The sequence below is a fragment of the Streptomyces sp. NPDC050704 genome (assembly GCF_040654355.1).
GTDB lineage: Bacteria > Actinomycetota > Actinomycetes > Streptomycetales > Streptomycetaceae > Streptomyces.
The window spans coordinates 1-57,671 of the sequence record NZ_JBFAHW010000034.1; the positions used below are offsets into that span (position 1 = coordinate 1).

The 57,671-nt window shown below is 67.7% G+C and carries 49 protein-coding genes and 3 tRNA genes (1 of these 52 running past the window's edge); 29 read left to right on the plus strand and 23 right to left on the minus strand.

What is annotated here, in order from left to right; genetic code table 11:
* Positions 1-95: 95 nt before the first annotated feature.
* On the minus strand, positions 96-1,562 hold the full coding sequence (locus AB0I18_RS20980) for a CCA tRNA nucleotidyltransferase (RefSeq protein WP_363107044.1): 1,467 nt from the start codon (positions 1,560-1,562) through the stop codon (positions 96-98).
* Positions 1,563-1,795: 233 nt separating this feature from the next.
* On the opposite strand from AB0I18_RS20980, the gene AB0I18_RS20985 reads away from it, so the two are divergent.
* The 7 genes from AB0I18_RS20985 to trxA all read left to right on the plus strand — a co-directional run bounded on the left by AB0I18_RS20985 (position 1,796) and on the right by trxA (position 11,514).
* Positions 1,796-4,159, plus strand: coding sequence for a DUF6049 family protein (locus AB0I18_RS20985; RefSeq protein ID WP_363107045.1), 2,364 nt, complete (start codon positions 1,796-1,798; stop codon positions 4,157-4,159).
* Between the two features lie 46 nt (positions 4,160-4,205).
* Positions 4,206-6,461: a murein biosynthesis integral membrane protein MurJ gene (murJ, locus tag AB0I18_RS20990; protein ID WP_363107046.1), complete on the plus strand. Its 2,256-nt coding sequence runs from the start codon at positions 4,206-4,208 to the stop codon at positions 6,459-6,461.
* Between the two features lie 118 nt (positions 6,462-6,579).
* Positions 6,580-8,310 (plus strand): protein kinase family protein, encoded by a 1,731-nt coding sequence (locus AB0I18_RS20995; protein ID WP_363107047.1) that lies wholly within the window; start codon positions 6,580-6,582, stop codon positions 8,308-8,310.
* Between the two features lie 25 nt (positions 8,311-8,335).
* Positions 8,336-9,049, plus strand: coding sequence for an RNA polymerase sigma factor SigM (sigM, locus tag AB0I18_RS21000; protein WP_363107048.1), 714 nt, complete (start codon positions 8,336-8,338; stop codon positions 9,047-9,049).
* Entirely contained in the window at positions 9,046-9,972 is a 927-nt protein-coding gene (locus tag AB0I18_RS21005) for a hypothetical protein (RefSeq protein ID WP_363107049.1), read from the plus strand. Before sigM ends, AB0I18_RS21005 begins: the two co-directional genes overlap by 4 nt.
* Before the next feature lie 195 nt (positions 9,973-10,167).
* Entirely contained in the window at positions 10,168-11,139 is a 972-nt protein-coding gene (gene trxB / locus AB0I18_RS21010) for a thioredoxin-disulfide reductase (RefSeq protein ID WP_363107050.1), read from the plus strand.
* A 42-nt stretch (positions 11,140-11,181) separates the two neighbouring features.
* Positions 11,182-11,514, plus strand: a complete 333-nt coding sequence (gene trxA / locus AB0I18_RS21015; protein WP_033321301.1) for a thioredoxin — start codon at positions 11,182-11,184, stop codon at positions 11,512-11,514.
* A 128-nt stretch (positions 11,515-11,642) separates the two neighbouring features.
* On the opposite strand, the gene AB0I18_RS21020 is transcribed toward trxA, so the two are convergent.
* From AB0I18_RS21020 to rpmH, 10 genes are all read right to left on the minus strand, one after another.
* Positions 11,643-12,260, minus strand: a complete 618-nt coding sequence (locus AB0I18_RS21020; protein ID WP_363107051.1) for a GNAT family N-acetyltransferase — start codon at positions 12,258-12,260, stop codon at positions 11,643-11,645.
* 326 nt (positions 12,261-12,586) lie between these two features.
* Positions 12,587-13,687, minus strand: a complete 1,101-nt coding sequence (locus AB0I18_RS21025; protein WP_363107052.1) for a ParB/RepB/Spo0J family partition protein — start codon at positions 13,685-13,687, stop codon at positions 12,587-12,589.
* A complete protein-coding gene (locus AB0I18_RS21030; RefSeq protein ID WP_363107119.1) occupies positions 13,684-14,757 on the minus strand; it encodes a ParA family protein in 1,074 nt (357 codons plus the stop codon). Before AB0I18_RS21030 ends, AB0I18_RS21025 begins: the two co-directional genes overlap by 4 nt.
* Before the next feature lie 206 nt (positions 14,758-14,963).
* On the minus strand, positions 14,964-15,101 hold the full coding sequence (locus AB0I18_RS21035) for a 2Fe-2S iron-sulfur cluster-binding protein (RefSeq protein WP_363107053.1): 138 nt from the start codon (positions 15,099-15,101) through the stop codon (positions 14,964-14,966).
* Between the two features lie 30 nt (positions 15,102-15,131).
* Positions 15,132-15,848, minus strand: a complete 717-nt coding sequence (gene rsmG, locus AB0I18_RS21040) for a 16S rRNA (guanine(527)-N(7))-methyltransferase RsmG (protein WP_363107054.1) — start codon at positions 15,846-15,848, stop codon at positions 15,132-15,134.
* A 139-nt stretch (positions 15,849-15,987) separates the two neighbouring features.
* Positions 15,988-16,500: a R3H domain-containing nucleic acid-binding protein gene (locus AB0I18_RS21045; RefSeq protein WP_363107055.1), complete on the minus strand. Its 513-nt coding sequence runs from the start codon at positions 16,498-16,500 to the stop codon at positions 15,988-15,990.
* Positions 16,501-16,515: 15 nt separating this feature from the next.
* The gene (gene yidC / locus AB0I18_RS21050; RefSeq protein WP_363107056.1) at positions 16,516-17,802 is read right to left on the minus strand and encodes a membrane protein insertase YidC; all 1,287 of its coding nucleotides are present in this window, start codon (positions 17,800-17,802) and stop codon (positions 16,516-16,518) included.
* Positions 17,803-17,805: 3 nt separating this feature from the next.
* Positions 17,806-18,171 carry a membrane protein insertion efficiency factor YidD gene (gene yidD, locus AB0I18_RS21055; protein ID WP_363107057.1) on the minus strand — a complete coding sequence of 122 codons (366 nt, stop codon included), beginning with the start codon at positions 18,169-18,171 and terminating at the stop codon, positions 17,806-17,808.
* The gene (rnpA, locus tag AB0I18_RS21060) at positions 18,168-18,539 is read right to left on the minus strand and encodes a ribonuclease P protein component (RefSeq protein WP_363107058.1); all 372 of its coding nucleotides are present in this window, start codon (positions 18,537-18,539) and stop codon (positions 18,168-18,170) included. Before rnpA ends, yidD begins: the two co-directional genes overlap by 4 nt.
* A 19-nt stretch (positions 18,540-18,558) precedes the next feature.
* Positions 18,559-18,696 (minus strand): 50S ribosomal protein L34, encoded by a 138-nt coding sequence (gene rpmH, locus AB0I18_RS21065; RefSeq protein ID WP_006381191.1) that lies wholly within the window; start codon positions 18,694-18,696, stop codon positions 18,559-18,561.
* Positions 18,697-19,094: 398 nt separating this feature from the next.
* On the opposite strand from rpmH, the gene dnaA reads away from it, so the two are divergent.
* From dnaA to AB0I18_RS21110, 9 genes are all read left to right on the plus strand, one after another.
* The gene (gene dnaA / locus AB0I18_RS21070; protein ID WP_363107059.1) at positions 19,095-20,930 is read left to right on the plus strand and encodes a chromosomal replication initiator protein DnaA; all 1,836 of its coding nucleotides are present in this window, start codon (positions 19,095-19,097) and stop codon (positions 20,928-20,930) included.
* Between the two features lie 1,012 nt (positions 20,931-21,942).
* Positions 21,943-23,073 (plus strand): DNA polymerase III subunit beta, encoded by a 1,131-nt coding sequence (gene dnaN / locus AB0I18_RS21075; protein WP_363107060.1) that lies wholly within the window; start codon positions 21,943-21,945, stop codon positions 23,071-23,073.
* A gap of 128 nt (positions 23,074-23,201) precedes the next feature.
* Positions 23,202-24,077, plus strand: coding sequence for a phosphogluconate dehydrogenase (NAD(+)-dependent, decarboxylating) (gene gnd / locus AB0I18_RS21080; RefSeq protein WP_363107061.1), 876 nt, complete (start codon positions 23,202-23,204; stop codon positions 24,075-24,077).
* Positions 24,078-24,168: 91 nt separating this feature from the next.
* Positions 24,169-25,293 carry a DNA replication/repair protein RecF gene (gene recF, locus AB0I18_RS21085; protein WP_363107062.1) on the plus strand — a complete coding sequence of 375 codons (1,125 nt, stop codon included), beginning with the start codon at positions 24,169-24,171 and terminating at the stop codon, positions 25,291-25,293.
* Positions 25,290-25,853, plus strand: a complete 564-nt coding sequence (locus AB0I18_RS21090) for a DciA family protein (RefSeq protein ID WP_363107063.1) — start codon at positions 25,290-25,292, stop codon at positions 25,851-25,853. The genes recF and AB0I18_RS21090 overlap by 4 nt, the downstream gene beginning before the upstream one ends.
* 286 nt (positions 25,854-26,139) lie before the next feature.
* Positions 26,140-28,224: a DNA topoisomerase (ATP-hydrolyzing) subunit B gene (gyrB, locus tag AB0I18_RS21095; RefSeq protein ID WP_363107064.1), complete on the plus strand. Its 2,085-nt coding sequence runs from the start codon at positions 26,140-26,142 to the stop codon at positions 28,222-28,224.
* A gap of 42 nt (positions 28,225-28,266) precedes the next feature.
* Positions 28,267-30,858, plus strand: a complete 2,592-nt coding sequence (gyrA, locus tag AB0I18_RS21100) for a DNA gyrase subunit A (protein WP_363107065.1) — start codon at positions 28,267-28,269, stop codon at positions 30,856-30,858.
* A gap of 18 nt (positions 30,859-30,876) precedes the next feature.
* The gene (locus AB0I18_RS21105) at positions 30,877-31,587 is read left to right on the plus strand and encodes a DUF3566 domain-containing protein (RefSeq protein ID WP_363107066.1); all 711 of its coding nucleotides are present in this window, start codon (positions 30,877-30,879) and stop codon (positions 31,585-31,587) included.
* A 167-nt stretch (positions 31,588-31,754) separates the two neighbouring features.
* Positions 31,755-31,831, plus strand: a tRNA-Ile gene (locus AB0I18_RS21110).
* A gap of 158 nt (positions 31,832-31,989) precedes the next feature.
* Here the strand turns inward: AB0I18_RS21110 and AB0I18_RS21115 are convergent.
* Positions 31,990-32,328, minus strand: coding sequence for a DUF6344 domain-containing protein (locus tag AB0I18_RS21115; protein WP_363107067.1), 339 nt, complete (start codon positions 32,326-32,328; stop codon positions 31,990-31,992).
* Between the two features lie 327 nt (positions 32,329-32,655).
* On the opposite strand from AB0I18_RS21115, the gene AB0I18_RS21120 reads away from it, so the two are divergent.
* Positions 32,656-32,784: a DLW-39 family protein gene (locus AB0I18_RS21120; protein WP_003999697.1), complete on the plus strand. Its 129-nt coding sequence runs from the start codon at positions 32,656-32,658 to the stop codon at positions 32,782-32,784.
* A gap of 234 nt (positions 32,785-33,018) precedes the next feature.
* The gene (locus AB0I18_RS21125; RefSeq protein ID WP_363107068.1) at positions 33,019-34,467 is read left to right on the plus strand and encodes a hypothetical protein; all 1,449 of its coding nucleotides are present in this window, start codon (positions 33,019-33,021) and stop codon (positions 34,465-34,467) included.
* A 37-nt stretch (positions 34,468-34,504) separates the two neighbouring features.
* On the opposite strand, the gene AB0I18_RS21130 is transcribed toward AB0I18_RS21125, so the two are convergent.
* Positions 34,505-36,247 carry a protein kinase gene (locus tag AB0I18_RS21130; protein WP_363107069.1) on the minus strand — a complete coding sequence of 581 codons (1,743 nt, stop codon included), beginning with the start codon at positions 36,245-36,247 and terminating at the stop codon, positions 34,505-34,507.
* Positions 36,248-36,376: 129 nt separating this feature from the next.
* Positions 36,377-36,925: a DNA-binding protein gene (locus AB0I18_RS21135; RefSeq protein WP_363107070.1), complete on the minus strand. Its 549-nt coding sequence runs from the start codon at positions 36,923-36,925 to the stop codon at positions 36,377-36,379.
* A gap of 182 nt (positions 36,926-37,107) precedes the next feature.
* Here AB0I18_RS21135 and AB0I18_RS21140 point away from each other — a divergent pair.
* Positions 37,108-37,180 (plus strand) — tRNA-Ala (locus tag AB0I18_RS21140).
* An 898-nt stretch (positions 37,181-38,078) separates the two neighbouring features.
* Here AB0I18_RS21140 and AB0I18_RS21145 read toward each other — a convergent pair.
* On the minus strand, positions 38,079-38,792 hold the full coding sequence (locus AB0I18_RS21145; RefSeq protein ID WP_363107071.1) for a DUF5324 family protein: 714 nt from the start codon (positions 38,790-38,792) through the stop codon (positions 38,079-38,081).
* Between the two features lie 341 nt (positions 38,793-39,133).
* Here AB0I18_RS21145 and AB0I18_RS21150 point away from each other — a divergent pair, with 341 nt between their 5' ends.
* Together AB0I18_RS21150 and AB0I18_RS21155 are read left to right on the plus strand one after the other, a co-directional pair.
* Entirely contained in the window at positions 39,134-39,661 is a 528-nt protein-coding gene (locus AB0I18_RS21150) for a peptidylprolyl isomerase (RefSeq protein WP_363107072.1), read from the plus strand.
* Positions 39,662-39,834: 173 nt separating this feature from the next.
* Positions 39,835-40,731, plus strand: coding sequence for a rhomboid family intramembrane serine protease (locus tag AB0I18_RS21155; protein ID WP_363107073.1), 897 nt, complete (start codon positions 39,835-39,837; stop codon positions 40,729-40,731).
* Positions 40,732-40,999: 268 nt separating this feature from the next.
* On the opposite strand, the gene crgA is transcribed toward AB0I18_RS21155, so the two are convergent.
* A complete protein-coding gene (gene crgA / locus AB0I18_RS21160) occupies positions 41,000-41,254 on the minus strand; it encodes a cell division protein CrgA (RefSeq protein WP_363107074.1) in 255 nt (84 codons plus the stop codon).
* 141 nt (positions 41,255-41,395) lie between these two features.
* Between crgA and AB0I18_RS21165 the strand changes: the two genes are divergently transcribed.
* The 6 genes from AB0I18_RS21165 to AB0I18_RS21190 all read left to right on the plus strand — a co-directional run bounded on the left by AB0I18_RS21165 (position 41,396) and on the right by AB0I18_RS21190 (position 46,171).
* On the plus strand, positions 41,396-42,175 hold the full coding sequence (locus tag AB0I18_RS21165) for a DUF881 domain-containing protein (protein WP_363107075.1): 780 nt from the start codon (positions 41,396-41,398) through the stop codon (positions 42,173-42,175).
* A 44-nt stretch (positions 42,176-42,219) separates the two neighbouring features.
* Complete coding sequence (locus AB0I18_RS21170) at positions 42,220-42,945, plus strand: class E sortase (protein WP_363107076.1); 726 nt, start codon at positions 42,220-42,222, stop codon at positions 42,943-42,945.
* A 52-nt stretch (positions 42,946-42,997) separates the two neighbouring features.
* The gene (locus AB0I18_RS21175; protein WP_363107077.1) at positions 42,998-43,159 is read left to right on the plus strand and encodes a hypothetical protein; all 162 of its coding nucleotides are present in this window, start codon (positions 42,998-43,000) and stop codon (positions 43,157-43,159) included.
* Positions 43,156-43,794: an aminodeoxychorismate/anthranilate synthase component II gene (locus AB0I18_RS21180; protein ID WP_363107078.1), complete on the plus strand. Its 639-nt coding sequence runs from the start codon at positions 43,156-43,158 to the stop codon at positions 43,792-43,794. The genes AB0I18_RS21175 and AB0I18_RS21180 overlap by 4 nt, the downstream gene beginning before the upstream one ends.
* A gap of 383 nt (positions 43,795-44,177) precedes the next feature.
* Positions 44,178-45,293 (plus strand): class E sortase, encoded by a 1,116-nt coding sequence (locus tag AB0I18_RS21185; protein ID WP_363107120.1) that lies wholly within the window; start codon positions 44,178-44,180, stop codon positions 45,291-45,293.
* A gap of 137 nt (positions 45,294-45,430) precedes the next feature.
* Positions 45,431-46,171, plus strand: a complete 741-nt coding sequence (locus AB0I18_RS21190; RefSeq protein WP_363107079.1) for a class E sortase — start codon at positions 45,431-45,433, stop codon at positions 46,169-46,171.
* Between the two features lie 105 nt (positions 46,172-46,276).
* On the opposite strand, the gene AB0I18_RS21195 is transcribed toward AB0I18_RS21190, so the two are convergent.
* From AB0I18_RS21195 to AB0I18_RS21225, 7 genes are all read right to left on the minus strand, one after another.
* A complete protein-coding gene (locus AB0I18_RS21195; RefSeq protein ID WP_363107080.1) occupies positions 46,277-47,326 on the minus strand; it encodes a restriction endonuclease in 1,050 nt (349 codons plus the stop codon).
* A gap of 255 nt (positions 47,327-47,581) precedes the next feature.
* Entirely contained in the window at positions 47,582-49,606 is a 2,025-nt protein-coding gene (pknB, locus tag AB0I18_RS21200) for a Stk1 family PASTA domain-containing Ser/Thr kinase (RefSeq protein WP_363107081.1), read from the minus strand.
* Between the two features lie 226 nt (positions 49,607-49,832).
* The gene (locus AB0I18_RS21205) at positions 49,833-51,329 is read right to left on the minus strand and encodes a penicillin-binding transpeptidase domain-containing protein (RefSeq protein ID WP_363107082.1); all 1,497 of its coding nucleotides are present in this window, start codon (positions 51,327-51,329) and stop codon (positions 49,833-49,835) included.
* Complete coding sequence (locus AB0I18_RS21210) at positions 51,326-52,762, minus strand: FtsW/RodA/SpoVE family cell cycle protein (protein WP_363107083.1); 1,437 nt, start codon at positions 52,760-52,762, stop codon at positions 51,326-51,328. Before AB0I18_RS21210 ends, AB0I18_RS21205 begins: the two co-directional genes overlap by 4 nt.
* 26 nt (positions 52,763-52,788) lie before the next feature.
* Positions 52,789-54,366 carry a Stp1/IreP family PP2C-type Ser/Thr phosphatase gene (locus AB0I18_RS21215; RefSeq protein WP_363107121.1) on the minus strand — a complete coding sequence of 526 codons (1,578 nt, stop codon included), beginning with the start codon at positions 54,364-54,366 and terminating at the stop codon, positions 52,789-52,791.
* Between the two features lie 98 nt (positions 54,367-54,464).
* Positions 54,465-54,989 (minus strand): FHA domain-containing protein, encoded by a 525-nt coding sequence (locus AB0I18_RS21220; RefSeq protein WP_363107084.1) that lies wholly within the window; start codon positions 54,987-54,989, stop codon positions 54,465-54,467.
* A 10-nt stretch (positions 54,990-54,999) separates the two neighbouring features.
* Positions 55,000-55,869 (minus strand): DUF3662 and FHA domain-containing protein, encoded by an 870-nt coding sequence (locus tag AB0I18_RS21225; protein ID WP_363107085.1) that lies wholly within the window; start codon positions 55,867-55,869, stop codon positions 55,000-55,002.
* 498 nt (positions 55,870-56,367) lie between these two features.
* On the opposite strand from AB0I18_RS21225, the gene AB0I18_RS21230 reads away from it, so the two are divergent.
* Both AB0I18_RS21230 and AB0I18_RS21235 read left to right on the plus strand, forming a co-directional pair.
* Positions 56,368-56,454: transfer RNA gene (locus AB0I18_RS21230), tRNA-Leu, on the plus strand.
* A gap of 1,097 nt (positions 56,455-57,551) precedes the next feature.
* A protein-coding gene (locus tag AB0I18_RS21235) for a hypothetical protein (protein ID WP_363107086.1) crosses the window boundary here: on the plus strand, positions 57,552-57,671 show its 5' portion. It continues 207 nt past the right edge of the window; the window shows 120 of its 327 coding nt (coding positions 1-120); it begins with the start codon at positions 57,552-57,554; its stop codon lies beyond the right edge, outside the window.

Below are 57,671 nucleotides of genomic sequence, written 5' to 3' on the forward strand. Positions count from 1 at the left end.
CGGGGAGTTTTTTACACCAAATCCTACGCCCCCGGCGTTTTCCGCTCGCGGAGGCGTGGGTTATTTTTGCCGGTCAACCTCCCCCCCACGCGTCTTCAGTTCTGCTCGGCCCACCACTCCTTGAGCGCCGCCACCGCCGCGTCGTACTCCATCGGGCCGTTCTCCAAGCGCAGCTCAAGCAGGAACTTATAGGCCTGTCCGATGGCCGGGCCTGGACCGACGCCCAGGACCTCCTGGATCTGGTTGCCGTCGAGGTCGGGCCGGATGGCGTCCAGCTCCTCCTGCTCCTGGAGCTGGGCGATCCGCTCCTCCAGACCGTCGTACGCACGCGAGAGCGCGGCGGCCCTGCGCTTGTTACGGGTCGTGCAGTCGGAGCGGGTCAGCTTGTGGAGGCGATCGAGGAGCGGGCCCGAGTCGCGCACATAGCGGCGGACCGCGGAGTCCGTCCACTCCCCGGTGCCGTAGCCGTGGAAGCGCAGGTGCAGCTCGACCAGCCGCGAGACGTCCTTCACGAGCTCGTTGGAGTACTTGAGCGCGGCCATCCGCTTCTTGGTCATCTTCGCGCCCACCACCTCGTGGTGGTGGAAGGAGACCCGTCCGTCACTCTCGAAGCGCCGCGTCCGCGGCTTGCCGATGTCGTGCAGCAGCGCGGCGAGGCGGAGGGTTAGGTCGGGGCCGTTCTCCTCCAGCTCCATGGCCTGCTCCAGGACGATCAGGCTGTGGTCGTAGACGTCCTTGTGCCGGTGATGCTCGTCCCGCTCCAGACGCAGCGCGGGCAGCTCGGGCAGCACACGGTCGGCGAGCCCCGTGTCGACGAGCAGCGTCAGCCCCTTGCGGGGGTTCGCGGAGAGGATCAGCTTGTTCAGCTCGTCGCGCACCCGCTCGGCGGAGACGATCTCGATCCGTTCGGCCATGGCCGTCATCGCCGCGACGACGTCCGGCGCCACCTCGAAGTCGAGCTGCGCGGCGAACCGGGCGGCCCGCATCATCCGCAGCGGGTCGTCGGAGAAGGACTCCTCGGGAGTGCCCGGCGTACGCAGGAATTGTGCGGCGAGATCGTCGAGCCCACCATGCGGGTCGATGAACTCCTTCTCGGGGAGCGCCACGGCCATCGCGTTCACCGTGAAGTCGCGACGAACCAGGTCTTCCTCGATCGAGTCGCCGTACGACACCTCAGGCTTGCGCGAGGTCCGGTCGTACGCCTCTGAACGGTACGTCGTCACCTCGATGTCGAAACGCTGATCGACGTCCCCGACGCGGGCGTCCTTCTGCGCCCCGACCGTGCCGAAGGCGATACCGACCTCCCACACGGCGTCCGCCCAGGGCCGCACGATCTTCAGTACGTCCTCGGGGCGGGCGTCGGTCGTGAAGTCCAGGTCGTTGCCGAGCCGACCGAGAAGCGCGTCCCGGACGGAGCCGCCGACCAGGGCGAGAGAGAACCCGGCCTCCTGAAAACGGCGGGCGAGATCATCGGCGACGGGGGACACCCGCAGCAGTTCGCTCACCGCGCGGCTCTGCACCTGACTCAGTGCACTGGGACTGTCTTCGTTGGCGTTCGACACAACAGAAAAGGTTACGTGGCCCAGACGCCCGCGAGCGCCTCCATTAAACGTCCACAGATACCCCCGCCGATCCGTGTGGGGATGCCGCCTTCGATACGTACACATAGTGGGACAGCACGCCCTCCCGCCGATCTTGTGGAGGAGACCGCGGCACTTACCCTCAGCGCGCATCGTTACCATGCGTGGACGCACATTCCGACGACCACTGACGACGACGAGGGACGGGCGAGCGCGTGGCCGAGGCGGCAGACTTCCAGGGGACGAGTCCCTCACCTGCCCGCCGCTGGCTGCGGCGCACCGGAGCACTGCTCGCCGGGGCGCCTCTGCTGGCCGGCGCCCTCCAGCTGCCCACGTCGCCGTCCGTGAACGCGGCGGTCCCCACGACCGTCGCCGAGGCCACCGGGCCCAGCACGGTAGACGTCTCCCTTGACTCGCTCAGTCCTCGTGTTCCCTCCGACGGGGACACGCTCACCGTCTCCGGCAGGGTCGTCAACAAAGGCAAGCAGACGGTCACTGACGCGTCTGTCGGCCTGCGGGTGGGCCCGACCATGAACGGCCGCTCGGCGATCGACAACGCCGACGACAACAACGAGTACGCGGGCACGCAAGCCGGTGACAAATACGAGGAGAAGTTCTCCAAGCTCACGCCGGGCGTCGCACAGACCTTCAGCATCTCCGTCCCTGTCGACAAGCTAGCCTTGAGCTCCGACGGCGTCTACCAGCTCGGTGTCACACTCGCCGGCCAGACCGCCGCCACACCGTACGAGCGAATCCTCGGCATCGAGCGGACCTTCCTGCCGTGGCAGCCCGACGCCCCGGATACGAAGTCCAGGACGACGTTCTTGTGGCCGCTCATCTCCACGTCCCACATGACGGCCGAGACGGGCTCGAACGAACAGCAGACCCCCGTCTTCAAGGACGACGGCCTGGCCGCCGAGCTCTCCCCCGGCGGTCGCCTGCAGCAGCTCCTCTCGCTCGGCAAGAACCTCGATGTCACCTGGGTCATCGACCCGGACCTGCTCGCTTCCGTCGACGCGATGACGCGCGGCTACCGGGTCCAGGTGAACGGCTCCAGTACGACCACCACGGCCGGCACGCACCAGGCGGTGGCCAAGCAGTGGCTGGCCGAGCTGGAGAAGACGGTCGCCGACAAGGAAGTCGTCGCCCTCCCCTTCGCCGACCCGGACCTGGCGTCGCTGGCCCACAAGGGCAAGCCCGTCACCGGGTCGCTGAGTCACCTCAAGGACGCCACCACCGTGGCCGCGACCACGGTCCAGTCGATCCTCCACGTCACGCCCAGCACGGACTACGCCTGGCCCGCGAACGGCGCGATCGACCCGTCGATCGTCAAGGTCGCCACGTCCGCCGGCGCCGACACGGTGATCTCCCGCAGCGACAGCCTGAAGGAGACCGGCACTCTCCCGTACACGCCGTCCGCGGCCCGCCCCATCGGCGGCGGCACCACCGCGGTGGTCGCGGACGCCCGCCTCTCGACGGTTTTCCAGGGCGACATGACGGTGGCCGGCAACTCCACCCTCGCCGTGCAGCGGTTCCTCGCACAGAGCCTGATGCTCACGCTCCAGGCCCCGGACAGGCAGCGCAGCGTCGTGGTCGCCCCGCAGCGTATGCCGACGGGCAGCCAGGCCCAGACGATGGCACAGGCACTCACAGCGCTTCAGAGCGGGAACTGGTCGCAGTCGGCGGGCCTGGCCGCCGCCGCCAAGGCCAAGCCGGACCCTGGCGCCACCACACGGGTCCCGTCGGCGTCCTCGTACCCCCCCTCGCTGCGCAAGCAGGAACTGCCGCAGCCGGCCTTCGTGCAGATCGAGAGGACACAGGGGGAGCTCGACAGCTTCCAGGTGATCCTCGCGGACAAGTCCCGGGTGGCCACCCCCTTCGGGCGGGCCATGGACCGGGCGATGTCCACGTCCTGGCGCGGCCTCACCACCGAGGCGACGGTGTACCGCGACGGTGTGGAGCAGTACCTCATCGGGCTCACCGAGGGTGTCGGGCTGATCGAGAAGTCCGAGGCGAAGCTCTCGGGCCGCAGCGCCACGATCCCCGTCACCGTGCAGAACAACCTCGTGCAGGGCGTCGATCACCTGGTACTGCGCCTGACCTCGACGCAGCCGAGCCGCCTCAGCATCGGCGAGGAGGCCTTCGACGAGCAGCCGGTCGCGGTCTCGGGCGGGCACAGCCAGTCGGTGAAGTTCACCACCAACGCCCACGCCAACGGACGGTCGGCGGTGGTCGCCCAGCTCTTCACGGAGGACGGTGAGGCGTACGGCCCCGCCATCACCTTCGACGTGCGGGTCACCGAGATCACCCCGACGGTCATGCTGGTCATCGCCGGTGGTGTCCTGCTGCTCGTGCTCGCCGGATTCCGGATGTACACGCAGCGCAAGCGGGCGGCCTCCCGCCACGCCGAGCAGGAATCGGAGAACGTCCACGCGGACGACGAGGCCGAGGACGCTCCCGATGAGCCGTCCGGCGCCGAGTCGAGGGCAGACGACCCGGAGCACCCGAGTGACCCTTCACCGGACACCGCACCGGAAGTCACCGACCCGTCCGGCACGGGTGAGAGAGTGGACCGTTGAGCGATGTCGTGGCCCGTGGGCCCGGGGACGATGAGGTGGGGTAACCATGAACGCGCCGTACGACGGTGACCGCGGTCAGGGCGCGGGCGGCTCCGGCTACCCCGACGACCCGCCGCAGGGCCCGCCGGAACCGGGCGAGGTTCCTCCGCAGCCCGCAGCCGACGGGTACTTCCAGGACGCCTACGCCCAGGATCCCTACCGCGCGCAGGACCTCTCCGCCCAGGACCCCGTCGCCGAGGCGCTCTACGACCGTGCGGCGCACCCTCCGCCACCACCCGGCACGTACCAGCCCCAGCCGCCGCTCTACGCCCAGCCGCCTCAGTCCCCGTACGCCCCCGACCCACGCGTGTGGGCGCAGACCCCGGCGCCCGAACCCGAGGGCCCCACGCAGTACCTCCCGTACGGGGACGACGCCCGTACGACCCAGTTCGTGGGCGTGGACGACCTGGTGACCCAGGCCGGCGAGCAGCGGCACGAGCCGGACGCGTTCGCGCATCTCTTCCGGGATCAGCAGCAGGGCGGCGGGCATCCGCCGATGGAACACCCGTCCGTGCCGGGTCCAGCACACGCAAAGCCCGCGGGCCAGGGTCCGCCGGCACACCCTCCGACCCCGGAGCCGGTTTCCGCATCCCCCGCACCCGCCACGCCCGCGGGACACGCGGCGAAGAAGGGCGGGCGGGCCTCGGGCCTGCTGAAGTCGAGCGCGGTGATGGCGGCCGGCACGATGGTGTCCCGGCTCACGGGCTTCATCCGCTCGGCGTTGATCGTTGCTGCGCTGGGCGTCGGTATGCTCGGTGACACCTTCCAGGTCGCCTACCAACTGCCGACGATGATCTACATCCTGACCGTCGGCGGCGGCCTCAACTCAGTCTTCGTACCGCAGCTCGTGCGCGCCATGAAGGACGACGAGGACGGCGGTGAGGCATACGCCAACCGCCTTCTGACCCTCGTAGTGGTGGCTCTCGGCGCGCTCACCGTGCTTGCGGTCCTCGCCGCGCCTCTCCTGGTCCGCGTGCTGTCCGCGCCGGTCGCCGGTGATGAGGCGGCCAACGAGGTCGCCATCACCTTCGCCCGCTACTTCCTGCCGACGATCTTCTTCATGGGCATTCACGTGGTGATGGGCCAGATCCTGAACGCCCGCGGAAAGTTCGGCGCGATGATGTGGACTCCGGTCCTCAACAACATCGTCATCATCGTGACGCTCGGTCTGTTCATCTGGGTGTACGGCACCGCGGCCAACTCCGGGATGGTCGTCACGAACATCCCGCCGGAGGGTCAGCGCCTGCTCGGCATCGGCGTGCTGCTCGGCCTTGTCGTGCAGGCCCTCGCGATGATCCCTTACCTTCGCGAGACCGGCTTCCGGCCGCGGCTCCGCTTCGACTGGAAGGGCCACGGTCTTGGCAAGGCCGCGATGCTCGCCAAGTGGACGATCCTGTTCGTCCTCGCCAACCAGGCGGGCGCTGTCGTCGTCACCCAGCTGGCCACTTCGTCGGTCGCCGACACGGATATCCCCGGCACCGGCATCAGCGCCTACGCCAACGCCCAGCTGATCTGGGGCCTCCCACAGGCCATCATCACCGTCTCGCTGATGGCCGCCCTGCTGCCACGGCTCTCGCGCTCGGCCCACGAGGGAGACAGTGGCGCGGTCCGGGACGACATCTCCCAGGGACTGCGGACGACCGCCGTCGCGATCGTGCCCATCTCCTTCGGCCTCGTCTCGCTCGGCATCCCCATGTGCACGCTGATCTTCGGCTCCTCCGGCACCAGCGCGGCCACGAACATGGGTTACATGCTGATGGCCTTCGGCCTCGGTCTGATCCCGTACTCCGTTCAGTACGTCGTGCTGCGAGCCTTCTACGCGTACGAGGACACCCGCACCCCCTTCTACAACACGGTCATCGTGGCCGTCGTCAACGCCAGCGCATCCGCGCTCTGCTTCTTCCTCCTTCCCCCGCGCTGGGCCGTCGCGGGCATGGCCGCCTCCTACGGTCTCGCCTACGCGATCGGCGTGGGAGTCGCGTGGAGCAGGCTGCGCAAGCGGCTGGGCGGCGATCTGGACGGCGCCCGCGTCCTGCGTACGTACGCCCGGCTCGGTATCGCGTCGGTGCCGGCCGCGCTGCTCAGCGGTGCGGCCGTCTACGGAATCGGCCACACGCTGGGACAGGGGGTCGGCGGCTCGTTCGCCGCCCTGCTCGGTGGTGGTGTCGTACTGCTCGGTGTCTTCTTCGTCGCCGCGCGGCGGATGCGTATCGAGGAGCTGAACGGAATGGTCGGCATGGTCCGCGGGCGCCTTGGGCGCTGAGGCGGGGGTAGGCGCACAACCATCGTCCGCGACCGCGTGTCGTGCATAGGGGCGGACTGTGGGCACAATTGGCTTTGGCGTCGGAGAGCGCGCAACGGATGGGGAGGCAGGAACGACGGTGGCGGAACGGATCACGGCTGCCGTCGACGTGGCAGACAACAGCGGTGACGAGCCGCTGACCGCGCAGGCGGACCAGTCCACGGCCGACGGGGTGGCCCAGAACCGGGAGCGGGACACGGAAAGCTCGGAGAGCAAAGAGGAGCAGGGGAGCGGAGGGGACGAGAGCCCCGGCAGGACCTCACCGCCCGAGTTGCACAGCGGTCACAAGCTCGCCAGACGCTACCGGCTGGAAGAGTGCGTCACCCGTCTGGACGGTTTCAGCAGTTGGCGTGCGGTGGACGAGAAGCTCCGCCGCGCGGTCGGTGTGCATCTACTGCCCGCCGACCACCCGCGAGCGCGCTCCGTCCTGGCCGCGGCCCGGTCCTCCGCGCTGCTGGGCGATCCCCGCTTCGTCCAGGTCCTGGACGCGGTCGAGGAGAACGACCTCGTCTATGTGGTGCACGAGTGGCTGCCTGACGCCACAGAGCTGACGGCACTCCTGGCCTCCAGCCCGCTGGAGGTACACGAGGCGTACCAGATGGTCAGCCAGATCTCCCAGGCGATGGCCGCCGCACACCGCGAGGGGCTGGCCCATCTGAAGCTGACCCCGGGTGCCGTGCTGCGCACTTCGTCCGGTCAGTGGCGCATCCGCGGCCTCGCCGTGAACGCCGCTCTGCGCGGCATCAGCTCGGACACCCCGCAGCGCACCGACACGGAAGCGATCGGCGCGTTGCTGTACGCCGCTCTCACCCAGCGCTGGCCGTACGAGGACGACGCGTACGGCCTCGCCGGCCTGCCCAAGGGCGTCGGTCTCATCGCCCCCGACCAGGTGCGGGCAGGCGTGCACCGAGGTCTGTCGGAGCTGACGATGCGCGCGCTCGTCAACGACGGCGCGACCGCGTCCCGCCAGGAGCCTCCGTGCACCACGCCGGAGGAGCTGGTCAAGGCGGTCGGCGAGATGCCCCGCATCCGTCCGCCGGAGCCCGCGTTCACGGCGCCGCCGGATTACCAGCGCACCACGTACCAGCAGGGCAGCTACGGCCGTTCGGCGCCCCATCAAGGCGCCGCCCAGCCGGTACCGTCCCCACCGCCTCCGCTGCAGAGCCGTACCGGCAAGGCCCTCAAGTGGACCGTGTCAGCGCTCCTGATCGCCGCGCTGGGCCTCGGGAGCTGGCAGTTGGCGGACGCGCTCATGGATCGCGGGAACTCCGACGACACAGGCAACAACACCCAGACCACAGACGACAAGGACAAGGGCAACAACAAGCCCAAGCCGGTCAAGCCGCTCGACATCCAGGGTGCCCAGGAGTACGTGGCCGAGGGCGACGCCCAGCATCCCGGCGACGTGGACAAGACATACGACGACAGCTCGACCACGGGATGGCGGACCAACAGCTACAAAGAAGGTCCAAAAATATTGATCAAGCCCGGCGTCGGCATCGTCTACGACTTCGGCTCCGCCAAGGAGGTGTCGGCCGCGACGCTCTCGCTTCGGTACGGCGGCGACCACACGACGGTCAAGTTGTTCGCTACCGACTCACTGGGGTCGTCCACGCCTCTGGGCTCGATGAAGGAGCTCGGTACGGTCACGACGAGCAGCACCTCCGCGAAGGTGACGGTCGACAAGCCGGTGAAGAGTCGCTACGTGCTCGTTTGGCTGACGGCGCTGCCCTATTCCGGAGAAGATTCCGTCAACTTCAGCGACGTCGGCTACAAGCAGGCCATCACGGACCTGAAGTTCACCGGCTGAACACTCACGGAAGGGAGGGGATCCGATGGCGGACGACGCCGGATACAGCGAAGTAAGCGATCAGGATCTCCTTGCCCGTCATGTCGAGGGTGACCCCGACGCCTTCGGCGAGCTTGTCCGGCGTCATCGTGATCGGCTCTGGGCCGTGGCCCTGCGGACCCTGGGCGACCGCGAGGAGGCCGCTGACGCCGTCCAGGACGCTCTTGTGTCCGCCTACCGGGCCGCCCACACCTTCCGCGGCCAGTCGGCCGTCACGACGTGGCTGCACCGGATCACGGTGAACGCGTGCCTGGACCGCGCTCGTAAGGCCGCCTCCAGGAAGACCTCCCCCGTGGACGACACGGAACGACTTGAGCAACTCCTGGAGCCACATGAGTCGGCTTCCGCTCCGGCCGAGCGCAATGATCTGCACCGTGAGCTGCTGGAGGCACTGGGCACCCTGCCGCCCGACCAGCGGGCCGCCCTCGTCCTGGTGGACATGCAGGGCTACCCGGTGGCGGAGGCCGCCCGGGTGCTCGACGTGCCGACCGGCACGGTCAAGAGCCGCTGCGCGCGCGGCAGAGCCAGACTTCTCCCGCTGCTCAAACACCTGCGTACGGACAGCGGGAGCGAAAGAGAGAGCAAGAGGTCGGGTGAGGGAAGGAACCGCACGGAGGGGACATCCGTCCCACCCGCAGCGGGAGTACACGACGGACCGAGCGATTCAGCTGCTGTGAAGGGCGGAGGTGGGCGAGCGTGACATCCACGACCGACACGGCCGGGCACCCGGAAGTCACGGAGATCTCCGACCTGACCGAAGGTCTGCTCCCTCCCCCCCGTACGGCGGATGTGCGTCGTCACCTGGACGACTGCCCGCTCTGCGCCGACGTGTACAACTCGCTGGAAGAGATCCGCGGCATGCTCGGCACGCTGCCGGGCCCGCCCCGTATGCCCGCCGATGTCGCGGGTCGCATCGATGCCGCCCTCGCCGCCGAGGCCCTGCTGAACGCCACAGCGCCCGATGCCGGCGGGAAGGACGTCCCGGGCTCCATCAGCACTGCCCTGCGCATGTCGGACGTAGACGACGGCGGGCATGTTTCACGTGAAACATCGACCATGGCCGACCGCCCCTCGGGACGTCCTCGCGCCGCCACCGGCCCGGGTCGCGCGACCCGCCCGCGCCGTGGACGTCGAGGCACCGTCGTCCTGGGCGCTATGTTCACGGCCGCGGCGCTCGGACTCGGCGGGCTGCTCTTCCAGACAATGGGCAACGACACCCCGGGCAACGATTCCGCGACGTCAGCCCCGAAGCAGAGCGACTCCGGGGACACCTTCGCCGGGGGAAAGCTGGAAACCCAGGTGTCGGATCTCCTCGCCAAGAGCGGCCAAGGCGATAAGAAGGACGGCAGCCCCCGCAGTTGGGGCACCGCATCCACTGACGAGCCCAACATCCTGGACGCTCCCTCGGTACCCGACTGCATCAAACAGGGCATCGGCCGCGACGAGGCTGCTCTCGCCGCCAAGGAAGGTCCCTACAAAGGTCGGGACGCCTATCTCGTGGTGCTGCCCGACGCCTCGGACTCCACACGGGTCACGGCGTACGTGGTCGACTCCGCCTGCGTGGGCAAGGAGTCGCCTCCCGCAGGCAAGCTCCTGTTGCAGCGCTCCTATCCGCAAGACTGAGTGAGTTCGGCTCTGCCGCGCATCACCCCGTGCCCATCCTGCGTCATCCCTGGCAGCCCCGTGCGATGACGCATCTTCGTGTGCTCGGACACAGTGGGAATGCGCGCCCCTTAGGATCCGTTGGGTGGGGTGAGAGTTCTGAGAGAGGCTCCCACCGGTTGTACGAAGCAGTCTCCAGAGACGAGGAATCAAGCCGTGAGCGACGTCCGTAACGTGATCATCATCGGCTCCGGGCCCGCCGGCTACACGGCGGCGCTCTACACTGCGCGCGCGTCGCTTAAGCCGCTGGTGTTCGAGGGCGCCGTCACCGCAGGCGGTGCGCTGATGACGACCACCGAGGTGGAGAACTTCCCCGGGTTCCAGGACGGCATCATGGGCCCTGAGCTCATGGACAACATGCGGGCTCAGTCCGAGCGCTTCGGTGCCGAGCTCGTTCCGGACGACATCGTCGCGGTGGACCTCAGCGGCGAGATCAAGACCGTCACGGACACGGCGGGCACGGTGCACCGGGCGAGGGCCGTCATCGTCGCCACAGGCTCCCAGCACCGCAAGCTGGGGCTGCCCAAGGAGGACGCTCTTTCCGGACGCGGCGTCTCCTGGTGCGCGACCTGTGACGGCTTCTTCTTCAAGGACCAGGACATCGCCGTGATCGGCGGTGGCGACACGGCGATGGAGGAGGCCACCTTCCTCTCCCGGTTCGCCAAGTCCGTGACCATCGTCCACCGCCGCGACACCCTGCGCGCCTCCAAGGCGATGCAGGAGCGCGCCTTCGCCGACCCGAAGATCAAGTTCGTCTGGGACAGCGAGGTCGCCGAGATCCAGGGCGACCAGAAGCTCTCCGGCCTGAAGCTGCGCAACCTGAAGACCGGCGAGATGTCGGACCTGCCGGTCACCGGCCTCTTCATCGCGATCGGCCACGACCCTCGCACCGAGCTCTTCAAGGGCCAGCTCAAGCTCGACGACGAGGGCTACCTCAAGGTCGAGGCACCTTCGACCCATACGAACCTGACGGGTGTCTTCGGCGCCGGCGATGTTGTCGACCACACCTACCGCCAGGCCATCACCGCGGCAGGCACCGGCTGCTCCGCCGCCCTCGACGCCGAGCGCTTCCTCGCCGCTCTCACGGACGCCGAGGCGGCCGCGGAGCCCGAGAAGACCACCGTCTGACCTCCCATCCGCCCCACGCACCAACCAGTTAAGGAGCCCGCCGTGGCCGGCACCCTGAAGCACGTGACCGACGACTCTTTCGAGCAGGACGTACTCAAGAGCGACAAGCCCGTACTGGTGGACTTCTGGGCCGCCTGGTGCGGTCCGTGCCGCCAGATCGCGCCGTCTCTTGAGGCGATCGCCGCCGAGTACGGTGACAAGATCGAGGTCGTCAAGCTCAACATCGACGAGAACCCGGGTACGGCCGCCAAGTACGGCGTCATGTCCATCCCGACCCTGAACGTCTACCAGGGTGGCGAGGTCGCCAAGACCATCGTCGGTGCGAAGCCGAAGGCCGCGATCGTGCGGGACCTCGAGGACTTCATCACCGAGTAGTCCGGCAGGACGCTGTACGCGTGCGGCGGTGTTTCACGTGAAACACCGATGGGCCAGCCCGGACGGGCTGGCCCATCTGCATGTCCGGCACATGCGCGAACGCGTCCGGAAGAGGTTTGAGGAAACACCTACAGCGGACGCAGTGCTGGTTCCTTCTGTACGGCTCCAAGGAGCCGGTCGAGCGCCAGCTCCACGTCTTCCTTCCAGGAGAGCGTCGTGCGCAGCTCCAGCCGCAACCGCGGGTACGTCGGGTGGGGCCGGACCGTCTTGAACCCCACGGCCAGGAGATGGTCGGCGGGCAGGACGCAGGCTGGTTCCTTCCAGCGGGCATCTCCGAAAGCCTCGATCGCCTTGAAGTTCCGTCGCAGCAGATCCTTGGCGACCGTCTGGACGATCACACGTCCGAGCCCCTGCCCCTGATAGCCCGGCATGATGAAGGCGGTCATCAGCTGGACCGCGTCAGGGGAGACCGGGCTTGTCGGGAAGGCCGTGGAGCGCGGTACGTACGCGGGAGGCGCGTACAACACGAAGCCGACCGGCACGTCGTCCACGTAGACCACCCGGCCGCAGGATCCCCACTCCAACAGGACAGCGGAGATCCACGCCTCTTTCTCCAGCTCGGGTGTGCCTGCCTTTACCGCGGCCTGCCCGCTGACTGGGTCCAACTCCCAGAAGACACACGCGCGACAGCGCTTGGGAAGGTCCTGAAGGTTGTCCAGCGTGAGCGGTACGAGCCGGCGCCCCATGAAGGCAGTTCCTCGCTTCCTTCGCCCGCAGCGTCGCGGGCGGCTGTCAGAGCGCTCCGTTCCCTGAGCAGGCTACCGACGAACCCGCCGACCGCGCCGAGCCCCAGGCCCGCACTCACCAGTCCGGTGCGGCTCACCGATCGCATGGCCCCCGCCTCCCCACAGAAGGTGCTGCCAGGTGGATGCGCCATACCCAAACGCATCGTATCCACGATGTGATTCCGTCGATACCGCCAGAAAGCAAAGAGCGGGCCAGTGTCCGGTGTGCACCGGACGCTGGCCCGCTCTCCTGGTTGGCCGATCGTCATCGTCCAGCCGACGGAGACTCAGGCTTCCGTCTCCTCGGAGTCGTCGTCCAGGAGGCTCTTCTGCAGAACCGGCCCCTCACCCGGAGCCAGCGATCCGAGAATCCGCTCAAGGTCGTCCATCGAGGCGAACTCGACAGTGATCTTGCCCTTCTTCTGGCCGAGGTCGACCTTCACCCGGGTCTCGAAGCGGTCCGAGAGACGGGTCGCAAGATCGCTGAGCGCCGGAGAAAGCCGAGTGCCGGCCCGCGGCCCCTTGGAACGCGGGGACGACTGCGGCCGCGACCCCATGAGGGTGACGATCTCTTCGACGGCCCGCACCGACAGCCCTTCGGCCACGATCCGGTGAGCCAGCCGGTCCTGCTCCTCCGAGTCCGCGACAGAGAGCAGGGCACGTGCGTGTCCGGCCGAGAGAACCCCAGCGGCAACGCGACGCTGAACCGACGGCGAGAGCTTCAGCAGACGCAGGGTGTTGGAGACCTGAGGACGCGACCGGCCGATCCGGTCCGCCAGCTGATCGTGCGTGCAGTTGAAGTCCTGGAGCAGCTGGTCGTAAGCGGCCGCCTCTTCCAGCGGATTCAGCTGAGCTCGGTGAAGGTTCTCCAGGAGCGCGTCGAGGAGAAGCTTGTCGTCCTCCGTGGCCCGCACGATCGCCGGAATGGCATCGAGCCCCGCCTCACGGCAGGCCCGCAAGCGCCGCTCGCCCATGATGAGCTCGTAGCGTGCCGGGCCCAGCTGTCGCACGACGACCGGCTGGAGAAGCCCGACCTCCTTGATGGAGGTGACGAGTTCCGCGAGAGCGTCCTCGTCGAACACTTCGCGGGGCTGACGCGGATTCGGAGCGATCGAGTCGACGGGCAGCTCGGCGAAGTGCACGCCGACGGGTTCCGCCGGCACCTCCGTGAAGCCGTTCGCCGACAGGTCCTCGGTTTCATGTGAAACATGGGCTGGCGGAAGCGTGGCCACCTTGGCCGCCGCCACCCCACGCTCTGCGGTAAGCAGGGGCACGGCCGCCGGTGAAGTGGACGCTCCGCCCATCGCCGGTGACGACTTCTCCCCTGTCGGTGCAGCAGGGATCAGTGCGCCGAGACCACGGCCCAACCCCCTCCGTCGCTCACTCACTGGATGCCCTCCACCATGCTCTGTTCGTTGTGTGCGCCCATATGGGCATGCTGCGCGTCGTACGTCATACCGACACCGCGCAACGCGATTTCCCGTGCCGCCTCGAGATAGGAGAGGGCACCGCTCGACCCTGGGTCGTAAGTCAGCACTGTCTGCCCGTAGCTCGGGGCCTCGGAGATACGGACCGAGCGTGGAATGCTCGTCCGCAGTACCTCGTCACCGAAGTGATTGCGCACCTCGTCGGCGACCTGGGACGCGAGGCGCGTCCGGCCGTCGTACATGGTGAGCAGGATCGTCGACACATGCAGGTCCGGGTTGAGGTGCCCCCGGACCAGGTCGACGTTACGCAGCAGCTGACCCAAGCCTTCCAGCGCGTAATACTCGCACTGAATCGGGATGAGGACTTCCGCACCGGCGACGAGCGCGTTGACCGTCAGCAGCCCCAGGGAGGGCGGGCAGTCGATGAGGATGTAGTCCAGCGGCTGCTCGTACGCCTGGATCGCTCGCTCCAGTCGGCTTTCCCGCGCCACCAGGGACACCAGCTCGATCTCCGCACCGGCGAGATCGATCGTGGCGGGCGCACAGAAGAGACCCTCGACATCAGGGACCGGCTGGACGACTTCGGAGAGCGGCCTGCTGTCGATCAGCACGTCGTAAATGGAAGGAACTTCAGCGTGATGGTCGATACCCAGCGCCGTGGAGGCATTGCCCTGAGGATCGAGGTCGACCACCAGGACTCGACCGCCATGCAGAGCGAGTGAGGCGGCAAGGTTGACCGTGGTCGTGGTCTTGCCCACCCCGCCCTTCTGATTGGCGACCACCATGACGCGTGTCTGCTCGGGCCGTGGCAGGCCCTCGCCTGCGCGGCCCAGGGCCTCCACCGCAAGTTGGGCAGCACGACCGATGGGAGTGTCGTCCATCGGGGGCGGTGTTTCACGTGAAACATCGTCCCCCATCGACTCGGTACGGGGACCGGGGACCGGATCGGTCATCGGTCCCGCGATGTTGGCGTCGGACCGCAAGGATTCACTCTCCTCGACTTCAGGCTCGCAATGAACAGAGCCTCCCATGTCTTCGGGGTCGTGAACCAGCGAGGCCCGTGCTTCTGTGGAGAAATCCACCTCTGTGGACAACTCCGTGCCCTCTCCGGGGGACGTGACGTCGTCAGGAGAGGGTCTTTTTCCGAAGGATCGGAAGGATCCCAGGGGGTTGCGGTCGCGGGGTTCGGCCGCGGCGCGCCCGCGACTGATGATGCCGTGCAGCAGTGAGCGACGTTTCACGTGAAACACGATGCACAGCCACCATGCCCACAACCGCGCGACACTCCGGCATGCGTACGTTTGACAGCTTGTGTGGAGTACGTCTCGTCGTCAGGACGGATCAATGAACGAACGTCCGGCCTGACAACAAGCATCCCGAAGGCGCCGTCATTCCCAAGCGAGCGTCAACGACGCCGCCGAGCCCGCCCCGTGCGCGCCGCCTTCGCCCGCTTGGCGGCAAAACGCACCCCGCCGGGACTCTCTCCGACCTCGACCCGCACCACGGTGGCAAGCGGATCCACCACGCCCTCACCGACGTGGAGCACGGAAGTATCCACGGCGCCGAGCTTGCTCAGAGCGGCCCCGGCGCCCTTGACCTCTTCCTCCGCTGTATCGCCCTTGAGCAGGAGCATCTCCCCGTACGGACGCAGCAGCGGAACTCCCCAGGCCGCGAGACGGTCCAGCGGTGCCACAGCACGCGCCGTCACCACGTGGACCGGATGCAGTGTGCCGAGCACCTCCTCGGCACGCCCCCGCACGACAGTGACGTGGTCGAGGCCCAGCAGCTCCACGACCTCGGTGAGGAAGTTCGTACGCCGCAGCAGCGGCTCCAGCAGCGTGATCTTCAGATCAGGTCGAACGAGGGCCAGCGGGATACCGGGCAGGCCGGCCCCCGAACCGACGTCGCACACGGTCACACCCTGGGGAACGACCTCCGAGAGCACCGCGCAGTTCAGCAGGTGCCGTTCCCACAGACGAGGCACCTCACGAGGGCCGATCAGACCGCGCTGCACTCCCGCGTCCGCCAGCAGCTCCGCGTAGCGAACCGCGTCCGCGAAGCGATCGCCGAATACCGCCCGGGCCTGCTCGGGCGCAGGGGGAAGCTCCACTGCCTCCGTCACGGGGAACCGTCCTTCCGTACCGCATAAGCGCACTGCGCGCTGACTACCAGGACTATCAGGAAGTATCGACGACTATCAGGCCGACAAAATTCGGCCCCGTCTGCGAACACAGACGGGGCCGGTGGAACGACGTACTTGATCAGGCGGGGAGCACGACTACGAAGCGCTCGGGCTCCTCGCCCTCGGACTCGCTGCGCAGGCCCGCGGCCTTGACCGCGTCGTGCACCACCTTGCGCTCGAACGGGGTCATCGCCTTCATCTTCACCGGCTCGCCGGAGCTCCTGACCTCGGCCGCGGCCTTCGCACCCAGTTCGGAGAGTTCCTCCCGCTTCTTGGCCCGGTAGCCCGCGATGTCGAGCATCAGCCGACTGCGGTCCCCGGTCTCCCGGTGCACGGCCAGCCGTGTGAGCTCCTGGAGGGCCTCCAGCACCTCGCCGTCGCGGCCGACCAACTTCTGCAGATCACGGCCGCTGCTGTCGCTGATGATCGAGACAGCCGCGCGATCGGCCTCGACATCCATGTCGATGTCACCATCGAGGTCGGCGATGTCCAGCAGACCCTCGAGGTAGTCCGCCGCGATCTCGCCCTCCTGCTCCAGGCGGGTCAGGGTGTCGCCACCCTCGGTGGCGGCGGAGGTGGTGCCTTCCGTCACGGGATGGACTCCTTCTTACTTCTTGGACGGCGACTTGGGCCGCTGAGGACCCTTGCGCTGTCCTGACTGGGCCTTGCTACGGGTGCCACCGGACGCGGGCTTGCCGCCCGCCGGCTTGGGCCCGGGCTTGGCGTCCTGCGTTTCGTCGGACTTGGTGAGGGAGGTCTTCGGCTCGGACTCGCCCGCCGCCTTGGCAGCGCCCTGGGCGCTGCCCGACTGACGCCGGGACTTGCTCTGCCGCTTGGGCTGCTGGCGCTTGGGAGCGCCACCCGTCGCCGGCGTGCCGTCCTCGGCCTCGACGACGTTCGAGACCTCGCTCTTCACCACGTTGCCGTCCGACTGAGCCGCGAGGCCCGCCTTGTTCAGACCGTTGATGAACTTGCGCTCGAACTCGTTGCGGTCGCGGCCCTTTGCGACGATCGCCTTGACGATGGCCTTCTCACCACGGCTGCGGGTCTTGCCGTGCTTGAGAACGTGCTTCTGCAGACGCTCCAGATACGAGGCCTGCGCCTTGCTGCCCGGCGTCGGGTTGTTGTGGATCACGTACATCTGCTGGCCCATGGTCCACACGTTGGTGGTCAGCCAATAGACGAGGACACCCACGGGGAAGTTGATGCCGAAGACGGCGAACATGATCGGGAAGACGTACATCAGCATCTTCTGCTGCTGCATGAACGGCGTCTTCACCGTCGTGTCGACGTTCTTCGTCATCAGCTGGCGCTGCGTGTAGAACTGCGACGCCGACATCAGGACGATCATGATCGCGGTGATGACCCGGACGTCGGTCAGCGATGCGCCGAGCGCCTCGACCTTGTTCGAGTTGTCCGTGAACTTCGCGGCCAGCGGAGCACCGAAGATGTGCGCCTTCTGCGCGCTCTCCAGCAGCCGGTTGTTGATCACGCCGATGGTGTCGTTCGACGCGATGCTGTTGAGCACGTGGTACAGGGCGAAGAAGAACGGGGACTGCGCCAGGATGGGAAGGCACGAGGAGAGCGGGTTGGTACCCGCCTCCTTGTACATCTTCATCATCTCTTCGGACTGGCGCTGCTTGTCGTTCTTGTAGCGCTCCTGGATCTTCTTCATCTCGGGCTGCAGCGTCTGCATGGCCCGAGTCGCCTTGATCTGCTTCACAAAGAGCGGGATCAGGCAGATACGGATCAGGATCACCAGGGACACGATGGACAGGCCCCAGGCCCAGCCCGTGTCAGCACCGAAGATCGCGCCGTACACCGAGTGGAACTGGACGATGACCCAGGAAACGGGTGTCGTGATGAAGCTGAAAATACTGGCAATCGTGTCCACTAATCAGGCTCCTTGAGCATGGGACGAGGTCTCGGCGGCCGGGCTCGAGGGATGGTTGGACATACCGTGCCCCTCGGTGGCCGGTTCGGCGGCGGAGTTCCCGCCCTTGCGTGCGCGCCAGGTGTTGCGCAGCATTTCGTGCCATCGCGGACGCTTACGCGGCGGGACATGGTCCACACCGCCCAGCGACCACGGATTGCACCGCAGGATGCGCCAGGCGGTAAGTCCCGTGCCCTTGATCGCACCATGGCGGTCGATGGCCTGATACCCGTAGTGGGAACACGACGGGTAGTACTTGCACACCGGTCCGAGCAACGGACTGATGGTCCACTGGTACAGCTTGATGAAAGCCAGCAGTGGGTACTTCATCGCGCGCCCCCTCCCAGCAGCCGCTCCAGGGCGGCATCCAGGTCTCGGGCCAGCTGTGCATGGTCGGCGTCGCCCGCACCGGGCAGCGCTCGTACGACTACCAGGCTACCGGGGGGCAGCAGGGCCACTCGGTCGCGCATCAGATGGCGAAGCCTGCGCTTCACCTTGTTGCGCACGACAGCACCGCCCACGGCTTTGCTGACAACGAAACCCGCACGCGTCGGGGGAGCGCTCTCCCCAGGCGCGTGCGGGTTTGTTGCACCGCTACGTAGATGGACGACGAGAAGGGGTCGTCCGGCCCGGCGTCCTCGGCGTACCGCGGTCGCGAAGTCCTCGCGCCGCCTCAGCCGATGCTCGGTAGGCAGCACGTCATGACCTGTTAAGTAATCAGGCGGACAGGCTGGCGCGACCCTTGCCACGGCGGTTCGCGAGAATCGCGCGACCGGCACGGGTGCGCATCCGCAGGCGGAAGCCGTGGGTCTTGGCACGACGACGGTTGTTCGGCTGGAAGGTGCGCTTGCTCACTCGGGGGCTCCAGAAAGAATCGGTAGTGGCGGGGTGCCGCCATGGCTGTCACCGTGCGCCCACGAGTAGCTCGTATTAACGCCCGAGTGCACCGCTTCCCGATCACTCGACGTGACCTGTGCCCATCGGAGGCAGGCGGCAGCAGCCATCGACAACTCGACCTGGTCACGGTACGCGCGGCTACGCCATCCGGTCAAACCGGCGCCGCCCGGGAGACACTATCCACAGGCTGGGGACAACAACTTGAACCGCATGGGTCGCCCTGACTACCGTGGCTGGACTCCGGTTCGTTCCCTTCTCCCTGCTCCATCTGATTCGTTCCGCCCGCCCCACCCGAGTTCCAACCCCATCCGTCCCAAGAACCACACGTTCGTGGGACCCGCGAGAGAGCGTGCCCTGTGGCTGACGTACCTGCCGATCTTGCCGCAGTGTGGCCACGAGTGCTGGAACAACTTCTCGGTGAGGGCCGCGGGCAGGGTGTCGAGGTGAAGGACGAGCACTGGATCAAGCGCTGCCAGCCGCTGGCCCTGGTCGCGGACACCGCCTTGCTCGCCGTCCCGAACGAGTTCGCGAAGGGCGTCCTCGAAGGGCGCCTGGCGCCGATCGTCAGTGAAACACTGAGCCGCGAGTGCGGCCGCCCGATCCGGATCGCGATCACCGTGGACGACTCCGTCGGCGAGCCTCCCGCCCAGTCCCCGCCACGCTACGACGAACCCGAACCCCCTTCACAGGGCCGCGACGACTACCGGGGATACGGCCGCCACCGTGCGGACGACCGCCAGCACGACCACCAGGACCGTCCCGACCAACAGCACCCCGGCCGCGGGGACCAGCTGCCGACCGCCCGCCCCGCGTACCCCGACTACCAGCGCCCCGACCCCGGCGCCTGGCCGCGGCACTCCCAGGACGACTACGGCTGGCAGCAGCAACGACTCGGTTTCCCCGACCGGGACCCGTACGCGTCCCCCTCGCAGGACTACCGGCAGCCGCCGGCCCGCTCGCCCTACGAGCAGCAGCGGTCCGACTACGACCAGCGCTCCGACTACGACCAGCGTCCGGACCGTCGCGAGCGGCCCGAACCGCAGTCGCCGTCCGGTCACGTCCACCGCGGCGGACCCGTCGGCTCCTCGCTGCCCGCCTCCAGCGGCGCCCCGGGCCCCCTGGCCGCACAGCCGGCCCCCGCGGCGGGCCCCGGCGAGCCCACCGCACGCCTCAACCCGAAGTACCTCTTCGACACCTTCGTCATCGGCGCCTCCAACCGCTTCGCGCACGCCGCCGCGGTCGCCGTCGCCGAGGCACCGGCCAAGGCGTACAACCCGCTCTTCATCTACGGGGAGTCCGGACTCGGCAAGACGCACCTGCTGCACGCGATCGGGCACTACGCACGCAGCCTCTACCCGGGCACGCGCGTGCGATACGTGAGCTCCGAGGAGTTCACCAACGAGTTCATCAACTCCATCCGCGACGGCAAGGGCGACAGCTTCCGCAAGCGGTACCGCGAGATGGACATCCTGCTGGTCGACGACATCCAGTTCCTCGCGGACAAGGAGTCGACGCAGGAGGAGTTCTTCCACACCTTCAACACACTCCACAACGCGAACAAGCAGATCGTGCTCAGCAGCGACCGGCCGCCCAAGCAGCTGGTGACCCTGGAGGACCGGCTGCGGAACCGTTTCGAGTGGGGCCTGATCACCGACGTCCAGCCGCCCGAGCTGGAGACCCGAATCGCCATCCTCCGTAAGAAGGCGGTGCAGGAGCAGCTCAACGCCCCGCCGGAGGTCCTGGAGTTCATCGCGTCCCGGATCTCGCGCAACATCCGCGAGCTGGAGGGCGCGCTGATCCGGGTGACGGCGTTCGCGTCGCTCAACCGGCAGCCGGTGGACCTCGGTCTGACGGAGATCGTCCTCAAGGACCTGATCCCGGGCGGCGAGGACTCGGCCCCCGAGATCACCGCGACGGCCATCATGGCGGCCACCGCCGACTACTTCGGGCTGACCGTGGACGACCTGTGCGGCTCCTCCCGCAGCCGCGTGCTGGTGACCGCGCGCCAGATCGCCATGTACCTCTGCCGCGAGCTCACGGACCTCTCCCTGCCGAAGATCGGCGCACAGTTCGGCGGCCGAGACCACACGACCGTCATGCACGCCGACCGCAAGATCCGCGCGCTGATGGCCGAGCGGCGCTCCATCTACAACCAGGTCACCGAGCTCACGAACCGCATCAAGAACGGCTGACAGCGACGGCGGTACGTCGCCGAGGGCGCCCCGGGAGACATTCCCGAGGGCGCTCTTCGTCGTTGTGGTGGGCCCGGTGGGCGTCCGACCCGTCATGCCTATCCGTACCGGAAAGCCGCCTTCTCGCCGTTCTCGGGCCTCCGCCGGCTGTTCTCGTACGTCTCTCAGGGGCGTCCTCCGCCCTCCCCGACCGTGTTCCGCGTCGCCCCGCGGCCATCGGATGAGCACCCGCTGTTCGATTAAGGGCCGGGTTACGGCCGCCCTCCACAGATTCCGGTACTTTCTTCCGTCCACATCCTGGGGACCGCGAAGTTGTCCAGATCGTGTCCACAGGGTGCGATGCTGAAAAGCCATCAGGCCAGGTCAGCTGGTTGTGGATTCGTGGACAAAAGATCTCCACAGGCTGTGGACGACGAAAAGATCCACAGGCTGTGCAGGAAGTTGTCCACCGGCGGCCCACAGGCTGGGGCCGGTTGTCCCCAGCGATCTTCAGCTTCTCCACATCGCTGTCCACTGTTCGGCAACGCGACGCGCCCTCTCACCGTGTCGAGTGAAAGGCGTCACACCAAGGTGCCTGGTTGGGCTGTGGGGAACGTGGGTAAAGCTGGGGACGGCGCTGGGGAGAAGTGCCCCGAGTCTGTGTATCGAGTGTGCAGAACTTTTCCCCGTCCACAGCGCACCCCGGTTGTCCACCGTCGTCGCCCACAGGGTCGGTGGACAAAAAACCGGCACTGACCTGCGAATACGCGGTTATCCACGGTATCCACAGCCCCTACTACTACTCCCAACTAGAGAGAGTCTGGGAATCGATTCGAAGTGGGGGCTGTGCACAACTCGCGCTCGGCACCTCAGGTGCCGCTCGGCACGACTTGACCCCGAGGGGCACCGACTGTCAGTGCGGTGCGTCAGACTGGTCCCCGGTGTCCTGCCCATCAGTGGGCTGAGCGACACCGAGTCAGACGACGAAGGCCAAGCAGGGCGAGAGCGCCGGCAACAGACGGAGGCGGCAACGGTGAAGATCCGGGTGGAACGCGATGTACTCGCGGAGGCAGTGGCCTGGGCGGCACGCAGCCTCCCGGCCCGTCCGCCGGCTCCTGTGCTCGCCGGCCTTCTGCTGAAGGCCGAGGAGGGCGCACTGAGCCTCTCCAGCTTCGACTACGAGGTGTCGGCACGGGTCTCGGTGGACGCCGAGATCGACGAGGAAGGCACGGTGCTCGTCTCCGGCCGCCTGCTCGCCGACATCTGCCGAGCCCTCCCCAACAGGCCGGTGGAGATTTCCACAGACGGTGTACGGGCGAGCGTGGTCTGCGGTTCCTCACGGTTCACACTCCACACGCTGCCTGTGGAGGAGTACCCGGCGCTGCCGCAGATGCCGTCGGCGACCGGCACCGTCCCCGGTGAGGTCTTCGCCTCCGCCGCCGCACAGGTGGCCATCGCGGCCGGCCGCGACGACACGCTGCCCGTCCTCACCGGCGTGCGCATCGAGATCGAGGGCGACACCGTCACCCTCGCCTCCACCGACCGCTACCGCTTCGCGGTCCGTGAGTTCCTGTGGAAGCCGGAGAACCCCGAGGCGTCCGCGGTCGCCCTGGTGCCCGCCAAGACGCTCCTGGACACCGCCAAGGCCCTCACGAGCGGCGACAGCGTGATCCTGGCGCTGTCCGGCTCCGGCGCCGGCGAGGGGCTGATCGGCTTCGAGGGCGCGGGACGTCGCACGACCACCCGCCTCCTGGAGGGCGACCTCCCGAAGTACCGCTCGCTGTTCCCGACGGAGTTCAACTCGATCGCCGTCATCGAGACCGCCCCCTTCGTGGAGGCCGTCAAGCGTGTGGCCCTGGTCGCCGAGCGGAACACCCCGGTGCGGCTGAGCTTCGAGCAGGGCGTGCTGATCCTGGAGGCCGGCTCCAGTGACGACGCACAGGCTGTGGAGAGGGTCGACGCGCAGCTGGAGGGCGACGACGTCTCGATCGCCTTCAACCCGACGTTCCTGCTCGACGGCCTGAGCGCCATCGACTCCCCGGTCGCCCAGCTGTCCTTCACGACGTCCACCAAGCCGGCGCTGCTCAGCGGCAAGCCCGCCCTGGACGCGGAGGCGGACGAGGCCTACAAGTACCTGATCATGCCGGTGCGCCTCAGCGGCTGACGAGGACCGCAGGTGGGGGCGTACGTTTGAGCGCCTATGCCCACAGGTGTGCGGGAGCGTCCGGGTTTAGGCTCGGACGCAGGTACGAAAGTGCCCTCCTGCCACGTCGCTAGTGAAGGAACAACCTGATGGAGCTCGGTCTCGTCGGCCTCGGCAAGATGGGCGGCAACATGCGCGAGCGCATTCGCCGCGCAGGCCACACCGTCATCGGATACGACCGCAACCCGGACCTCGCCGATGTCCACAGCGTCGAGGAGCTTGTGGGCAAGCTCAGGGGTCCGCGTGTGGTGTGGGTGATGGTCCCGGCCGGGGCGGCCACCCAGTCCACGATCGACGAGCTCGGCGAGCTCCTGGAGCCCGGTGACGTCGTCGTGGACGGCGGCAACTCGCGCTGGACGGACGACGAGAAGCACGCGGAGGAGCTGGCGGCCAAGGGCATAGGCTTCGTCGACTGCGGCGTCTCAGGAGGCGTCTGGGGCCTGGAGAACGGCTATGCGCTGATGTACGGCGGCGACGCCGAGAACATCGCGAAGGTCCAGCCGGTCTTCGACGCGCTCAAGCCGGCGGGCGACGCCGGCGCCGTGCACGCGGGCAAGGTGGGCGCCGGCCACTTCTCCAAGATGGTTCACAACGGCATCGAGTACGCGATGATGCAGGCCTACGCCGAGGGCTGGGAGCTCTTGGAGAAGGTCGACTCCGTCACCGACGTGCGCGAGGTCTTCCGCTCCTGGCAGGAGGGCACGGTCATCCGCTCCTGGCTGCTCGACCTGGCCGTCAACGCCCTGGACGACGACGAGCACCTGGAGAAGCTGCGCGGTTACGCACAGGACTCCGGCGAGGGCCGCTGGACTGTGGAAGCCGCGATCGACCACGCGGTGCCGCTGCCCGCGATCACCGCGTCGCTGTTCGCGCGGTTCGCGTCCAGGCAGGACGACTCACCGCAGATGAAGATGATCGCGGCGCTGCGGAACCAGTTCGGCGGCCACGCGGTCGAGAAGAAGTAGTCCCGTTGAGAAGCCAGTTGAGAAGCGAGAAGAAGTAATCCACAGGTCCGCTCCGCGGATCCACAGCCCCGGGGGAGGTCGGCGAACGACCATGCACGTCACGCATCTGTCGCTGGCCGACTTCCGCTCGTACGCCCGGGTCGAGGTCGCGCTCGACCGGGGCGTCACCGCGTTCGTGGGCCCGAACGGGCAGGGCAAGACGAACCTTGTGGAGGCGGTCGGTTATCTCGCCACCCTCGGCAGCCACCGTGTCTCGTCCGACGCGCCCCTGGTACGGATGGGCGCCGACCGCGCGATCATCCGGGCCAACGTCCGGCAGGGCGAGCGCCAGCAGCTAGTCGAGCTGGAGCTGAATCCCGGCCGGGCCAACCGTGCCCGTATCAACAGGTCCTCGCAGGTCAGACCCCGCGACGTGCTCGGCATCGTACGGACCGTGCTGTTCGCCCCCGAGGACCTCGCGCTGGTCAAGGGCGATCCGGGAGAGCGCCGGCGCTTCCTCGACGAGCTGATCACCGCGCGCGCCCCGCGCATGGCGGGCGTGCGCTCGGACTACGACCGCGTCCTGAGACAGCGCAACACGCTCCTGAAGTCGGCCGCGCTGGCCCGCCGCCACGGCGGCCGCACCATGGACCTGTCCACGCTCGACGTATGGGACCAGCACCTCGCGCGGGTGGGCGCCGAGCTGCTCGCCCAACGGCTCGACCTGATCGCCGCGCTCCAGCCGCTCGCCGACAAGGCGTACGAGCAGCTGGCGCCCGGCGGTGGCCCCGTCGCCCTGGAGTACAAGCCCTCCTCGCCGGAAATCGTCGGCCACGCGCGCGAGGAGCTGTATGAACAGTTGATGGCCGCGCTCGCGGAGGCGCGCAAGCAGGAGATCGAGCGGGGCGTCACCCTGGTCGGGCCGCAGCGGGACGAGCTGCTACTCAAACTTGGCCAGATGCCCGCGAAGGGATATGCCTCACACGGCGAGTCCTGGTCGTACGCGCTGGCGCTGCGCCTGGCCTCGTACGACCTGCTGCGGGCCGAGGGCAACGAGCCGGTGCTTGTCCTCGACGACGTGTTCGCCGAGCTGGACACGCGCAGGAGGGAACGCCTCGCGGAACTCGTGGCTCCCGGAGAGCAGGTGCTGGTGACGGCCGCGGTGGACGACGATGTGCCGGGCGTACTGGCGGGGACGCGATACGCCGTGTCGGAGGGCCTGGTGGAGCGCGTATGAGCGAGAACACACCTGATCCGAAGAAGGCGCCCGGGCCCTCCGGCGTCGAACCTTCCGGTGCTGAGCCCTCCGGCGTCGACCTCGCCCGTGTCGCTCTGCGGGCCGCCAAAGAGCAGGCACGCGCGCGTGGGGACGCGGCGCGGCAGAAGAAGCAGGCGCGGCGCGGCGGCCTGCGCTCCGGCGCGCACGCCGACGGGCGCGACCCGATGGCGCTCGGGTCCGCCATCAACCGGCTCATCACCGAGCGTGGCTGGGAGGCCCCGGCCGCCGTCGGCGGGGTCATGGGCCGCTGGCCGCAGATCGTCGGGGACGATCTGGCCAATCACTGCGTACCGGAGAAGTACGACGAGGACGAGCGCGTGCTGACCGTCGAGTGCGACTCGACGGCCTGGGCGACGCAGTTGAGGCTCCTCGCCCCGCAGTTGGTCGCGCGGTTGAACGAGGACCTCGGCCACGGCACGGTGAAGCTGATCAAGGTGCACGGTCCCGCTGGTCCCGCCCGCCGCTTCGGCCGCCTGCGCGCACCCGGCAGCACGGGTCCCGGTGACACCTACGGGTGACGCAGACCGGCCGGTATGCCGTTCGTAGCGGGGGGTTGACACCTCGAAGCGCTGAGTGCCGCTCTGCGCCTCTTTGGGGCCGGGTCCACATATGGGGAGTCGGTGGAGACCGGTTAAGGGCGGCACATGCGGACTCAGGTACCGGCAAACCCCCATCACTGTCGGCGCTACCGGTAGACTGGAAGCTAATCCCGCCCCACTTGTGGGACGCACCGAGCAACGCTGACAAAGGCTTACCAACGCAACACGCCGCAGCCGCTCCGGCCACCCGCCGGGAGCTTGGCTTGTGCTGTGCCAGAAAGGGCGCTTCGTGGCCGATTCCGGCAACCCCAACGAGAACATCCCGTCCACCGACGCCGGCGTCGACGGCCCGGCCAAATCCTCGAACGGCGAGGTCACGGCCTCGTACGACGCCAGCGCCATCACCGTCCTCGAGGGTCTGGACGCGGTCCGCAAGCGACCCGGTATGTACATCGGCTCGACCGGTGAGCGCGGACTGCACCACCTCGTGTACGAGGTCGTCGACAACTCCGTCGACGAGGCGCTGGCCGGGCACGCGGACACGATCGACGTCACGATCCTCGCCGACGGCGGCGTGCGCGTCGTCGACAACGGCCGCGGCATCCCGGTGGGCATCGTGCCCTCCGAGGGCAAGCCCGCCGTCGAGGTCGTGCTGACCGTGCTGCACGCGGGCGGCAAGTTCGGCGGCGGCGGCTACGCGGTCTCCGGCGGTCTGCACGGCGTGGGCGTCTCCGTCGTGAACGCGCTGTCCACGAAGGTCGCGGTGGAGATCAGGACCGACGGTCACCGCTGGACCCAGGACTACAAGCTGGGCGTCCCGACGGCTCCGCTCGCTCAGCACGAGGCCACCGACGAGACCGGCACGTCGGTCACCTTCTGGGCCGACGCGGACATCTTCGAGACCACGGACTACTCCTTCGAGACGCTGTCGCGGCGCTTCCAGGAGATGGCGTTCCTCAACAAGGGTTTGACGATCAAACTCACTGATGAGCGCGATTCGGCGAAGGCCACGGCGGGAGCCGACGAGGCCGGTGCGGACGAGATCCAAGAGGTCAAGACCGTCACGTACCACTACGAAGGCGGCATCGTCGACTTCGTGAAGTACCTCAACTCCCGCAAGGGAGACGTCATCCACCCCACCGTGATCGACATCGAGGCCGAGGACAAGGAGCGCATGCTCTCCCTCGAGGTCGCGATGCAGTGGAACAGCGGCTACAGCGAGGGTGTGTACTCCTTCGCCAACACCATCCACACGCACGAGGGCGGTACGCACGAGGAGGGCTTCCGGGCCGCTCTGACGGGTCTGATCAACCGGTACGCGCGCGACAAGAAGCTGCTCCGCGAGAAGGACGACAACCTCACGGGTGACGACATCCGCGAGGGTCTGACGGCGATCATCTCGATCAAGCTCGGTGAGCCGCAGTTCGAGGGCCAGACCAAGACCAAGCTGGGCAACACCGAGGCGAAGACCTTCGTCCAGAAGGTCGTCCACGAGCACATCAGCGACTGGCTGGACCGCAACCCGAACGAGGCCGCGGACATCATCCGCAAGTCGATCCAGGCGGCCACCGCGCGCGTGGCGGCCCGCAAGGCCCGCGACCTGACGCGCCGCAAGGGTCTGCTGGAGACGGCGTCGCTGCCGGGCAAGCTCTCCGACTGCCAGTCGAACGACCCCGTCAAGTGCGAGATCTTCATCGTCGAGGGTGACTCCGCCGGCGGTTCGGCCAAGTCCGGCCGCAACCCGGAGTACCAGGCCATCCTGCCCATCCGGGGCAAGATCCTGAACGTCGAGAAGGCGCGGATCGACAAGATCCTGCAGAACCAGGAGATCCAGGCGCTGATCTCGGCGTTCGGCACCGGGGTCCACGAGGACTTCGACATCGCGAAGCTCCGCTATCACAAGATCATCCTGATGGCGGACGCCGACGTCGACGGCCAGCACATCAACACCCTGCTGCTGACCTTCCTGTTCCGCTTCATGCGGCCGCTGGTCGAGGCCGGGCACGTGTTCCTCTCCCGCCCGCCGCTGTACAAGATCAAGTGGGGTCGCGACGACTTCGAGTACGCGTACTCGGACCGCGAGCGCGACGCCTTGATCGAGCTCGGCCGACAGAGCGGCAAGCGCGTCCGCGAGGACTCGATCCAGCGCTTCAAGGGTCTCGGCGAGATGAACGCCGAGGAACTGCGCATCACGACGATGGACCAGGAGCACCGCGTCCTCGGCCAGGTCACGCTCGACGACGCCGCCCAGGCCGACGACCTGTTCTCGGTCCTCATGGGCGAGGACGTCGAAGCACGCCGCGCGTTCATCCAGCGCAACGCCAAGGACGTCCGCTTCCTCGACATCTGAGTCGGCCACCGCTGACCGCAGCAGAAAGGACCTTCACCCGCAATGGCCGACGAGATCATTCCGAGCGTGCCCGAAGCCGTAGAGGGCGAGATCGCCATGCGTGTCGAGCCCGTGGGGCTCGAGACCGAGATGCAGCGCTCGTACCTCGACTACGCGATGTCCGTCATCGTGTCGCGCGCGCTGCCCGACGTACGGGACGGTCTCAAGCCCGTCCACCGCCGCGTCCTGTACGCCATGTACGACGGCGGCTACCGGCCCGAGAAGGGCTTCTACAAGTGCGCCCGCGTCGTCGGCGACGTCATGGGCAACTACCACCCGCACGGCGACTCCTCCATCTACGACGCCCTGGTGCGTCTCGCGCAGCCGTGGTCGATGCGGATGCCGCTGGTGGACTCCAACGGCAACTTCGGTTCCCCGGGCAACGACCCGGCGGCCGCCATGCGGTACACCGAGTGCAAGATGATGCCGCTGTCCATGGAGATGGTCCGCGACATCGACGAGGAGACCGTCGACTTCACGGACAACTACGACGGCCGCTCCCAGGAGCCGACGGTCCTGCCGGCCCGCTTCCCGAACCTGCTGATCAACGGCTCCGCGGGTATCGCGGTCGGCATGGCGACCAACATCCCGCCGCACAACCTGCGCGAGGTCGCGTCCGGCGCCCAGTGGTACCTGGAGAATCCCGAGGCCTCCCACGAGGAGCTTCTGGACGCGCTGATCGAGCGCATCAAGGGCCCCGACTTCCCGAGTGGCGCCCTCGTGGTGGGCCGCAAGGGCATCGAGGAGGCGTACCGGACGGGCCGCGGCTCCATCACGATGCGCGCGGTCGTCGAGGTCGAGGAGATCCAGGGCCGCCAGTGCCTGGTGGTGACGGAACTCCCGTACCAGGTCAACCCGGACAACCTCGCGCAGAAGATCGCCGACCTCGTGAAGGACGGCAAGGTCGGCGGCATCGCGGACGTACGGGACGAGACCTCGTCGCGTACGGGCCAGCGCCTGGTCATCGTCCTGAAGCGCGACGCCGTCGCCAAGGTTGTCCTGAACAACCTCTACAAGCACACCGATCTGCAGACGAACTTCGGCGCCAACATGTTGGCGCTCGTCGACGGCGTGCCGCGCACCCTCTCCCTGGACGCGTTCATCCGGCACTGGGTGGCGCACCAGATCGAGGTCATCGTCCGGCGTACGAAGTTCCGGCTGCGCAAGGCCGAGGAGCGGGCGCACATCCTGCGTGGCCTCCTGAAGGCCCTGGATGCCATCGACGAGGTCATCGCGCTGATCCGGCGCAGCGACACCGTCGAGATCGCGCGCGAGGGCCTGATGGGCCTCCTGGAGATCGACGAGATCCAGGCCAACGCCATCCTCGAGATGCAGCTGCGCCGACTTGCCGCTCTGGAGCGGCAGAAGATCGTCGCCGAGCACGACGAGCTTCAGGCAAAGATCCGCGAGTACACCGCGATCCTCGCCTCGCCGGTCCGCCAGCGCGGCATCATCAGCGAGGAACTCGCCGCGATCGTCGAGAAGTTCGGCGACGACCGCCGCTCCAAGCTGGTGCCCTTCGACGGCGACATGTCCATGGAGGACCTGATCGCCGAAGAGGACATCGTCGTCACCATCACGCGCGGTGGCTACATCAAGCGGACCAAGACCGAGGACTACCGTTCGCAGAAGCGCGGCGGCAAGGGCGTACGCGGCACGAAGCTGAAGCAGGACGACATCGTCGACCACTTCTTCGTGTCGACGACGCACCACTGGCTGTTGTTCTTCACCAACAAGGGCCGCGTCTACCGCGCGAAGGCGTACGAGCTTCCCGACGCCGGACGTGACGCGCGTGGACAGCACGTCGCGAACCTGCTGGCGTTCCAGCCGGACGAGGCGATCGCGGAGATCCTCGCGATCCGCGACTACGAAGCGGCGCCCTATCTGGTTCTCGCCACCAAGGGAGGTCTTGTAAAGAAGACATCCCTCAAGGACTACGATTCCCCGCGTTCTGGCGGCGTCATCGCCATCAATCTCCGCGAGACGGAGAGCGGTTCTGATGACGAACTGATCGGTGCGGAGCTGGTTTCGGCAGAGGATGATCTGCTTCTGATCAGCAAGAAGGCGCAATCGATCAGGTTCACTGCTACGGATGACGCACTTCGCCCGATGGGCCGTGCGACCTCGGGAGTCAAGGGCATGAGCTTCCGTGAGGGAGACGAGCTGCTCTCGATGAATGTTGTTCGACCCGGTACGTTCGTGTTCACTGCCACAGACGGTGGGTACGCGAAGCGGACCAACGTCGACGAGTACCGCGTCCAGGGTCGCGGTGGCCTGGGTATCAAGGCCGCCAAGATCGTGGAGGACCGCGGCTCTCTCGTCGGCGCGTTGGTGGTCGAGGAGACCGACGAGATCCTCGCCATCACACTGTCGGGCGGTGTGATCCGTACGCGGGTCAACGAGATCAGGGAGACGGGCCGTGACACCATGGGCGTCCAACTGATCAACCTGGGCAAGCGCGATGCCGTGGTCGGTGTCGCTCGTAACGCCGAGGCCGGTCGAGAGGCCGAGGAAGTCGACGGCGCGGTCGACGAATCGGACGAGGTCGAGACGGTCGCAGGCACGGACGAGGGCGAGCCGTCCTCGGACGAGTAGCGCGAGGAGTGAGTCATCGTGAGCGGAGCCACGGGCGCCGGTTCTACCGGTACGGAAACGGACGGCGGCCGTGGCCCGTCCACGGAGGGGACTGAGTCGCATGACTCTCATGGAACCCAGGGGGGAACTGTGACGGACACCCGAGGCGCGCAGCCGCCGCAGTACGCGGCGGGGGCGGCCCCAGGCTCGCCGGTGCCTCCGGCTCCCGGCTCGCCGCTGCCGGGGGAGCGGCAGCAGCCGGCTGCTCAGCCGTATCACCCGCCGCAGGCGTACCAGCCGCAGCAGGCGCCGCCCGGCGTCGGCGCGGCCGCGGCCGCCGCTGTGCGCAGGCCGCGCACCGGGGCACGTACGACGCCCCGGACGCGCAAGGCGCGACTGCGGGTGGCCAAGGCCGACCCCTGGTCGGTGATGAAGGTCAGTTTCCTGCTCTCCATCGCGCTCGGCATCTGCACGATCGTCGCGGCCGCGGTGCTGTGGATGGTCATGGACGCCATGGGCGTCTTCTCCACGGTGGGCGGCACGATCTCAGAGGCCACGGGCTCGAACGAGTCCAACGGTTTCGACCTGCAGTCCTTCCTGTCGCTGCCGCGCGTGCTCATCTTCACGTCGATCATCGCGGTCATCGACGTCGTTCTCGCCACCGCGCTCGCCACCCTCGGCGCGTTCATCTACAACCTCTCCGCAGGCTTTGTCGGCGGTGTCGAGCTGACGCTCGCCGAGGACGAGTAAAACGTTGTCGCGCCTCCTCGGCGGGCCCTCACGGGCCGGCCGAGCGGGGTGGGGTGAGGCCCTCGACGCGGGCGAAAGGTGCCCCGGAACTATCGATTTTGGGACTGGCCGCGTCGTGCGCTAATCTTCAGAGGTCAGCGCGCGGGACATACTCCGCACAGCGCGGCGGGGCTATAGCTCAGTTGGTTAGAGCGCATCCCTGATAAGGATGAGGCCACAGGTTCAAATCCTGTTAGCCCCACCAGACAAAAGACCCCCAGCCGATTGCGGCTGGGGGTCTTTGTGGTGTGCCCGGAGGTGTACGCAAGTTCGCCCGGACGTGAGGTTTGCGAGGGGTCTTCGGGGTTTACGTAGAGGCTGAGTTGAGCTGGGGCCCTTCTACGTAGAGACCTGTCTGCCGGCCTACGTCCGGTCCGCGCAGGGGGCGGCGGAGTCCGCCACCGCCCCTTCCTCGTCAGAGGTCTCGTCCGTGTCCGCCGGAGCGCGATGGCGGCAGCTCGGGGAGGAACCGTGGGCCTCGGCGCGGATGCGTTGCTTCATGGTGGGGGGCAGTGCACGGGCGTATGCCCACGCCCAGTGGGCCGTCGTCGGGAACAGCACCGCCGTGCTGTTGCGAGGGCTCTCCGGCTGCTGTACCGGCGTGGCCGCTCCTGCCGTCGTGACGAGTCCGAGCGTCGTGCACAGCGCGATGAAGGCGGTGAAGACCGCGGTCCACAGCTTCATGACCTTGTTCCTGGCCATGGCCCCTCACTTTCAGGTTGGGCGATTTGCGTACTTTCCTCATGATGTGTATGGCGGAGGCGAAGTGGTGGATCTGCGGCTGTGGCGCGTCGATGTTCAGATGAACACCACCCGGATGGGCCCAAGAAGCATGAAAAGGGCCTATGGGAGGAGAAAATCCCGGTGTGTGGCGACAGGTGGTGGCACGACAGGAGCGGCGTCTTCCGGTTCTAATGCTCTGTGCCGGACGGGAGTTGGGAGGCCGACGCAGGTCACCGATCGGTCTCGGCCGGTGTGTATAGTCGGGCGCCAGAAGTCCCCTACGCCAAGGAAAGACGAGGTCGCGCGGTGAAGAAGCTTCTCCTGGTCGCACTGGCCGCCATCGGCGGGCTCCTCGTGTACCGCCAGATCCAGGCGGATCGCGCCGAGCAGGATCTGTGGACGGAGGCGACCGACTCCGTGCCCACGGGTTCGTGAGTATCGACGACAGTCTCAGTACAGACCCCGGCCGCCACGCGGTCGGGGTTTTGTGTTGTCCGGGCCACGGAGCAGCGGTCCATCCCACGACAAGCCAAGGACGTCACAGGAAGCGCTTACGTCGCCGAAGAGTCGCCGAAGTAGGGGTGGCGCGACGGCGGGCGGGGCAGGATGGTCGGGGCTTCGCGGGTGTTCGGGACAGCGAGACGGCGCCGGTCCGCGCAAGCCCGCTGAGTGGCGATCAGGGGCTACGACGAGGGGTGGCGCGTGATGGGGCGGCGCACGGGGTGGTGGCGCGGCCGTACGGCACTGGCCGGGGCGGCGGCGCTGCTCGTGGCCGCGGCCCCGACGGGACAGGCAACGGCGGGACAGGTGACGGCGGCCGGCACTCCTGACCCTTACCGCTTCGCCACCGACGCCGAACCGGTCGACGGCGCGACGAACGTCGCCGACGCCGCACCCCTGACCCCCGGTACCACCTACAAGAGCTCCATCCGCGACAACGGGAAGCTCTACTACCGTCTCCGGCTCGACGCCGTGTCCAACGCGTACGTGTCGGCCACCGCCGTCCCCGAACCGGGGACGAAAGTCGTGTACTCGGACGGCATCAAAGTGTCCATACGGGACCCCGAGGGCTACAAATGCTTCTCCGGGGACGCCGACGCCGCCCGTTTCGGGCCCACCGAGAGTCCCCGGCCGCTCACCGCCTGGGCCTCGCGCAGGACCGGCACCAACGGCTACAGCTGCAAGGGCGCGGGAACGTACTCCGTGCTCGTCGAGCGCATCAGTGGCGCCGAGTCCTCGCCGGACGACTGGGATCTGGAACTGCAGTACGTGACGGAACCCCACCTCAAGAAGGCCGCCCCGACGACCGCCCCCGAGTTCTCGGAGACCGTCACACCGGAAGCACTCGAGGGCCCGGCCAGGACGACCCGAAAGGGCGGTACGAGTTTCAACGAGGCGCGCTCCCTGGGACAGGGCGTCTGGAAAGACGGCATCCAGGCCGGACAGACGCTCTTCTACCGCGTTCCGGTCGACTGGGGGCAACAGATCCACGCCACCGCCGAACTGGGCCCCGCAAGCGGCGACGACTTCCTGGGCAACGCCCTCGTCATGGCGCTCTACAACCCCGCGCGCGCTTTCGTGGACGACGCCGCCACCAGATACGACGGCAGGAAGAACTCCGCCGCACTGAAGCCACTCCCCCCGGTCGCCTACGAGAACCGGTACGCCGTCGACGACCAGGTGAGCGGGATGCGGTTCGCCGGCTGGTACTACCTGGCCGTGCACCTCGGCGAGAAGATGACCGACAAGTTCGGCGACGGGCCGTTCGCACTGACGCTGCGCGTGCGGGTGAGCGGCGCCCCGGTGGCCGCGCCCGTGTACGCGGGGACCGCCGCCCCGCCCGATGTCTTCGACGTCACCGCTGGCGACAAGGATGCGGCGGCGAGCGGTGTCGCGGCGACCGGCGGGGGCGAGCGCTCGGACGGGAACACCGCGATGAAGGCGGTGGCCGTGGGAGGGATCGGCGCGGGCGCCGGCCTCGTGCTGTGGCTCGCGGTGTGGACGGCGATCGCGCGGCGGCGGACGGCGACGGGAGCGGTGCCTGCGCCGGCCGCCGACGGTACGGCCTCGCAGCCGGGCGCGGCTTCGCATGAGTACGGGCCGCCGCGGGCCTGGTAGTTCACCCGCTCCCGCTCGGAGCTGCGTCGGTGCCGGTTCAGATCTGCGTCAGCGCCCAGAACCCGACCGCGAAACAGACCAGCGCGAGCAGCAGCACCGGAACCGCCACCTTCGCGGGCGGCCCCGGCCGCCGCTGCGCCCGCCTGGCGCGATGGCGCGCAACCGGCTGCGGCTGAGGTGGAACCCGCACGTCTCGAGCGGTGTATGAAGCAGTAGAGGCAAACGCGTACGGCTGCGGCACGGGGGCCGGGGGCGGGGGAGTCGGCGCCTGGGGGGAGGTCAGATGAGCGGATTCGTACGGCGGCTGCGGCTGCTGCGACGACGGGGCGTAGGCGGGGTTCGGGCGCGCGAGCGAGGTGGAGGCAGTTGGGGGCTGCTCGGGCTGTGGCTGGACTTGTGGGGGGCGTTGCGCTTGTGGGTGAGGCCGCGACAGGTGCTCTTGGACGGGAGAGGTGGTGGCCGGGGGCGGAGGCGGCAGGTGGAAGCTGCCGGTGTCCGACGACATGGCGGGAGATTGTGGGAGTGGGGGTCCGGGGTCGGCGTTGGGCGCCGCTGGTACGTCGCCGGAGGTGGGAGCCTGTGGTGTTCCGGGGCCGGGGCCCGGGTGCGGCTGCGGCGACGCGGAGCCCGCGGGTCGCATCGGCGAGGCGGTGCCCGTGGAGGCTTCCGGCGAGACGGTGCCCGTGTGAGTCCCGGGCCAGGCGGTGTCCGTGTGAGCCTCGGGGGAGACGACGCCCGTGCGGGTCTCGGACGAGGCGGTGCCCCCTCCGCCCTGCGCCTCCGGCCACTCGGCGCCTGTCCGGGACCCTGGCTGTACGGAACCGGTCGGCCGAGACGGCATAGAGGTGTTCCGACCGGGCCGTTGGGGCACGGTGTCGTGCTGCTCGCCCGAGGCGGCCTTGAGAGGGCCCTCCGAGCCGAAACCGGGTGGGAGCGGGCCGAGTTGGTCGAATATCTCGATCAGCTCGTCGTCGGGGCCGGGCTCCGGAAGGAGCTCCCTGGCCGCGGTGAGAGCCTTGCGCGCCCCGGTGGCGGTGCGGAACCGCGCCTGCGGGTCCGGTTGGACAAGAGCGGCCACGACCTGCCACAAAGGCTCGGGAACCCCCTTCGGGGCACCCGGCGTGCCGTGCTCCGTGAAACGTTCGACCAGCGCCTTGGCGTCGGGCTTGGCGCCCTCCAGGAGGTAAAGGGCGACCAGGCCCACGGCGAAGAGGTCGGCGGGGAAGTCAGGCTCCGCGCCGAGCAACTGCTCGGGCGCGAAGTAACCAGGCGTCCCCACCACGTAGTTGGTCTCCGTCAGCCGTGGCTCACCCAGCCGCATCGCGATGCCGAAGTCGGACAGCCGCAGCCGTGGGCGGCCCGTTCCCGTCGCCTCCAGGAGGATGTTGGCGGGCTTGATGTCGCGGTGCACGACCCCCTCCGCGTGCACCGCGGTGAGCCCCGCCAGCAACTGGTCGAGCAGAGTGCACACGAAGGCCGGCGGCAGAGGACCGTAGTCACCGATCAGGTGCACCAGCGAGCCACCGGCGACGAGGTCCATGGTGAACAGGACCTTGTCGTCGTCGGCGGCCCAGCTGGCGGGCGCGAGCACATGAGGGTGGTCGATCCGCATCGCCTGCTCCCGCACGAAGCGCAGCAACGAGTGCGCATCGCTCTGCTGCAGGACCTTGGCGGCGACATACCGGCGCCGGCGGTGGTCCCAGGCGCGCCACACGGCACCGACTCCCCCGCGTCCGATCGGGTCGACCAGTTCGTACCGGCCGGCGAAGACCTCACCCATGATCGTGCGTCGCTCCCCCTTCGGCGGTCGGTACCGCGCCCTCGTCGAGGTGCCCGGCCGCCTGCTTCCGGCGACCGGCAGGCCCAACGGCTCACCGGTGACCGGGTGTTCGGCGGCCGGGCGGTGTGCTCAGCTCTGGTGGGACTGGTAGTGGGCGACCGCGTCCGAAGTGCGGCCGGCTCCGTACACCCGGAGGAACTCTGCCAGTTCCGGATGGGTCGGGGCGAGACTGTCCGCTGCTTCTATGATGTCCCCCGCGGCCGACACGGAACGCAGCAACGACTGGATCTCCCGGACGACGCGCTTCACCGTGGGCGCACCCGAACTGGTCGTCGACTGCGTGGTGTTGCTGAGCACCGAGCCCCCCTGTGACTTCTTGATCTCGTCCATGCGCTCGGTGGCCTCGGCGGCGCTCACGCTGCCGTCCGCGACCTGACCTGCGAGGTCCTGCAGCAGCTGTACGCGCTGGACCACCGCCGGATTGCCGATCTTGGCGCGCTGACCGCTCATCAGCTGCGACAGCATGGGCGCGGAGAGGCCGAGCACCCCGGCAAGGCGCGCCTGGTTGAGACCGAGATCATCTATGAGCCTACGGAAGAGCGCCCCCAACGGCTCCCCGTACCAGTTCCGCTGCAGCTCCCGGGCTCTTGCGGTCGCTTCCTGCTGTGCGGCGTCCATTCGCGTCTCCCCATCGCTTCCCCAAGTACCGTGGTTCGCTGTAGCGAACCACGCCGAGCATCTTACGGAGAGTGGTCGTGCGCCGGGACCCCCAATCTTTTGCGGGATACCGGGGGTGACCCGGTACTCTGGTCTGCGGCGCTCGTCCCGTAGGAGATCCTTCTGGCGGACGCTTCCCTTCCGGGGCCTTAGCTCAGTTGGTAGAGCGCTGTCTTTGCATGGCAGATGTCAGGGGTTCGACTCCCCTAGGCTCCACACAACAAACCCCCTCTGACCGGCTTTGCCGCAGGTCAGAGGGGGTTTTTGTCTGCGCGGTGGGACTGTGACGGCGAGTGCGGGGTCGGCTCCTCGGGGGGACGCCCGGGGCTTCTCGGGTGCCCTGCGATGAGGCCGCACGTGTCGCGCGTGAAGGGTTTTGATCTTGTGGAGTCCCTGAGCGGCTTCACCCGGGCCCCGAGTTCTTCAACGTGTTTGAGATGGCCGGGAGTTGAAGGGCTGCGTTGGAGTGGCGTGGTCGCGTCAAGCTCTAGGGTCCTACCTTCTTCGTGCATCGGAGACTTGAGAGGGCATGTGTGGTGACGTGCGTCACAAGAGTTTCGTTGCGATATTTGCGATTCTTTGCGCAAAGAGGAGTCTGATGCTGGAGTGGCATGACCGCCGCGCAGGTGGCCGGGGTGGCGTGTGGGAGGTGAACGGAAGTCGTGAAGGCTTGCGTGAGCTGGTGTGAACGGAAATTCGTAACCAGAACCTTGCACTCCGTTAAGGAAGTCCAGATGTGGGATGCACGCCTGGCCCGTTGCAAACGTCACCGTGGGCAGGGAGCGTAAACAGGCGGGCTCTCGGGCTGTCTGAGTGCCTCGGTGCCGACGAGGTCTCGCCTTCATCGGCCGGTTCGAGGAGAGCCTCAGCCGGCGACCGAGGAATCGGACAGCTGTCACCACGTCAGATGGACGTCATGCTCGCGGAGTTCAACCAACAGGACTTCCGTCCCGCGAGCTCCCACGGCTGGCTATCCCTGCGTGAAGCTGGTTCCACGTGAAACGACCCGCCTTGGTTCCACGTGAAACATCGCTGTGGGGCGGGGAAGCCTCAGGCATCCCCGCCCCACAACCATCCAGATATTCAGCGGCAGCCGTCAGTCCCGCCAGGCGCGTCAGCCGCGATCGTCGCGGTTCGCAGCCTCCGCTTCGGCCTGCTTGGCCTGGACCTCGGGGTCGAGTTCGTCCTGGCCGCTACCGTCGACCGAGGCCAGCCGGCCGCTCTCCGGCACCTCCGTGGCAGCGGGAGGTTCGACCAGCCAGTCCGGGTTGGCCTGCTTGTCCCACCACTTCCACGCGGCGAAAGCGCCACCGGTGAGGATGCCCAGAACAGCCAGCCCCTTGGCGAGACGGCCGACCTTGGCCCGCCGCTCGTGCTTACGGACCAGCTTCTCGATCTCCTTGGCCGACACCTGGCCACGCAGCGCAGCCACCGCCGCCGCCCTGCGATTCGCGGCCTCCTCGCGGACAGGGCCGGCCGCGGCCCTGGCCTGCTCGATCCTCGGCCGGGAGTAGACCGCCGCCTGCCGGGCAGCCTTGCGAGTGCGGACCGCAGCCTCATGGGCGGCGTGGTCGACCTTCGGCGGCACATGGGTACGCGCCTGCTCCAGACGCGGGGCGAGATGGGCGTCGTACTGCGTGCGTGCCTGTTCGGCGGCCTGGAGAGCCGCGGCCGACACCTTAGGGGCGAGCCGCACACGTGCTTCGTGCGCATACTGCGTGGCACGGTCCTTGGTCGTGTCGGCGTAGGGCGCCACCACTTCCGCGGCGTGCCGCACGCTGTCCTTCGCCGACTCGGCCGCTGCGCGCACGCTGTCCTTGCGGGTCACGGGATCCTCCTCCTCGGTGGCGTACGTGGGGGTTCGGGGCCGTCCCCCAGAAAAGTCACAGTTCACCTTTCCACCCTTATCGGGATCATGCCTGCCGGAGCGCTCCGGCAGGCATGCGAGGGCGGGCATCCGGGTCATGAATGCCGACTCCGGGTGTACTCGGGGCAATAACCGATCAATACGGTGCAACGTGAGCTTGCGACGACAATGTCACGGATCCCCGGACTGCGCGCCTGTTTGGTACGAAACGGCTGAAGCGGCCAGTAGGGGCGGCGGCGGAAGACGGGCGGCGCGGTCCGTGCGAGGATCGGGGAGTCACAAAGGACAACGGAAGGCAGATCGTGGCTGAGCAGCTTTACGCCACCCTGAAGACCAACCAAGGCGACATCGAAGTGCGGCTCCTGCCGAACCACGCGCCCAAGACGGTCCGGAACTTCGTCGAGCTCGCCAAGGGCGAGCGTGAGTGGACCAACCCGTCCACGGGTGTGAAGTCCACGGACAAGCTCTACGACGGCACGGTCTTCCACCGGGTGATCAGCGGATTCATGATCCAGGGCGGTGACCCGCTGGGCAACGGCACCGGCGGTCCCGGCTACGAGTTCGAGGACGAGTTCCACCCGGACCTCGCCTTCGACAAGCCGTACCTGCTGGCCATGGCGAACGCCGGCCCGGGCACCAACGGCTCGCAGTTCTTCATCACCGTCTCCCCGACGGCATGGCTGACCCGCAAGCACACCATCTTCGGCGAGGTCGCCGACGCGGCCGGCCAGAAGGTCGTCGACGCCATCGCCTCCGCGCAGACCAACCCCCGCACCGACCGCCCGGTCAACGACGTGGTCATCGAGTCGGTCGTCATCGAGACCCGCTGAGCGCGGCCCTTGGCGAAACCCGCTGAGTGAGGCCCGCCGGCCAGACCGCCGACGCGACCCGTAGAGGCCGGGCCCGCCGGACTCACACAGGGGACCAGCAGGGAACCAAACGCCCCGCCCATCCGTAAGGATGAGCGGGGCGGTGCGTTGCGTACAAAGGATGAGGGGACCCCATGGACCAGGCGCCAGGCAGCCCACAGGGACCGCAGGATGCCGCGAGCCTGCCCACCTGCTACCGGCACCCGGACCGCGAGACCGGCATCAGCTGCACCCGCTGCGAACGCCCCATCTGCCCTGAATGCATGGTCAACGCCTCGGTCGGCTTCCAGTGCCCCGAGTGCGTACGGAACGGTTCCGGCACGGGGCACGCGCCCAGCGCCTCCCAGCCCCGCACCCTTGCCGGCGGCACGATCGCGGCGGACCCTCGGCTCGTCACCAAGATCCTCGTCGGGCTCAACCTCGCCGTCTTCCTGGTCCAGCTCCGCCTGGGCGACCGCTTCACCGACAGCTTCGACCTCCTCGGCCGCGCTTACGTGCCGATCCTCGAAAGCGTCGAGGGCGTCGCCGAGGGACAGTGGTACCGGCTGGTCACGGCGATGTTCCTGCACGGCAGCTACATCCACATCGCCTTCAACATGCTCAGCCTCTGGTGGATCGGCGGCCCCCTGGAGTCCGCCCTCGGTCGCGCCCGCTACCTCGCCCTGTACGGGGTCTCCGGCCTCGCGGGCAGCGCGCTCACGTATCTGATCGCCGAAGCGAACCAGCCGTCCCTCGGCGCCTCCGGCGCGATCTTCGGGTTGTTCGGCGCGACCGCCATCCTCATGCGGCGGCTCAGGTACGACATGCGCCCCGTCATCATCCTGCTGGTGATCAACCTGATCTTCACCTTCGGGTGGCCCAACATCGCGTGGGAGGCCCACATCGGCGGCCTCGTCGGCGGCGTCCTGATCGGCTACGCGATGGTGAACGCCCCCCGCGAGCGACGTGCCCTGATCCAGTACGGCGCCTGCGCCCTGGTACTGATCGCGGTCGTGGCCATGACACTGATCAGGACCACGCAGCTCACCTGAGAAGTGGACGTTGTCCACAGACTGTGTCGGATCTTGTGCGTGCTGTGCGCGAACAGCTGTGCCCCTTGTCGCTGACCTGGGTTTCCCCAGGCAGGACAAGGGGCGAACATGCTTCCGGATACCGGTAGGCCAGTCACACCGGCGTCAACCCCGGATGAGTTATCCACAGTTTTTAAGAACTATCCACAGTGTGGAAAGTGCTGTGGATAACTCAGTGGACAACTTGGGCCACGGCTTGCCGTAAGGCCCTGGACACCCTGGGGCCGCGTTACTTCCACTGGGTCGATACGCCGAATCCGGCCGCGATGAAGCCGAAGCCCACCACGATGTTCCAGTTGCCGAGCGCGTCGATCGGCAGCGAGCCGTCCGTCACATAGAAAACGACGATCCAGGCGAGGCCGATGAGGAACATGGCCAGCATGACCGGGGCTACCCAGCCGCGGCTGTTGAGCTTGATGGCGGTCGCCTGCTTCGCCGGGGGCGGCGTGTAGTCGGCCTTCTTGCGGATACGTGACTTCGGCACGAGGGTCTCTCCTGTCGATGCGCTGCGTGGCCGCGCAGGGAACGTGGGCTGCTCCGGGGCAGCGTACAAGGGGACTCTTAGCGCTCCCCCGGGCGTCCGTTAGCGTAGTGCTTCCGCGGCGCCGAAGGAGATAAGGGTACGTTGAGCAATTCTGCCGACTCCCCCCAGCCGGGTTCCAGTCCTGCCAGTATCCAGCGTTTCCGGCCGGTACGGGTACTGACTGTGGCTGTGTTCGCGCTGGCCGGGCTGATCTTCTTCACCAGCTTCAACACGGCCAAGGGCACCAACATCCGTACGGATGCCTCGCTGCTGAAGCTCTCCGATCTCATTCAGGAGCGCAGTCACAAGAACGGCCGGCTCGACGAGAGCAACGGATCGCTGCGGGACGACGTGGAGGCGCTCGCCGAGCGGGACAACGGCAGTACGAAGGCGGAGGAGGCCAAGCTCGCCGCTCTGGAGAAGAACGCGGGCACGCAGCGGCTCAAGGGCAAGGCCGTCACGGTCACCCTCAACGACGCGCCTCCGAACGCCACCGCCAAGCTTCCCGGCTACCCCGAGCCGCAGCCCGACTACCTGGTCATTCACCAGCAGGACCTGCAGGCTGTGGTCAACGCTCTGTGGCAGGGCGGCGCCAAGGGCATCAAGGTCATGGATCAGCGGCTGATCTCCACCAGCGCCGTTCGCTGTGTCGGCAACACCTTGATCCTCCAGGGCCGCGTCTACTCGCCCCCGTACAAGATCCAGGCGGTCGGCGACCCGGAGAAGCTCCAGAAGGCGCTCTCGGCCTCGGCGGCGATCCAGAACTACATGGTGTACGTCAACGTCTACGGGCTCGGCTGGAAAGTCGAGGAGGACGGGGCGGTGACTCTTCCCGGCTACTCGGGCACAGTGGATCTCCACTATGCGAAGCCTGTGGAGTAAGCAGTGAAGTAGTCGAGTAGCTGCCGCTGGGGGACCTTGTGTCGATGCGAGTGGTCGTCAGGACGATCAGTGAGCTGTGCATCACCGTCGGAACTCTGATCGTGCTCTTCGTGGTCTATGTGCTGTTCTGGACTGGTGTGAAGGCCGACACCGCGATGGACGATCAGATTGCGCAGCTCCAGGAGCAGTGGTCGAAGGGATCGGTGGCGACGGATTCTGCCGCCGGGAACGGCTCGAATGGATCGGACGGTTCGAACGGGTCGAGTGCGTCGGGCAGCCCGGGGGAGCCGGCTCCGTACAAGGACGGCAAGCCCTTCGCGGTCATGTACATCCCGCGGCTTGGTTTCACGTGGAACAAGCCCGTGCTCGAAGGCACGAAGACCAACACCCTCAAGAAGGGCCTCGGCCACTACGCGAGCACGGCGCAGCTCGGCCAGGCGGGCAACTTCGCTGTCGCCGGTCATCGCCGCACGTACGGGGACCCGTTCAAGGACTTCCCCAGGCTGCGCCGGGGTGACGCGGTGGTGCTGACCGACGGCGCCACGTGGTTCACGTACCGCATCGACACGAAGCCCTACAAGACGCTTCCCAGTGACATAGCGGTCATCGATCCCGTGCCGGAGAAGTCCGGGTACACGCGGGCGGGCCGTTATCTGACGTTGACGACGTGTGAGCCGGAATGGGGACACAGTCACCGGCTGATCGTCTGGGCCCACCTTGATTCCACCCAGCCTGTAGAGGCTGGGAAACCGGAGGCTCTACGCCGTTAGTCTGGTTGTGTACGGCGTGAGTCTGGTGCCGTGGTGTGACGGAAGGGACGGCATGTACAGCTTTATCTGGCGGCATCTGCCGGGAAACGCGTGGATCAAGGCGCTGATCTCCATCGTGCTGGCTCTCGCGGTGGTCTACGTGCTCTTCCAGTACGTCTTCCCGTGGGCCGAACCGCTGCTGCCCTTCAACGATGTGACGGTGGACAACCAGTGAGCGCGCGGATTCTCGTCGTCGACAACTACGACAGCTTCGTCTTCAACCTGGTCCAGTACCTGTACCAGCTGGGCGCCGAGTGCGAGGTGCTGCGCAACGACGAGGTGTCGACGGCGCATGCCCAGGACGGTTTCGACGGTGTGCTGCTGTCGCCCGGTCCTGGCACTCCCGAGGAGGCCGGTGTGTGCGTGGACATGGTGCGGCACTGTGCCGCGACCGGTGTGCCCGTCTTCGGTGTCTGTCTCGGGATGCAGTCGATGCAGGTGGCGTACGGCGGTGTGGTGGACCGTGCGCCCGAGCTGCTGCACGGCAAGACCTCGCTCGTGGAGCACGAGGGCGGGGGTGTTTTCGCGGGGCTGCCGTCGCCGTTCACGGCGACGCGCTACCACTCGCTGGCTGCCGAGCCCTCGACGGTTCCGGCCGAGCTGGAGGTTACGGCCCGTACGCACGACGGGATCATCATGGGGCTGCGGCACCGTGAGTTCCCTGTCGAGGGCGTGCAGTTCCATCCTGAGTCCGTGCTGACCGAGCACGGTCACCGCATGCTGGCCAACTGGCTGGTGGAGTGCGGCGACCGGGAGGCCGTGGCCAGATCGACGGGGCTGGCCCCGGTGGTGGGCAGGGCCACGGCGTGACCGCCCTGCGCCCTGAGCGCGACAGTGCCGCCCCGTACGGCGAGGACGCCGTGTACGGGGGCGCTGCGGCGTTTGGGGCGGGGGGAACTTTCGAGGCGTTCGACTCCCTCGAGGAGACGGACAGTGCGATGCGGGCCGCTGTCGAAGGGCTTGCGGATCCGCTCAGCGACCCCCTGCCCGGGCAGCGACAGCCTGTGGCGCCGGAGCGGGAGCGGTACGACTCGTACGACTCTCAGGGTTCCGCGCGGGACTGGAGCGTGGGGCAGACGGCTTCGTCGTACGCGGACTACGCGGAGCCGGTGCGCCGGGCGCACGCGGACCCCGCGCACGGGTATGCCGAACCGCAGCCGCAGCCGCAGCCGCAGCCGCAGCCGTCTCCGTATGTGGAGCCTCAACGGACGTACGAGGAGCAGCAGCCCTCGTACGGAGAGTCCGGGCCGTTGTACCAGGGGCCTCAGCCCGCTTTCGTGAAGGCTCAGGTGCCGTACGAAGGGGAGCCGCGGCCGTACGGCGAGGCGTTCTCCGAGCCGCCGCCCGATCCGTACTCCGAGACGTACGCGGCTCCCCCGGTCGACGATGAGACCATCGGGCTGCGAATAGCCGACGCCGACTCCATATCCGCGGCGCCTGCCAGATCCGTCGGCGCATCGTCCGCGGGGAGCCTGGGCGGTGCCGTCGCAGGCGGCCGTGCGGCCCGGCGGAAGGCCGCCAGGCGCCACGGGAGGCATGGCGGGGTCGGCGGGACCGGCGGAGCGCTGGAGGGGCCCGTAGGGGCCGCTGCGCCCCTCTCGCGGGTGGAGGCGCGGCGGGCGGCGCGGGCGCGGAAGCCGGGGGCGGCGGTGATGGCCAGCCGGGCGATCGGTGAGGTGTTCATCACCACCGGCGTGCTGATGCTGTTGTTCGTGACGTACCAGTTGTGGTGGACGAACGTCCGGGCGCACGCGCAGGCGGGCAATGAGGCGAGCAGCCTTCAGGACGACTGGGCGAAGGGCAAGCGGAATCCGGGTGTGTTCGAGCCGGGGCAGGGTTTCGCCCTTCTTCACATTCCGAAGCTGGACGTGGTCGTGCCGATCGCCGAGGGCACGGACAAGAAGCGGGTTCTCGACCGCGGCATGGTGGGCCACTATGCCGAGGAGGGCGTGAAGACGGCGATGCCGGACGCCAAGGCGGGCAACTTCGGGCTCGCCGGGCACCGCAACACTCATGGTGAACCGTTCCGGTACGTGAACCGCCTCAAGCCGGGTGACGCGATCGTGGTGGAGACGCAGGACAAGTACTTCGTCTACAAGATGGCGTCGATCCTGCCGGTGACGGCACCGAGCAACACGGCCGTCCTGGATGCGATTCCGAAGGGTTCGGGCTTCACCGCGGCGGGCCGCTACATCACTCTGACGACCTGCACCCCAGAATTCACCAGCAAGTACCGGATGATCGTCTGGGGCAACATGGTCGAGGAACGGCCGCGTAGCGAGGGGAAACCGGATGCGCTGGTCGGCTGAGGGCAGGTGGGTTTCCCGAGACGCCGAGTGCGATCCGATGGCAGGACTTCCTGATACCAAGTGTCCTGATACCAAGAGTCCTGATCCGAAGACTTCTTACTGATCCTGATCCTGAGACACCAGACGGGGACAACGCAGTGGCAGCGACGACCGACCACGAAGAGCACACCGACGCGCCGGCGTCCTCCCCCGCTCGGCGGCGCCGCGGGGGCGGCCGGATCGCGGCGGTCGTCAGCTTCTTCGGTGAACTCCTGATCACGGCGGGCCTGATCCTCGGTCTGTTCGTCGCCTACTCGCTGTGGTGGACGAACGTCGTCGCGGACCGCAAGGCGGACAAGCAGGGCGACGAGGTGCGGGACAACTGGGCGCAGGACCGGGGCCCGGTCGGTCTGGACACCAAGGACGGCATCGGGTTCCTGCACGTTCCGGCGATGAAGAACGGTGAGGTGCTGGTCAAGAAGGGCACGTCCACGGAGTCCCTCAACGACGGTATCGCCGGCTACTACACGGACCCCGTCAAGTCCGCCCTGCCGCAGGACAAGAAGGGCAACTTCTCGCTGGCCGCCCACCGTGACGGGCACGGCGCGAAGTTCCACAACATCGACAAGCTCAAGGACGGCGACGCGATCGTCTTCGAGACCAAGGACAACTGGTACGTCTACAAGGTCTACGCCAGGCTTCCCGAGACCTCGAAGTTCAACGTCAAGGTCCTCTCGCCCGTTCCCAAGGAGTCGGGCAAGAAGAAGGCGGGCCGCTACATCACGCTGACGACGTGCACGCCGGTCTACACGTCCCGGTACCGGTATGTGGTGTGGGGGGAGCTGGAGCGGGTGGAGAAGGTGAACGACGAGCGGACGCCGCCGGCGGAGTTGCGCTGAGGTGACTGGGGCCCCGCGAGGACCCCGGTCGCTTAGCATGGCGGAGGCCCGAAGCCGCAACTTTCTCTTGCGGCTTCGGGCCTCTGTTGTGCTGGGTGACGCTGGTTATCCCAGGATGTCCAGCTCCGTTCCTGAAGCCCAAGTCTCAAGTAGTGCGCGGGGTACGGCGGTGATGCCGCCGTCGGTGGCGACGTTCTGGGCGTCGCGGGTGAACGGGCATGTGGCCACGTAGAGCGCTACATCCGCTTTGTGCAGGACCTTGGCCGCGCCGAGGAACTTCTGGATGTCGGGGCTGGTGACGGAGACGTAGGGCGCGAATCTCTTGCACTGCACGACGAGGTGCCGCCCGTCGGGGGTACGGCCGGTGATGTCCACGCCCCGGTCTCCGTGGCCGCCTCGTACGACGACTGCGGTGCAGCCGTCTCGGCGCAGCAGTTCGGCGACGCGCTCCTCGAACTCGGCCCCGTTCATGGCGTCGAGGGCTGCCATGACTCCGGCGAGCGGCCGGTCCTCGCGCGGGCCTTCCAGCCGTTGCAGTCGGGCGTTGTGCTGGCGGAGCCGCCGCTCGATGCGCTGGACTCCGGTGCGCAGGGCGATCAGCTCCCTGCGGTGTTCGCCCGATGTCTCGATCAGGGCGTTGAACATGGGGACGACTGTCTTGCCGAGGATGTGGGTGATGCGTTGGTCGATGTGGGCGTCGAGAGAGGTGGCGTCGCTGTGGACGGGGTTGTCCACAGGCTGGGTGCGCGCCATGTACTCCATGTCGAGGAGGTACGTGCGCACCTGACGTGCGACGTCGCTGTCCCGGAGCAGCATGGCGACGTTGAGGACTGCGCGGCGGGACCAGACAGCCACGCTGGAGCGCCGCTGTGGATAACCCTCGGATGAGAAACTCAAGTTGAGTTCCTGAAATTCGCGCAGGTCAGAGCCGCGCAGCACCCGCAGGCCGTTGGACTCAAGTTCAGGCCTGTGTCGGCCGAGCAGGTTGTTGATCACTGTCTCGGCGACTTCGAAGTACGTTGCGACCATCGCCGTGGTCACGTGCATGCCGTCCGGCAGCAGTGACAGTGCCTTGACTCTGTCGAGTACTTCCGTGCGCTCCAGCGCGCTGTCGCGCAGTGCCTTCGATTCCAGCAGAGCCGTTTCGTTGATCATGCTCTGCCCCCTTTCCCTCGTGCGGTGGCCATTCGGCCAGGGGTGGGGTCTGAGTTCCCGCCCACCCGATCAACGAGTAGGGCTGTATGAAGATGTGGTCGGGTCTCGTACGAAGAGTCGAGACGGGCTCCTGGCAGGCCCTGTGGAGCGCACAGGCCTTGTGGAGCGCATACGCACGACGGAGCCCTCGGCACCCGTGTGCAGGGTGTCGAGGGCTCCGTCGTGCGTAATGCCGTCAGCGCGTGGAACGAGGAGTCAGTCCTCGCTGCGCAGCGCCGTGCCGGTGGCGCCGCCGAAGAAGCCGCCGCCGCCTCCGTCGTTCCCGCCGTTGTTTCCGTTGCCCTGGCCGGAGGTGGTCAGGTTGACCGCGGTGTCCTTGGGGACCTGCTGGCCGGCGTCCGGGTCCTGGTCGAGCACGATGGAGTTGCCGTCCTGGGAGTTGACGTTGCCGACGTTCAGGTCCGCGTCCTCCAGGATCCTCCTGGCGTTGTCGAGGGTCTGGCCGAGCACGCTGGGCACCGCGACGACCTCCGGCTGCTCTTCCTCGGCCGCCTTGCCGATCTGGATGGTCACCGTGTCGCCGGGCTCGGCCGGGGAGTTGGCCGCGGGCGTGGTCGAGATGACCTTGCCGACGAGGTTCTCGTCGTCGGTCTCCACGTCGGTGCAGGTGCCCGTGAGCTGGTTGGCCGTCATCTGGGCCTTGGCTGCGTCACAGCTCTGGCCGGTGACGTCCGGAACGGTGACCTGTTTCTTCTCCTTGGCGATGGTGAGGGTGATGGTGGAGCCCTTCTCCACCTCGTCACCCGCCGCCGGGTCCTGGTCGAGGACCGTGCCGGGCTCCTCGCTGGACTCCTTGCTCTCCGTCTCGACCTCGAACTGGTACTTGTCGGCCGTGAGCTTCGTCTGGGCGTCCTCGAGGGGGTCGTCGATGACGTTCGGCACCGCGACCTTCGGTGCCCCGGTAGACACCGTCAGAGTGATCGTGTCGCCCTTGCTGACCTCGGTCTTCGCGGCGGGAGTCTGCTCGCAGACGCTGTCCTTCGGAGTGTCCTCGCAGGCCTTCTTCTCGATCTTGACTTCGAGATCGCGGTTCTCCGCCATCCGCTGGGCCTCGACCTGTGTCCGGTTCACGAAGTTCGGTGCCGGGAACGGCTCGTCCCCGGTTCCGCCCTGGCCGGTGAAGGCCCACTTTCCGATGAGGATCGCGCCGACCAGGACGAGTACACCGGCGACGACCAGCAGGATCGTGGAGGTGTTGCTCTTCTTCTGCTGGCGTCGGCGGCCTGGGCGGTCGTCGTAGCCGCCGTAGCCGTCGTCCGGGTTCATCGGGGGCATCATGGCGGTGTGCTGGCCGTCGGTGGCGCGCAGGGCCGTGGTCGGCTGGTCGTCCGGGTAGCCGCCGTAGCCGACGGAGCCCATGGCCGCGGTGGCCGCGACGGGCTGGCCGTCGAGGCAGGCCTCGATGTCGACGCGCATCTCGTCGGCGGACTGGTAGCGGTAGTCCGGGTCCTTGGTGAGCGCCTTGAGGACGATGGCGTCCATCTCGGGCGTGATCTCGGGGTCGAAGTTCGACGGCGGCTGCGGCTCCTCGCGTACGTGCTGGTACGCGACCGCGACCGGGGAGTCGCCGATGAAGGGCGGGCGGACCGTCAGGAGCTCGTAGAGCAGGCAGCCCGTCGAGTACAGGTCGGAGCGGGCGTCGACCTGCTCGCCCTTGGCCTGCTCCGGTGAGAGGTACTGCGCCGTCCCTATGACCGCCGCGGTCTGCGTCATCGTCATGCCGGAGTCGCCCATGGCGCGGGCGATGCCGAAGTCCATGACCTTGACCTGGCCGTTGCGTGTCAGCATGACGTTCGCCGGCTTGATGTCGCGGTGGACGATGCCGTTTCTGTGGGAGTACTCGAGGGCCTGGAGGATGCCGATGGTCATCTCCATGGCGCGTTCGGGCAGCAGCTTGCGCCCGGAGTGCAGCAGCTCGCGCAGCGTGGACCCGTCGACGTACTCCATCACGATGTACGGGATGGAGATGCCCTCGATGTAGTCCTCACCCGTGTCGTACACGGCGACGATCGCGGGATGGTTGAGCGAGGCGGCCGACTGGGCCTCCCGGCGGAACCGGGCCTGGAACGACGGGTCGCGTGCGAGGTCCGCCCGCAGCGTCTTCACCGCCACGGTGCGGCCGAGCCGGGTGTCATGGGCGAGGTGTACCTCCGCCATGCCACCACGGCCGAGCACCTGGCCCAGCTCGTACCGGCCGCCGAGGCGACGCGGCTCTTCCATAGCTACCTACCAGCCCTCTCCGACGGTCCTGACCACGCCCTCGCGTGGTCGGGCGGTGTGCTGTCCGGGCATACCGTACCCGGCTCGCCTTGACTGACCTGGCCACAATCGTCACCCGATACAGGACCGGTATCGCATCGTGCACCGATGTGAAGGGGACGTGAGCGGGGTCACTGTTTTCTGTGGACCGCGGTCTTTGTTACGTTCACCGCGCTCATCGTGTTCATCACGATCCCTGCTTGCTGTCGATGACTGCCTTCATCACGTCCTTCGCGATGGGCGCGGCGAGCCCGCCGCCGGAGATGTCGCCGCGGTTGGCGCTCTCGTCCTCGACCACGACGGCGACGGCGACCGGCGAGCTGCCGTCCTTCACCTTGGCGTAGGAGATGAACCAGGCGTACGGGTTCTCGCTGTTGTCGACACCGCGCTGGGCGGTACCGGTCTTGCCGCCGACGGTGATGCCGTCCTCGTTGATCTGGGCCCGGGTGCCGGTGCCCTCCTTGACGACCGTCTCCATCATCGACTGAAGGATCTGGGCGTTCTCCTCGGACATCGGCTCGCTCATCTTCTTGGGCTCGCTCTGCTCGATGACGTCGAGGTTCGGAGCCTGGAGCTTGTCGACCATGTACGGCTTCATGAGCGTGCCGTTGTTGGCGACGGCCGCGGCCACCATGGCCATCTGGAGCGGGGTCGTGGCGGTCTCGAACTGGCCGATGGAGCTGAGCGCGGTCTGCGGCTTGTCCATGTCGGTCGGGAAGTTGGAGGCGCTGGAGCGGACCGGGACGAACTGCTCCTCGTTGAAGCCGAACTTCTTGGCGGTCTCCAGCATCTTGTCCTTGCCGAGGTCGAAGCCGACCTTGCCGAAGACGGTGTTGCAGGAGTACCTGAGGGCGATGCGGAGCGTGGCGTTCTTACAAGGGATGTTGCCCTCGTTCGGCAGCTCCGTGGTGGTGCCGGGCATGGTCCACGGGTCCGGCGAGTCGGTCTTCGCGTCGGGGTCCGTGTACTGGCCGTGCTCCAGGGCCGCGGCCGCGGTGACCACCTTGAAGGTGGAGCCGGGCGGGTAGATCTCGCGCAGCGCCCGGTTGAGCATCGGGTTGTCGGGGTCGTTCTTCTTCTGGAGCTTCTCCCAGGCCTCGCTGTCGCCCTTCAGGGAGTTCCCGGCGAACGTCGAGGGGTCGTAGGAGGGGGTGGAGGCGAGCGCCAGGATCGCGCCGGTGGACGGGTCGATCGCGGCCACGGCGCCCTTGCCCTGCTTCAGCAGGCCGTTGTACGCGGCCTTCTGCGCGGCGCCGTTGAGCGTGGTGACGACGTTGCCGCCCTCCTGCTTCTTGCCGGTGATCATGTCGAGTGTGCGGCGGAAGAAGAGCCGGTCGTCGTTGCCGGTGAGGATGCCGTCCTCGATGCTCTCCAGCTGCGTGGCGCCGAAGGCCTGCGAGGCGTAGCCCGTGACGGGGGCCCACATCGCGCCGTCCTTGTAGGTGCGCTTGTACTCGAAGTCGTTGAAGTCGTCGCCGCTGGTCTTGGTGGACCCGGTGATCGGGTTGCCGTCGACGATGATGTCGCCGCGCGGTGTGGCGTAGCGGGCGATGGAGACGCGGCGGTTCTTGGGGTCGTCCTTGAGCGAGTCGGCCTGGACGTACTGGATCCAGTTGTCGCGGATGAGCAGGGCGAGGACGAGGAGCCCGCAGAAGATCGCGATTCGGCGCAGGGGCTTGTTCACGGTCGGACCACCTGGGTCATCTCGGCGTCGGAGCTGGGTGCGGGGGCGGGCGCCGGGCGGCGCGCGGTGTCGCTGATGCGGATGAGGATGCCGATGAGGGCCCAGTTGGCGATGACGGAGGAACCTCCGTACGCCAGGAAGGGCATCGTCATACCGGTGAGCGGGATCAGGCCCATGACGCCGCCGGCGACGACGAAGACCTGGAGGGCGAAGGCGCCGGAGAGGCCGACGGCGAGCAGCTTGCCGAAGGGGTCGCGGGCGGCGAGGGAGGTGCGTACGCCGCGTTCCACGATCAGGCCGTACAGGAGCAGGATCGCCATGACGCCGGCCAGGCCGAGTTCCTCGCCGAAGGTGGCGAGGATGAAGTCGGAGTTGGCGGCGAAGCCGATGAGGTCGGAGTTGCCCTGGCCGAGTCCGGTGCCGAGGGTGCCGCCGGAGCCGAAGGCCCACAGGGCCTGCATGGACTGCTCTGTGTGGCCCGGGATGTTCTGCTGGCTGAGTGTGTACTCGCGCATCGGGTCGAGCCAGGCTTCGACGCGCTGCTGGACGTGCGGTTCGAAGGTGGCGACGCCGACGGCGCCGGCCCCGGACATCAGCATGCCGAAGACGATCCAGCTGGTGCGCTCGGTGGCGACGTACAGCATGATGATGAACATTCCGAAGAACAGCAGCGAGGTACCGAGGTCGGTCTCGAAGACCAGGATCAGGATCGAGATCGCCCAGACGACGATGATCGGTCCGAGGTCGCGGCCGCGGGGCAGGTAAAGGCCCATGAAGCGGCGGCTGGCGAGGGCCAGGGCGTCTCTCTTCACCATGAGATAGCCGGCGAAGAAGATGGCCAGGACGATCTTCGCGAACTCTCCCGGCTGGATGGTGAATCCGGCGATCGAGATCCAGATCCTGGCGCCGAAGACGTTCAGGCCGAGCCCGGGGACCAGCGGCAGGAGCAGCAGGACGAGCGCGCCGACCATGGAGATGTAGGTGTAGCGCTGCAGGACGCGGTGGTCTTTGAGGAAGACCAGTACGGCGACGAACAGGGCGACGCCTAGCGCGGAGTACAGCAGTTGGCGGGGGGCGGCCTCGACGAACGTGCTGCGCTGCTGGAGCCGCTGTGACTGGTCCAGGCGCCAGATGACGACGAGTCCGATGCCGTTGAGGAGCGTGGCCAGCGGCAGCAGCAGCGGGTCCGCGTACGGTGCGAACTTCCGTACGACGAGGTGGCCGACGCCGGCCAGCAGGCCGAGTCCGAGGCCGTAGCTGAGCAGGCCGGGCGGCACCGAGTCATTGATGGCCAGGCCGACGTTGGCGTAGGCGAACACCGGGATGACGACGGCGAACACCAGCAGCGCGAGCTCGGTGTTGCGCCGGCTCGGCGTTCCGATGGCGCCGATCGTGGACGTGTGCTGCGTCGACGGGTTGGAAGTACTGCTCATCGTGTGACAGGGCCCCTCACGGCTGCTTACTGCTTACCGCACAGCGAGACCAGCTTCTGCTCTTCGTCGGAGAGGCTGGGGCCGGGTGTGGGAGTGGGTGCGGTCGTGGACTTGGACGGGTCGGGCGATGCGGACTGTCCCTCCGGCGGGGTCGCCGTCGGACTGGGTGTCGCCTTGGACGCGGCCGAGGTGCGTGTGGTTCCCGTGACGCCGCCGGCCTCGCCCTCGCCGGTCTTGGAGTTCTGCTCGCTCTGGGTTTCGCGGCGCTCGGCGTCCTTCTTGCACGCGGACGCCTGCGTGGCCAGTTCCTGGATCTTCGAGGTGGCGTCGGTCAGGCCGCCCTCGGCGATCGTGGCCTTGACCTGCTTCTGCTGGTACGGCGGCAGGTACTTGAGTTCGATCTCGGGGTGGTCTTTTTCGACCTTCGAGAGCGAGACCCAGGCCAGGTCCTGGCTGATACCGCGGTAGAGCGCGACGTGCTCGCCCTTGGTGCCGACGTAGTACTGAGTCTGCGTCCAGCGGTAGCCGCCGTACAGCCCGCCGCCGATGACGGCGAGCGCGAGCGCCGCGTAGAGGGATCTTTTCAGCCACTTCCGCCCGGAGCGCGGCTTGACGAAGTCGTCGTCGGAGTAGCCGCCGAAGCCGTCGGCGGGTGCGTAGCCGGTGGAGTCGCCGCTGCCGGGCGGGCCGAACTCGCCGCCGCCCTGGCCGGGTACGTGGCGGCCGAGGCTGGACGCGCGGCCGGCGGGGGTCTGCATGGCGCCGTTGTCGTGCAGCTGGTTCTGGTTCTCGGCGACCGCGCCCACGACGACCGGGGTGTCGGAGAGCTGCCCGGCGAGGGTGTCTCCGCTGTCGATGTCGAGGACGTCGGCGACGATGACCGTGATGTTGTCGGGGCCGCCGCCGCGCAGTGCGAGCTCGATGAGCTGCTGCACGGTCTCCTGGGGGCCCTGGTAGCTGGCGAGGGTGTCCTCCATCGTCTGATGGGAGACGACGCCCGACAGTCCGTCGGAGCAGATCAGGTACCGGTCGCCGGCGCGGACCTCACGGATGGAGAGGTCGGGCTCGACGTGGTCGCCGCTGCCCAGCGCGCGCATCAGCAGGGAGCGCTGCGGGTGGGTGGTGGCCTCGTCCTCAGTGATGCGTCCCTCGTCGACGAGGCGCTGCACCCAGGTGTGGTCCTGCGTGATCTGCGTCAGTACGCCGTCCCGCAGGAGGTACGCGCGTGAGTCGCCGACGTGTACGAGGCCGAGGCGCTGGCCGGTCCACAGGAGTGCGGTGAGGGTGGTCCCCATGCCTTCGAGCTGGGGGTCCTCCTCGACCATCATGCGGAGCTGGTCGTTGGCGCGCTGTACGGCGGTGCCGAGCGAGGTGAGGATGTCGGAGCTCGGCACGTCGTCGTCGAGCGCGACGATGGTGGAGATCACCTCCGAGGAGGCGACCTCACCGGCGGCCTGGCCGCCCATCCCGTCGGCGATCGCGAGGAGGCGGGGTCCGGCGTAGCCGGAGTCCTCGTTGCCCTCGCGGATCATGCCTTTGTGCGATCCGGCGGCGAAGCGCAGTGAGAGACTCATGCGCACCTCGCCCGTCGGCTCCGGGTACATCCGCACGGTGCCCACCCTCCGGTCGGGAGCGCGCCGGGGTCCGTCGTGTGGACCGCCGCTGCCCGCTCGCTCCGCTCGCGCTCATTCATGATGTAGCACTACTTCCGCAGCTCGATGACGGTCTTGCCGATGCGGATCGGCGCGCCCAGCGGTACGGGCGTGGGAGTCGTCAGTCGGTTCCGGTCGAGATACGTGCCGTTGGTGGATCCCAGATCCTCGACGATCCACTGGCCGTCACGGTCCGGGTAGATCCTGGCATGCCTGCTGGACGCGTAGTCGTCGTCCAGCACGATGGTGCTGTCGTGCGCGCGGCCCAGCGTGATGGTCTGCCCCTGGAGGGCGACGGTCGTACCCGTGAGGATGCCCTCGGAGACGACCAGCTTGGTGGGTGCGCCGCGGCGCTGACGGCCGCCGCCGCTCGGTGCGGCGGCCTGCTGGCGCTGTTGGGGCGGCGCGGCCTGGCGCGCCGCCTGTTGCGGCCTCTGGGCGTCCCGGCGCGACCCGCGCTGTGTGACGCGCGTTCCGAACAGGTCGCTGCGGATGACCTGCACGGCCACGATCACGAACAGCCACAGTACGGCCAGGAAACCCAGCCGCATGACCGTGAGGGTCAGCTCTGACATTGCCCCCGCTTCACCCTTCGGCTTGCCGGTAAATGATGGTGGTACTGCCCACGACGATCCGCGAGCCGTCGCGGAGCGTAGCGCGGGTGGTGTGCTGCCCGTCCACCACGATGCCGTTGGTGGACCCGAGATCCTGGATCGTCGAGGGCGTTCCGGTCCGGATCTCACAGTGCCGGCGCGAGACGCCGGGGTCGTCGATCCGCACGTCGGCTTCGGTGCTGCGGCCCAGCACCAGCGTCGGGCGGGAGATCTGATGGCGGGTGCCATTGACCTCGATCCAGTGCCGCACGCGGGCACCGGGCAGCGGGCCGGGAGCGGCGGCGGGCCGCTGTCCCATGGGCGCGGGTCCCGGACGGCCGCCGGGTGGCGGCGCGGACGGCATGGGAGGAGCGCCGGCCGGCTGGGCCGGCGGCGGGTAGCCGTAGCCTCCGGGACGGCCGGCCGCGGGGTTCGCGGGGGCCACCGGGCTCGCGGGGGCGCGCTCGGGAGCGGCCTGCTGGTTGGCGGAGGAGGCGAGCGTGCGGCTGCGTACCCGGTACAGACCGGTGTCGAGGTCTTCCGCCTTCTCCAGGTGGACCTTGATGGGGCCCATGAAGGTGTAGCGCTGCTGCTTGGCGTAGTCGCGGACCATCCCGGCGAGCTCGTCGCCCAGCTGACCGGAGTAGGGGCTGAGCCGCTCGTAGTCCGGCGTGCTCAGCTCCACGATGAAGTCGTTGGGTACGACGGTCCGGTCGCGGTTCCAGATGGTCGCGTTGTTGTCGCACTCCCGCTGGAGTGCTCCCGCGATCTCCACGGGCTGGACCTCTGACTTGAACACCTTGGCGAAGGTGCCGTTGACCAGACCTTCGAGGCGTTGCTCGAACTTCTTCAGGACTCCCATGGGGCACCTCCTCCGTCGTTGTCGCCCTGGTACTGCTTACTGATCGTATCCACGCGCAGGGAAATCGGCTGGTTCCCCCTGTCGGCCCGGTCGACAGGTGTCGACGCGCACCGAGCTCACTGGAGCCCCCTCCCGAAGTTCCCTCCGGAGCTCGTCTTCGAACTCCCCCCGCGGACTCCGTTGGAAGGATCGTAGAGGCGGCGTCACCACAGTGTCCCGCACCTGACTGTGGACCTTGGCCGCCTCCTGGGGAGATGGCCGGGACCGGTACGAGGTTGATACGTGAACTGGTTACGGCTGATACGTGGAGGGTGGGAACGGTGGGGTCGAGGGCGCCGTCCGGGGCGGGTCCGCAGGTGATCCGGGGGCGACGGCGGGGTCGCCCGGCCTCCTGCCACCCCCCGGAAACGGATGTGAATCCACCCTCCCCACCGTGCTAATCTTCTGCATGTCGACAGGCGCTCACCCACCCGGTGAGAGACGGACGACACACCCAATGCGCGGGTGGCGGAATAGGCAGACGCGCTGGATTCAGGTTCCAGTGCCCGAAAGGGCGTGGGGGTTCAACTCCCCCCTCGCGCACCATGGAGCACCGACGAAAAGTGCTTCTGAGCAGTGACGGAAGGCCCTCACCGTGATTACGGTGAGGGCCTTCCGCGTTGTCGTTGCAGCTCAGAGTTGGCGCGATGGCGGCGAGGCACGACTGCCTGACAACCGCCACGAAGGGGCCGCGGGGCTGCTCGGAGTGTGATTTTCCTGTTGGTGTGAGGTCTCTCTCACTGGGCGGCGAGGTGGCCAGTGGGGGGCCAGCGGTCGACTTGGCGGCGGTTGGCGTGGGCGAGCGGTACACCAGTGAGTTGTGGCGCTACGAGAACGCCGCATGCGCTCAGCAGCAGTACTTCCGCATGGGGCCGGCAGCCGTTCTGTGGCGCTACCTCGCCGTGCACGAAACCTGCATCGCAGCCCCACTACGCGGTACCCGGCTTCGACACCGTCACCACGGTGCCCAGCACCAGCGGCCGCACGAACCCTCCTCCCCTCCGTGCCATGGCGGCCGCCACCGTGACCTGCTTATACCGGCGCCGGGCGCAGCCGCACTCGGCCGGCAACGTCTCAGCCGAGCGCTACACCTCCTCAGCACCCTGGAGCGAGAACGTCCTCCTCATCGACAACACCTGAACCACCGGCAACCACGCTCAAGCCGCAGCTGCGGTTTTGAAAGCCGCCGGTGTGGGGAGCGTGGCCATCCTGGCCATTGCCACGCCACCTCAACATCAGCTACGGCGACACCGCAGCGCATGCCGAACTGATCTGTGCGGTAGCCATTGACGGGCTCACTCAGTAAGGGCTGTGCTGTCAGCCGGGGCTCTGCCCGGGGTGATTGGCAGGCAGTTCGATGGGTTGGGTCGAAGAAACGAATCAGCTGGTCAGCGCACCACCCCTTGATCACTCAAGTCGGTGAACCATTCCATCGGCCAGAAACATGATCGCGGCGTTGGAGTTCTTTTCGGTCGGAGAGATTCTCCGCCGGAAGGGAAATGTTCATGGTCGCGCTTTGTCGATCCAGGTTTGTCATGGCCCTTGCTACCGCATGCGCTCTCGTGCTGACGAGTCCCTCGGTGGCGCAGGCCGGCGCTGTCGGATCGACCCCTGTCCGAACCTTCGAGTACAGCGTTGGCGGCATGGCGATGAAGGTTCCGACCGGCTGCATGTTCACACACATCATCCGAGGTGGCGGGAAGAAGATCACCTATCAGAACGCCGGCGTCGACTGTGCTTTTGTCGCCGCGCTCGGCACCGGC

Coding starts and splice junctions, on each gene's coding strand:
- murJ (WP_363107046.1), top strand. CDS start 4,206: ATGAACGCGCCGTACGACGGTGACCGCGGTCAGGGCGCGGGCGGCTCC.
- sigM (WP_363107048.1), top strand. CDS start 8,336: ATGGCGGACGACGCCGGATACAGCGAAGTAAGCGATCAGGATCTCCTT.
- AB0I18_RS21020 (WP_363107051.1), bottom strand. CDS start 12,260: ATGGGGCGCCGGCTCGTACCGCTCACGCTGGACAACCTTCAGGACCTT.
- AB0I18_RS21030 (WP_363107119.1), bottom strand. CDS start 14,757: ATGGGAGGCTCTGTTCATTGCGAGCCTGAAGTCGAGGAGAGTGAATCC.
- AB0I18_RS21035 (WP_363107053.1), bottom strand. CDS start 15,101: ATGCTTGTTGTCAGGCCGGACGTTCGTTCATTGATCCGTCCTGACGAC.
- yidD (WP_363107057.1), bottom strand. CDS start 18,171: ATGAAGTACCCACTGCTGGCTTTCATCAAGCTGTACCAGTGGACCATC.
- gnd (WP_363107061.1), top strand. CDS start 23,202: ATGGAGCTCGGTCTCGTCGGCCTCGGCAAGATGGGCGGCAACATGCGC.
- recF (WP_363107062.1), top strand. CDS start 24,169: ATGCACGTCACGCATCTGTCGCTGGCCGACTTCCGCTCGTACGCCCGG.
- AB0I18_RS21090 (WP_363107063.1), top strand. CDS start 25,290: ATGAGCGAGAACACACCTGATCCGAAGAAGGCGCCCGGGCCCTCCGGC.
- gyrA (WP_363107065.1), top strand. CDS start 28,267: ATGGCCGACGAGATCATTCCGAGCGTGCCCGAAGCCGTAGAGGGCGAG.
- AB0I18_RS21115 (WP_363107067.1), bottom strand. CDS start 32,328: ATGGCCAGGAACAAGGTCATGAAGCTGTGGACCGCGGTCTTCACCGCC.
- AB0I18_RS21130 (WP_363107069.1), bottom strand. CDS start 36,247: ATGGGTGAGGTCTTCGCCGGCCGGTACGAACTGGTCGACCCGATCGGA.
- AB0I18_RS21135 (WP_363107070.1), bottom strand. CDS start 36,925: ATGGACGCCGCACAGCAGGAAGCGACCGCAAGAGCCCGGGAGCTGCAG.
- AB0I18_RS21155 (WP_363107073.1), top strand. CDS start 39,835: ATGGACCAGGCGCCAGGCAGCCCACAGGGACCGCAGGATGCCGCGAGC.
- AB0I18_RS21170 (WP_363107076.1), top strand. CDS start 42,220: ATGCGAGTGGTCGTCAGGACGATCAGTGAGCTGTGCATCACCGTCGGA.
- AB0I18_RS21175 (WP_363107077.1), top strand. CDS start 42,998: ATGTACAGCTTTATCTGGCGGCATCTGCCGGGAAACGCGTGGATCAAG.
- AB0I18_RS21195 (WP_363107080.1), bottom strand. CDS start 47,326: ATGATCAACGAAACGGCTCTGCTGGAATCGAAGGCACTGCGCGACAGC.
- pknB (WP_363107081.1), bottom strand. CDS start 49,606: ATGGAAGAGCCGCGTCGCCTCGGCGGCCGGTACGAGCTGGGCCAGGTG.
- AB0I18_RS21210 (WP_363107083.1), bottom strand. CDS start 52,762: ATGAGCAGTACTTCCAACCCGTCGACGCAGCACACGTCCACGATCGGC.
- AB0I18_RS21215 (WP_363107121.1), bottom strand. CDS start 54,366: ATGTACCCGGAGCCGACGGGCGAGGTGCGCATGAGTCTCTCACTGCGC.
- AB0I18_RS21220 (WP_363107084.1), bottom strand. CDS start 54,989: ATGTCAGAGCTGACCCTCACGGTCATGCGGCTGGGTTTCCTGGCCGTA.
- AB0I18_RS21225 (WP_363107085.1), bottom strand. CDS start 55,869: ATGGGAGTCCTGAAGAAGTTCGAGCAACGCCTCGAAGGTCTGGTCAAC.